Here is a 41,666-nt window from a genome sequence, read left to right on the forward strand (position 1 = left end):
GATGGGCAACAAGATGTGGGCATTTGGGCCGGCGGCCAAAATCGTTCAAAACCACCTTTCTACGTTCAAGGACTATCCTCCACGGGGTTCGAACGTCACCAACCAAGGCCATGTCGAAGAACAGATCTCGACCGAAGGTGGGATGTCCCAGTAGAAAATCAATTCTCGGGAGGCATGAATCCTTGCCTCCCGATCCTTACTAGAACGCGCGGGAAACACCTGCTGACGAAGGACCGCATTGCGGGACTAAGTTGTCCGTCGTCAGGGATTTTGGGCCAGTTGGCAGTTTGACCTATGAGAGGATCTGGCTCATCCGGTTCGCGTGATTATGTGGCGGATTTGCAGTGAAGCAAGCGCCGGGTTTCGATGGTCTTTTGATTGATCCTTTCTCGATATATTAGAATGGTCTGACCTCGTCCGAAGTAGACGTCAGCGGGCGTGAGGTTTTGCAGGCTTTCATGGTAGCGACGGTGATTGTAATGCTCGACAAAAGCGTCAATCAGCTGCTGGAGGTCACCGAGCAGCTACGCCAAGGTCCGCTTCACTAGTCAAGGTTGGTCGAAAGCGATGGTCTTCTCGGCTACCAACCTTCTGGTTTTTGCGGTTGAAACCTACACATCGGCGCGCTTCAAGAAGGTCAAGGCAAGACCCAACCCGTCTTAGAATTGGACGGCCCATAAGAGACATTTAGCGCTAGTTACAATTGCTGCGGTCGCAACCCACTTACCGGACATTCGCCTCAGCGCCGGAACCCCAAACTTCAACAGGCTTCGGCAGATAGTACGATTGTGAAACTTTGATCATCTGAGCTCAAAAGCCCTACGGATTGTCTGACACATTGCATCGCAGATCGGTCCGTTAGCCTGATCTGCCCGTTGCAATACAAGGAAAGTCGAACTGCTGGCTGGGAACTGCGGAAGCGGTCGCACTCCGTCGATATCATCCGACGACCTTAGCAAGCCCGCCGCGATGCCTGCCTGAACTGCAGATCGCACACCGACCGCACTCTCGCTAGAAAATATCACCTGATAATTCTGCCCGAGTTCTTCTAATCCGGATAACGCCAGATCACGCCACCAGCAGTCGCGGTCAAATAGGGCGATTGGCAAGGGATCAACTTCTGAAAGATCACTATCTTGAGCACACATCCAGACCAAGTGATCCTCACGCAAAACTTCGTCGCGGTCATTGGGACGCTGCACTTCGTGGATTGCTATGTCGAGATCACCTTTCTTCAACGCGGCCTCGAATTTGGAACCAAATGCGCATTGCACCTCAAGCTCAACATCTGGGTGAAGGGCGGCGAATTCAGAGATGATACCAGTCAACTCGTGGCGACTGTGATCATCGGTCATTCCAATACGAAGTTTGCCCTTCAATCCGCCACCACGCAGCTCATTCAGGGTGGCGTCGAGTGATTGCACAACGTTTCGGGCAATCGGAAGCAATTTTTCTCCGACCACCGTCAGAGTGACACCACGCCCATGTCGGCGAAAAACCGGTTGTCCAATGACCTCTTCCAATTGTCTGATCTGTAGGCTTGTCGCGGATTGTGACCGTCCAATTCGGTCTGCCCCGCCAGTCATGCTCCCGGCCTCATTGATGGCGAGGAAAGTTCGAAGGTGATCGCTGCTCAGGTTTGCCAAGATATATAAATTTCCTATGGTTGAATTACGAATAACGCGTTTCTCAAATACCTGTCCAGTCCCCATACTCTGAGTTGAAGAGTTAGGAGATCGGAATGTCTGTTATGGAAATCGTTCAAAGCGCACGACCTAAGATGGCACATTTTTATGGCTCTATGGGACTGGCGCTTGCCATATTGGTCGCCAGGAACCCTGCATATGCTCTGGAAGTGGTGAAGTTTGTTGCGCTCGGTTTAATCCATGTCGCCCCACTGGTCATTCCAGGCATCCTGTTAGCTGCCTGGATTACGGCAAGTGGAGCCAGTCGACATGTGACAAGAGTTTTCCACGGTCGCCCCGTCTACACCGTGTTGGGAGCTACCGTTGTTGGGGCGTTACTACCAGTCTGTGGCGTTACGGTCTTGCCATTAATGGCCGGGTTACTTGCCGCCGGCGTCCCATTAGCACCTGTCATGGCGTTTTGGCTTGCCTCGCCAATCACCGGCCCTGCGTTATTAACCGTAACCGCAGCAACCTTGGGATGGGAGTTTGCTGTTGGTAAGGCCCTTGCCGCGATAGGGTTGGGCCTTTTTGGGGGTGGTATGACGGTCCTATTTGCTCGCAACACATGGGCCAAGTCGCCGCTGCGCACCAACAGGATAGTCGGCTCGCTGGGTGGGCAGTGCTGCGGTACCGAAACCAACGATCCTACCTTTGACCTACGTTTTTGGCGTGATCCGTCCCGACGACAGCAGTTCTCGCAAGAATGCTGGTCGATCACCCGTTTGATCCTCGTGGTACTAGCCCCAGCATTTGCTGCTGAACATCTTCTGAATGATTGGCTGGAGCCCGATACTGTGGCTGCCTACGTGGGTCATGACAGCGCCTTTGCCGTACCACTTGCGGTCATTGTCGGCGGCCCGGCCTACATCGATGGCTATGCCGCATTGCCGCTTACACGAGCCTTATTGGAACATGGGATGTCGTCCGGTGCCGCTATGGCTTTTCTCGTCTCTGGCGGCGTTGTCAGCATATGGGGGGCGATGGCGATCTTCCCGGTACTGAAACTGAAACCATTCCTACTTTACCTTGGGCTGGCGTCTGTAGGTTCAATGATCTCAGGTTGGGTGTTCGGTGCATTTTTCTGAGACTTGTGCCCAAAGTGGGCCAGCAAACACTGGGCTGAACCTTTCAAACAATCATCGGCGAAGGACACAACGTGCAGACAGCCAGTGGCAAGATCAATGGGGCCAAATGGATTTTGATCGCCGCATTGTGTTTTGCCCTGATGAATGCGCTTGCCAAAGAAATTCCGCAGACAGGTGGATGCGTCATACCGGTGCTTCAATTGACTTTCGCGCGGTATGCCGTGGCCGCTTTGGTTTTGTTGCCGCTTGTTCTAAGCAGCAAATCACGTTGGAAACCAACCTATCCGGAACGGTATTTGGTCAGAACCATCGCCGGGTTCGGCGGGATCGTCCTGATGTTCTTAGCGGTGAATTTTGTTCCTTTGGCGGCGGCGACAGCTATCGGGTTTACCAGCCCCATCTTCGCAATGTTGTTCGCAACATGGTTTTTGTCAGAACACATGAACAGACGCCGCTGGGCAATAACTTACTTAGGGCTCGCAGGAGCCATAGTCATCGCGGGGCCAGATGGTTCAGGAGTATCTTGGGCGGGACTAATCCCCTTTGCCGCGGCCATATTCATGGGTGCCGAAGTTACTTCAATCAAATGGCTCAGCCAGTCGCCAGATCATGCCATCACCATTGTATTTTACAGCAATCTGGCTGGGGCGTTGTTGGCCTTGATTGGGGCATTCCCTGTTTGGGTGGGACCGAATTTGCATCAACTGGGATTGTTGGCACTACTCGGGACGGTCGCTGTGATAGGTCAATTTTGCGTCTTGCGAGGAACTCGATTGGCCGATGCAAGCTTTTTGGCACCATTCTTCTACGCCTCTTTGGTCTATTCCGCAGTGCTCGGTTTTGTCTTTTTTTCGGAGGTTCCCACGCTAACGACTGTCATCGGATCCCTAGTTATCGTGTCCAGTGCGTTCCTGCTCGCAAGAGAAGCCAAGATATCGAAATCCTGACGTTTATCGGTATGAATGGTTCGCTATTTCGCGAAAGCTTCGCCGAATGTTTCGCGATACGCCATTGGCGAAGTGCCAACGTGACGATGAAAGGCACGCCTGAGACGTTGTTCTTCGACGAACCCGGTGTCCCGCGCAATTTCCGCCAAAGATCGGTGCCCTTTTACCAGCATTTGTTTCGCTGCATTGACCCGCATCATCTCGACTGTTTTTGCGGGAGTGAAACCAATGCTGTTCTTGTACCTTCGCGAAAAATTGCGCGGACTCATGCCCACTCGTTCCGCAAGTGTCGTCACGCTGAGCTCACTTTGAAGGTGCCCGGCGATCCAGGCATGAAGATCAGCGAAGTGACCACCTTCCTCAGCGGACTGAATCGTCAGGATGTCACTAAATTGCGATTGCCCGCCGGGGCGCTTGAAGAACACCACCAGCGTCTGTGCCACCTGCATAGCGGCCTCGTGTCCCATATCTTCTTCGATCATGGCAAGGGCCAGATCGATACCTGCCGTCACCCCGGCCGAGGACCAGACATTTCCGTGCCGGATAAAGAGCGGGTCACGCTTTACCTGAATATTTGGAAATCGGTTTTGCAATTCTTCAACGTGCCGCCAATGGGTTGTGGCGCTCAACCCATCCAACAGACCGGCAGCGGCGATCAGAAAAGTTCCCATGCAGGTCGAGGCAACACGTCTGCTGTCAGATTTGCGCTGTCTGATCCAGGCCACAAAATCCTCGTGTTCTACAGCATCAAATACTCCGTCCCCACCCGCCACGATGACTGTATCGATTGGAAGCATCGCTGCTTGCTTCAAAGAAACGCTGCCAAGGTCCACCATGCAGTCCGTGGGCACTATCCCACCATCAGGGGAAGCTACAACCACATCAAAAACGCGCTGACCCCGCGCAGCCTCAGTGTTGTTAGCGCTGGAAAAGGCTTGGATCGGCCCGGTGACATCCAGAAGTGTGACGCCGGGATAGATCACAAATACGACGCGCTTGATGCCTGGGTTGGCACCTCCACTCATGTTGTCCGTTTTTGATCGCATATTGTCATTTAAGCCAAACAGTTGAGCTTGTAAATCCATCTAGCTGCACTCGAATTGAAAGACCATCACATGACTAACTCACTTCAGCATCATCGATCTTCTCTGATTATTGGGCTGTCGTTTGTAGCGCTAGCGCTGACTTTTTCAGCGCGTGCCGCCCTTGGATTGGTCATGCCGTTGCTGGAGCAGGATATGGGTTGGAGCCGTAGTTTTACGTCCGCAGCCGCCGCCTCCGCATTGCTGGTTATGGCACTGATCGCCCCTTTTGGAGGACGGCTTGTTGATAAGAATGGAGCGCGCGCCATCCTTCAAATCGGATTGGCAGCTCTTGCCATCGGGTGCTTTCTTGTTGCCGCAACAACGAACCCGCTGGCATTCTTCATAGCGTTCAGCGGGATCGCAGCAGTTGGCTTTGGCTTAGTGGCGACACATGTCGTTTCAACGGCCGTCGAACAAGAGGTTGCACGCAACAAGGGACTGGCCACAGGTATTGCAACCTCTGGCTCGACAGGCGGCCAATTTTTATTTGTACCTTTGCTGGCTGTATTGATTGGAACCTACGACTGGCGCATGGCCTTTGTCGCCCTTGGGTTTGGAACATTGGTCATTATGGCTTGTATTCACAGGTGGTTTCCACGCCAAACATCGCCAATTTCAGCCAAAGGCCCCCCAGTAGAATCTGAAACCACGCTTCGGTACGATCTGGTTAGAATCTTAAAGCAACCCGCGTTTCAAATACTCTTCTGGAGCTACTTTATTTGCGGTTACACGACCTCTGGAGTGATCGAAACACACTTCTTGCCCTACGCCGCCTTTTGCGGATTTGGTCCCATCCCTTCAGCTACGGCATACGGTCTTCTGTCAGCCATCAACCTGGCCGGCATGATCCTTGCCGGTTGGTTAACCGACCGTGTGAACAGACCACTCTTACTGGGTGGTATATACCTTTTACGGGGCCTTACATTCGTCATTCTGATCAATGTCGGAGCGAGTTTTGAGGCGCTGATCTTCTTTTCAATTCTGTTTGGATTGGTTGATTATTCCACCGTACCGGTGACAGCCAGCCTTGTGGCGTCACACATTGGCATTCGTGTCATGGGGCTGGCTTTTGGTCTGATTTCAGCCGGGCATCAGGTTGGCGCAGCCCTTGGAGCTTATTTTGGCGGCGTGCTCTTCGATCTTTATGCCCAATACTACTGGGTCTGGTATTCTTCTCTGTGGCTTGCCGTTTTTGCCGGTGTTCTGGTGTCCTTTTTGAAAGACGGGCCAGAGCCACATCCTTCACACTCGGCACGTTGAAAGATCTGGAAATGACGGTAGTTTCGGGAAAAGCCCGCCCGCAACATGTTGTGCGGGGCATCGTACTCATACTGGCCACCATGTTTATAACATCTGTACAGGATGTCGTATTCAAATTGTACGCTGCAAATCTGACGCTTTGGCAAATCTTTGCCCTGCGCGGGTTACTTGCGCTTCCTATTCTTTTTGCTCTGGCAAAAATGCAGGGCTTTCGCGGGACAATTCTCAAGATCGCTCTACAGAAATGGCTGCTACTTCGGGCGTTCTTTGTGACGGTGACGTTCTTGGCGTTTTATGGCGCATTACCGTTCATCAGCCTGTCCACCGTCGGGGCAGCCAACTATATCGCTCCCATCATTGTGACATTGCTATCCGCCTATTTCATTGGGGAACGGGTGGGTCCGATTGGCTGGGTCGCTGTGCTGGTTGGGTTTGCGGGTGTTGTTATTCTCCTTCAACCAGGCGCAGATACATTCTCACCCTGGGCGATATTGCCGGTTGTCGGCGCAGGTTTCTACGCAATGTCACACATCATTACCCGGACCAAGTGTCAGGGTGTTCCACTGGCGGCGATGGTGTTGTCCCTAATGCTAGTGATGACGGTGGTCACGTTCATGATCAGCATAGTGCTTTACCTTTGGCCACCTGAGAACGGTCTAGCCGAGGCTAATCCTTATGTTTTTGGTACCTGGTCGCCGCTGGGTACCACAGAATGTTTGATATTGGTTCTTTTGGCGGTTTTCACTGTCGTCATAAGCCTCGGCCTCGCCGGGGCATACCAGACCGCTCCTCCAGCAATAGTGGCAACATTTGAGTATTGTTATCTGGTTTATGCGGCGTTCTGGGACATGGTCATCTTTGATAGCGTTCCGGGATTTACCACAATCACGGGGATGGTGCTGATTGTCGGTGCCGGATTGATGCTCTTACGGAGCAAATAAGGGAGGGGCCTGCAGTGAGGCCCCTGATTTAGGGCATCAATATCAATGACCCCGTTGTTTTTCTGGCCTCCATTAGAGTGTGTGCTTGCCCAGCGTCCTTGATTGGAATTCGGGTGATCTGAGGGTTTCTGATTGCCCCATCCGCAATCGCTTGGAACAATGTATCCGCTGCCGTTTGAAATTCTTCCGGGTCTGACGTGTAATGCGCGATAGAGGGGCGGGTCAGGAACAACGACCCCCGGCTTACCAGGTCGGATATATTCAAGTCGCGTGGTACACCTGAGGCAGCTCCGAAGCTGACCATGGTTCCACGGGGCCGCAGGCTATCGAGTGAATCTATGAAAGTCGCCTGGCCGATGGAATCGAAGACAACGTCGACACCACCAGTAAGGTCACGCAGTTTGGTCACAAATTCTGGGTCGCCGGATAGCAAAACATGCTCGCAGCCATTCTGGCGGGCTTGCTCGACCTTCTCTTCTGTGCCGACGGTACCAATTACAGTAACCCCTTTGGCATGAAGCCATTGACACGCAAGCGAACCAACACCTCCTGCGGCGGCGTGAAAAAGAACGGTTTGGTTTTGGTTCGCTGCCACACATCGGTTGATCAAATACTCGGCCGTAATTCCCTTGAACATCAAGGCCGCCGCAACATCATCCTCAATCCAATCGGGTAGTTTGATCACCCGGCCGGCCGAGATGTTTCGGCGCAGAGAATAACTGCCTGGCGCTCCACCGACATAAGCGACGCGATCTCCCACGGCGAAACGGGTCTGTCCTTCGCCAATCGCTTCAATTCGTCCAACTGCTTCAACACCGATTTGTGCGGGTAGCGCCTGTGAACGGTCGACACCAGTTCGTTGATAGATGTCCAGAAAATTGACACCAATCGCGGTGTGCTGCACCTGAACTTCTTCAGCGCTTGGCGAAGCCAAAGGTACTTTGTCCCATGACAGAACATTGGGTGGGCCATAATCTTTGTAGCGGTATGCGTGGGTGGTCTGCGTCATTGAATTTCCTTGGAGTTTCGCGGAGGCACGGAAATGGCTCGAACTTGATTTCACAAGGTGCCTCAATTTGAGCTGTTTTGGGCTTTTACTTGAGCCCGTCTATGATAATCGCCGTTCCAGACGAGATACTTCTCCGAAGTGACTTTGCATCGGCGTAGTCGACTGAGTGGTACCAATCTTTCGCCGCGGCTCTGTCCGGAAAGGCAATGATGACGACCCGCTCTGAGGCAAAATCGCCTTCGAGAACATCGATAGGACCTCCTCGAACCACAAACCGACCACCAAACTTCTTGATCGAGCTCGGTGACATGGTTTTGTATCGCTCGAAAGCCTCTTGATCGTACACATCTTCTTGAAAGATCACGTATGCGGTCATTTTCTCCGGTCCTTCATTCTATTTTGCCTCCAGTTCTGATGGCCGGAGGCAAAATTTTAAGGAGTGCGTTTTACCAAAATCTGACGGGGCCAACCTCGTGCTTAAGTCGCCGCCGAAGCTCTTCTCCTTTACGGCGTTCATGCTCCAACAACATTGAATCGTGGGTTGGTTCGGCTTCGTGATGGGGGCGCGGACCAACGATGAATGTACTCAATAGTTTTAACATGTCAGTTCTCCTTGCATGTTTGAGAAATTCTGAAAAATATATATGCTGATAGACAGCATGTCGGCCAATCAATATGCTTTCTCAATTGTTAGCTCAGGTATTATATTATATGGACTGGTCACGCATACCCTCTCTAGCAGCGTTACGGGCGTTCGAAGCCGCTGCCCGCCAGCAGAGCTTTAGCAAAGCCGCAGCGGAGCTGAACGTCACGCATGCAGCAATTGCTCATCATGTCCGCAGTCTAGAGGCAGAATTTTCCGAAAGTCTGATGGTTCGCGATGGACGCGGAGTTACGGTCACTTCGACCGGTGCACGGCTGGCTGAAGACCTACAATCGGGCTTCACTGCCATCGCCGAGGGAGTGGAGAATATTCGGTCATTGAGAGAACGCAGACCGCTCAATATTGCAGTGACGCCTGTGTTTGCCGCAAACTGGCTAATGCCACGCATTGGAGAGTTTTGGACACAACACCCGGAAATTTCTCTGAACATCAATCCCGGTGTTGATCTGGTTGACTTCAAGAAGAGTGGCACGGATTTGGCCATCAGGTATGGCGACGGCAAGTGGCCCAATCTCAATTCACAATTGCTCACCGATGGCGATTTTCTTGTTGTTGCGCATCCCGATCTGGTCAAAGGCAGAAAGGTGAACTGCCTGCCGGATGTGATCGATCTGCCATGGGTAATGGAACGTCACATGATGGAGCGCAAAGCACTGGTTGAACGTGAAGGTGTCGATTTTGAGAAAGTAAAGCTGACACTCTTGAATACCAATGTCCTGGTACTGTCTGCGGTTGCAGCAAAGCTGGGTGTGTCAGTTCAGCCCAAATCCATTGTTGAGCGTGAAATTGCTTCGGGTGAGTTGGTTAGAATTTGTGCACTAACCCAAAAAAACCTTGGTTATTACATGGTTACTTTGCCTGATCGACAACCCAAAGGCCTGCGTGAGTTTATGAAATGGCTTCGTTCAAACAAGTGAAGTCACACTCTAGGAAGATCGACGATAATGAGCAACAAGTGAGCGCTTCATCTATCAGGAACCGCTCACTTGCACTAGGTCGTAAGCTGGTCATGAACAAGCAGACGCCAAGTTTTTACAGTTATATGTAGTGTCTGAACGGAAGAGGCGGAATTGTCCGGTCCTCAGTAGCCATCAAGACATCACCTATCGCTTCAGCAAATCTCATTGAAACTGGAAAGCCATCTGCGAAAATTGAAGAGTTAAAGTTCATCTTCGTAAGTGTCATGATGTCCGCCATGACGGTTTCAATCGTTGATGAAGAATGACCGCATATTTCAATACGCAGCGGATTTGGAGTTTCCCTTCCTTGGTACGTGTCCAGATAATCAACAAAGCCTGAGGTCCAAAGGTAGCCAAATCGACCATCCACTCTCAATGCTGTACCGCGCTTTACTGGTCGGTCACCCGTCGTGAATATCTTAACATCGTTGGTGCGTGTTATCCGAACACCCGTGATCTCTGTCTGATCAGAGACCGCTTCTCGAAAACCGTCTAGCTCATCACGATTGAAGCGGGTTCGCCCGTGAACAAACATCTCTGCAGGGTCAATCCCGTGTTCCTCTTTGTAGGCTTCAACAGCAAGCCCAATAAGCCTCTTTGCTTCCGCCTTTGAAAGATGAAATTGATGAGTGTCCTCGGAATACCAGTTCCCTGGCGTCCCTTTGAAAACAACGCCCTCACCGCTCTCCAAAAAATAGCTGTGCTCCACAGCAGTGGTTCTTGCCCCCGTGTTTGCGGTCCTTTTTGAAGATCAGACCGACATAGCAGACACCGGGCCTAGCTGTTGAAACCTTCCATGGCCTTCCTCCAGCCTTGAAGAAGGAAGTTGTTGCAAGGTTCCAGTGTACGTCGAGAGCGCCTTGCATCCGTCGGTTAGACCCGTCTGACAATTCGTCTTCAAATAGATCAGGATCGTCCGAACTATGCTCGCCTTTCGCTTCCTCTGGATCCGCAAGCGAGTGGACAATCGAACTTTCTCGAAAAACTTGAGTGACTTCTTTGTCCTCAAGAAGCCTATTCTTGAGCTGGTGACGGAAGTCTGCTTGGAAATCAAAAACTCGAGCGATTTCGTTATCTTCTGCAAACAGCGATGGCGCATTCTCAGAGAAACGTGATGCCATCCTTTTTGTTAACACGCTTTCCGGCGCGACGGCGATCTCAGTTGGAACTCGTGAGTTTGGCCGACCAAGTACGAACACTTCTTCGGGCACCACTACAAACCAAATATCGACCGAGACGTCATCGTTAGACCTAAGAGACTTGATGGCATCGACATATAGGCCGACCGTTTTCGCAACTGCTTGGTGCCTTTCTTGAATGCGAATTGAATTGAGAAGATCTGACCTTGGGATGGGGCGCGTGACGATCGGAGCATTGGGCCATTCAGCCCCGAATGCGGCGTCAAAGCCTGGATATGGCACTAGACGGTTGTTGGGTTGGTCAGAACCACTATCGACGCGGCCACGAAAACGTTTGCACCATCGAGTGAAGAGTTCAATGCCTTCAGGCGCGCCAACGACGCCTATTCTCAGGAACTTGGGATTTCGCTCGAATTCTTGAGGACCAAAGAGCAAGAGTCCTTCTCTTGGGTCCTCTGTTTGTTGCCGAAAACCAACTTCCAGCATCGGCTCTTCAAACTGCAAGACTGTGCGCGTGGATGCTGCGGTGCCTGCCGAAATCAACCGAGGGTCAACGCTTAAGCTCTGTAATGGAGAAACAGGTATTTCAAGGATTTCACTACCACGAGAAAGCCTGAACATCATAGCTTGCAGCAGAGTGCGCCACCGATCGTTCCACCAGCTTCTACAAAAGCCGCGTCTTAACGAATGTTGTTTTGCGGAAGAAGGCAACGGGTCGATGCCATTCTCTGTAAAGACAACGTGCGACTTAAGCCGCAGACATTGTGAGCTTTGATCGAACTGCCCTTCTATTGCGAAGTGCCAATACACTCCACGCTTGTCACTTCTACCTACAAGTTGTCTGCGCTTCTTCTTTCCGTCAGAATCAAGGAATTGGATTTCGTTCCCAGCTTCCATTGCCACCGCATCGAACCAACAGAAGTTCCCGGAGGCGAGTCTATACGGCTTCATACCTGAGGATGAGCACAGCTCGTCGAAAGACTTTCTAATAAGCTGGGACAACGCACGGCGCGCATCGCGCCATTGTAGGCTCAACAACTCGAGTGTTTCGTCGTCAAAAGCTCCCTCAAAAACAGAAGAAGAACCAAAGCTCTGTGTGCTAAGGTTTTCAAGCGAGTTTGCTAGTTCATCGCGCGCACCGAAGCAGAGTTGCCCACCAGTCACCGGCGCCGTCGCGAGAAAAGGTCTTACAACATCTGGCCGGAATCGCGGATTTGGGTCGACGCCGAGCAGTTTCCGAATTTGACCAGGCCATTCTGTGATTGCAACAGCGTTCTCGACCAGACTTTGTTCTTCACCCGTTGTTGTTGGATCTTCCACCTTGGATGCTGCGCGCCACTGTCGAAGGCGTTCGATTGTGTCACTGGTGTCCTTAGGCACACCCATTTCTTCTAGTGTGCTTACTAATACCTTGAATGCTTCAAACAAGTTGCTGGACGCGTCTACAATGTTCTTGCGCGCGATATTGGCTCTGATCTCGCCGAAGGAAAGATCATCGATCCTGACCGGAATTACGAAGTTATCGATGCCAAGCTTGCGTTCTGTGGCAACAGCAATGTTGACCTCATCCAAGACACCCGGCTTTTCGTGCCCATCCTTCGAAAGAAGTACAATCACGCAAGCAGACTTTTCTCGAATAGTGTTTTCAATGGTGTCCCAGAAAGTCTCGCCTCCAATTAGCTTGGTTATATCGGACCAGACTTCGTAGCCCTCTGCTGCCAATCGGGCTCCTAACCATCTTGCGACATCGTTGTCCTGGGGATTCGCGTGACTGATAAAGGGTTCTGTCGCAAACTTTAGATGGCAGAGCATCAGTTGAATTGGAGATCGGTTTACCCTGCCAGTTGGGCGAACTGCTGAAACGGACGGAGTCCGGGCGTGAACTGGCCTTTGCGGATCATGTTGACCAGTTCGATGCCAGCCAGGGCAGATGCAGCTGAATCGAAAGACTTGAAACCCAGCATGGGCCTGATCCGACGTTTGATGAAGCGATGGTCTTGTTCAATGATGTTGTTGAGGTATTTCCGTCTGACCATCTCAATCGGTACCGGGCAACCAAAGCCTTTCAGCATCTTGTTTATTGCTTTGATGCCAGCAGTGTTCGCACCGCTTTTGTCGATGACAATTTTCCGTGGCAAACCGTTCGCCTCAAGCGCACGAGCGAAGAACTTGGTCGCAGCCGCTTTATTCCGGCGCTTGGATAGCATGAAATCAAGGGTCTTTCCGTGTTTGTCGATGGCGCGATAGAGATAAACCCACTCACCCTTCACCTTCACATAGGTCTCATCCATGCGCCATGAACGGTCAGCAGGGCGCTTTTTGTAACGTGAAGCATCAGCTACAAGACCGGCATATCGACTCACCCAACGGTTCAGCGTCGCGTGATCCAGTTTAACGCCTCTTTCCGCCATGATTTCTTCCAGATCCCGATATGACACACCGTATCGGAGATAGAAGAAAACAGCGTACAAAATCACTTCTTTCGGAAAGTGTGCGCCCTTGAATGAGATTGTCACGGTCTGCTCCTGTCTAATCCGAGCATGCGGTACCAAAACTACGTTTGACCTGACAGGTGGGAACTAATTTTGCGACAGAACCCCTCTCGTCTCGCAAGACGGCGTGAGGACAATCGGCTTTGAGGCGAGCGGTGATCGATGAACCTGAACCACACCATCACTCACTGATTTATTAACTGATCTTCGCTCGAAGAAGCCGAAAGACAATTGGCGCAGCCGCAATAACCAGTAGAATTCTCATGATATGCGCTGTCGCAACAAACGCGACGTCGGCTCCCATGGCCAAAGTCAAAAGGCTCATTTCCGGTAGCCCACCGGGTGCAAATGTCAGCAACGTCTGTTTCAGGTCGACGCCTGTCTGCCAGGTAACATAGTACGCGCAAAAACCAGCGGCGATCATCATGCCTGTTGTTGAGATGGCGGCCAAGCCAATATCCCGTCCGATCTCACGAACAGGCACACCAACGAAACGACAGCCGACAACAGTACCCATTACAAGCTGAGCTAAATTGACGGCAGCCGTAGGTGGAGCGCTCTGCGTCAGCCCGGTAAGATGCACGATCGAAGACAAGATCATGGGGCCAATAACTTGGGCTGCAGGGAGCCTCAGAAACGGACCAACAAAGGCACCGACCGCTGCACACGCAATCAAAATGCCATAGTCACTAAGGTTCAGATCTTCAAACGCGACTCTTTGTGTTGCTTGACCAGTTGAGCGCACATCGAAGAAGAACCAGAATATGAACGAGGTGACTGAAACAACGATCAACACCCGGCTCGCATGTGCCAGCGCAATTCGCCGTTCGACGCCTCCGGCCTCCGCGCCGATTAGCATCATGTCGTTCAAACCGCCGGGTGCCGATGAGAAATACGCTGTGACCGGGTCGAAGCGGCCAATACCTCGATACACGGTGAAGGCAATCAAAAACGCCAACGCGATAAAAACCGGAATGACGGCGATTGTGACGGCCCATTGAGAAATCTGTTGGAAAATCTCGGGATGAAAACCAGAACCCAGCATCACGCCGATGATCGGCATGATGATCTTTCGAATCTTCACCGGTGCCTGAACGGGGGCCCCGGCAATTGCACCAATCGTCACCACAATCATTGGCCCCAACATCCAAGGCAGCGGAAATGCGACACTCGTAGCCAGGCTTGCACCAACTAATCCGATGAAAAGCGCTATGATTTGTCCTTTGTAGTAATTCATCTTCTGCCAATTGCTCACGTATGGATAGGCGATCAGTCGCGGCCAGAGCCCCAATTGTTTAGCTCGGAATGAGGTGCGCTTAGTTTCCTAGTCACCTATCTGTTTCAATTCCAGTTCTCTTTCTCCGAATTCAATGGGCGACAACACACCGTTTTTCGTGTGCCCGCGTTTCGGGTCGCAGAACTATAGAGTTTTTTGACCTCAGCCCACCATAGACCAGGATCGGTTCCTACCGGGCCACGCACATTCCGAACGAAGCCGGTGCCTTGCGCAAGGCCTCGGTATAGCCAACAGCCTTGATGAGCCGAGCTTTTGCTAAGGCGCGTTCGGCATTTCCTCATCATGTATAAGGCCGACAAATTGCTGCCCAAGGCGTGGGCGGAACACCGTTCTCTTGAGAATCTCTATTGGGCCCACGGAGCCCAGGCCACGTTGTTTTGCCTGTGCGAATGGGTGTCTATCCTGGCTTTTGACGTCGAAGTCGTAGCAATTTGGCCGGGGCTCCTTTTCAAGAGATTGCCGCCTCGCTGATACTTTTCGGAGTGCTAGGTAGGAGAGTACTACATCGAGTTGGTGCAAAGGCGTAATCTGAGTCACTTAACTTCAAGTGGCTGTATATTCGCTGTACGTTCACATGCGCGGTCTTGTTCGAAAACAAGCTTCCCGCACCGATAGGTCCGTGTGACCAATATCTCTTTCAGGCGTTCAGGGGCCAATAGCGGATACTGCGACAACACCGTCAAATCGGCCACTTTACCAGGCTCAATTGATCCGCGTTCGTCTTCGAGAAAGACTTGCCAGGCCGCATCGATCGTCTGTGCCTTAAGCGCTGACATCACGGAAATCCTCTGATCCTGCCCCAGCAACCGCCCAGAGGCCGTCAGCCGGTTCACCGCGCAATGGGCCAGATGTAGGGGTCGCGTTGGCGTAACCGAAGCGTCGTTGTGCAGGGTGAAGCGCACCCCGAACCGTTCGGCTGATCCAGCAGGGGTCAGGCGGTTGGCGCGTTCGGGACCCATGATCGTGTCATAATGCCGATCGCCCCAGAAATGCACATGGGCCGAAAAGAAACTGACCGTCATTCCTAGCTGGGCCATTCTTTGCAGTTGGTCGTCGCGTAAGACTTGCCCATGAATGACCGTGTGGCGATGGTCCTCGCGCGGGGTTTCCCGCAGGGCCGCGTCAACCGCATCAATGAACATCTGGGCCCCCGCGTCGCCGTTGCAGTGGCAATGGACCTGAAATCCTAGATTGTGCAGTCGAACAACCTCAGACCGGAACAGATCCGGGTCCATATAGGGCATTCCATTGGGGCAATCGGGCTTGCGGACCTCGTGATAGGGTTCACTCAGGAATGCAGTTTGCAGTTGGAAAGACCCGTCCGAGAACAGTTTGCGTGGCCCGGTTCGGATATGAGCGGTGTCGCGCCACTGTACCTCAGAGTGACCCTCCGACAGGGCCGGTTCCAGCTCCGCGATCGGCAGCAACATCAGACCAACGCCAGGATCACCCTGCGCCGCCAGCGCGCTGAACTGTTCCAGCAACTCGGCGTTGACCCACGCGTTTTGCGCAAAGGTGACGCCATGTTGCAGATACTCGTCGCGTGCTGCGGCACAGCCTTGAAGGAACCGCTGTCTGTCGATCAGAAAGTTGGTCTCGCCGAGTGGCCCCATAGCTGACAAACCCTCGATCAGGCCCGTCAGCTCACCGGTGTTCGGATCACGATCAAATCGGCCCCCGACCGGGTCGGGTGTATTGCAGTCCGCACCTAGAAACGCCAATGCTGCCGAGTTGGCCACGCCGTTGTGACCCGAGGCATGGATGACCCAGATCGGATGATCGCGCGATACCGCGTCCAGCTCGGCACGGGTGGGCATACGCCGCTCGGCAATGGCTGTGTTGTCAAACAAGACACCCATAACCCATTCCCCGGCAGGTGTTTCCTTGGCGCGGTCCGCGAGGCGGCGCAGCGCGGTGGGAATGTCCGGGCAATCGCCGCGTGGCGGCGCCGAAAGCTCAACGCGGAACAGTTCGACAAACCCGGAATCAGGAAAATGCCCGTGCGGATCAATGAAGGCGGGCATCAGAGTCTGCCCTTCCAGATCAACCTCTTGCGTGCCGATAGGCATTTGCTTGCGCAAGTCCGCCTCGGACCCGACCGCAGCGATCTGCCCGCCCCGTGTCAGCACAGCCTCGCATTCCGGGTTCTGTGCGTCCATTGTCAGGATCGGCCCGTTGAAAAACAGTTTGGCGTCCGGGTTGGTCATTGGGGTCTCGTCATTTCAAAATGGTTTCAGGCAGCGCAAACCGTGACCATCGCTCTGTTCCCAGACGGGGGTCTGCACGCAGATATCGGCGGCCACCGGGCAACGCTCGCGAAACTCGCAGCCCGAGGGGCGCTTGAGCAGGCTGGGCGGTTCGCCTTTCAGCGCAATTCGCTCCAGCCGCGCGTCGGGGTCGGGTTCGGGGTTGGCCGATAACAGGCATCGGGTATAGGGGTGGCGGGGGGTGTCAAAAATCGCCTCGGTCGTGCCTTCCTCGACCAGTCGGCCCAGATACATGATGCCCATGCGGTCCGCCACATGGCGCACCACGTTCAGGTTGTGGGTGATGATCACCATTCCCAGCCCCAACCGCTCGCGCAGGTCGTTCAGCAGGTTCAGCAATTCGCCCTGAACCGACACATCCAGTCCTGCGGTGGGTTCATCTGCCAGGATCAGGCGCGGTTCCAACACCAGCGCGCGGGCCACACCAACACGCCGCGCCTGCCCGCCCGACAGCTGGTAAGGGTAGCGATCCGCAAAATCCGCAGGCAGGTTGACCATTTCCAGCAGCCGCCGCGCCTCGGCCCGCAGATCGCGGTCTTTCAGGCCCTGAATGCGGTAAGGCTCGGTGATCAGGCTGCCAATGGTCAGGCGCGGCGATAAGCTGCCGACCGGGTCTTGAAACATCATCGCGATGTCTTTGCGCAGCGGGCGCAGCGCCCGTTCCGGCAGGCCGCGTATTTCCTGCCCGTCAAACCGGACATGGCCAGCCTGCGCCGGGGCCAGCCCTGCAATCGCGCGGATCACGGTGGTCTTGCCCGAGCCGCTTTCGCCCACCAGCGCATAGGTTTCTCCCTGATCCACCTTGAAACTGACCCCGGCCAGCACGTTGACGCGGCCATAGCTGGTTTGCAGGTTTTCGACCTCAAGCAGGCTCATGTCGTGGCCTCCGCATGGTTCAGCCAGCAGGCGGCCATATGGCCTTGCTGCACCTGTTCAAGCGGCGGGACGTCGCTGGCGCAGCGCGGCATGGCCTGATCGCAGCGGTCACGGAAAATGCAGCCGCCGGGCAGATTGGCCAGATCGGGCACCTCGCCCGGAATAGTCGGCAACACGCGCGCTCGGGTCTTGATATGGCCCGGATCGCAGTCGATCAGACGGCGGGTATAAGGGTGTTTCGGGTGGTGGAAAATTTCACGTACCTCGCCGCTCTCCACAACGGCGCCTGCGTACATCACCACCACCCGATCACACAGCTCTGCGATCACCCCGAGATGGTGCGAGATAAACAGGATCGCGCAGCCGAAATCCTGTTGCAGGTCTTTCAGCCGTTCGATGATCTGCACCTCAAGCGTGGCGTCCAGTGCTGTTGTAGGTTCATCGGCAATCAGAAGGTCAGGTTCTGACATCAGGGCCATGGCAATGGCGATACGCTGCCGCATCCCGCCAGAGAACTCATGCGGGAACTGGGCCAGCCGGGCCTCGGGGTCCGGAATACCAACTGCCCCCAGCATCTTCGCGGCCCGCGCGCGTTTTTCGGATTTCGACGCGCCTGAGCGGTGTTGGATGTCCAGCATCTGCTGCCCAATCGACAGAACCGGGTTGTGGGTCTGCATCGGGTCCTGAAACACGATCGAGATATCGTCGCCCCGCAAAGCCCGCATCTGGCGTTCGGATAGCGACAGCAGGTTTTGCCCTTTGAACCGGATTTCGCCCCGCCGGAACCGCGTGTTCGGCGCGGTCAGACGCAGGATCGAGGAAATCAGCGTGGACTTGCCGCAGCCGGATTCGCCGACGATGCCCACGATCTCACCCGGCTTGATATCAAACGTGATGTCGCGCAGGGCTTTCAGATCACCCCGAACCGTCTCGTAATCGACGCTGAGGCCATCAATTTCCAGCAAAGGGGTGCTCATCGCTGTTTCCTCAGTTTGGGATCGACCACATCGCGCAGGGACTCGCCCAGAAAGGTAAAGCCCAGTGTGGCCAGAATGATCGGCAGCCCCCCGGCGACCACCAGCCATGGCGTCTGCCGGATCAATGCGTACCCATCCTTCAGCAGCGATCCCCAGCTTGGCGTCGGTGGTTTGACCCCGAGCCCCAGAAAGGACAACCCGGCCTCAAGCGCGATCACCGTGGGGATGTCCATTGCCGCCAGAACGGCCAGCACGCCGATGATATTGGGCAACATGTGCACCCCGAGGATGCGGAAGATGCTGGCACCCATGGATCGTTCGGCCAAAATGAACTCCGAGTTGCGTAAGGTCAGCGTCTGCGTGCGCGCCACCCGGCCATAGGTGGGGATCGAGGTCGCCATGACCACAAAAACCACCGTTTGCAGGCTGGGCCCGACCAGCGCGACCACCGCAAGCGCGAACATGACCGTCGGGAACGAGCGGATGGTATCAAAGAACAGCATCAGCAGGTTGTCCAACCACTTCGGCCCGTAGCCTGCGATCATTCCCAGCGTCAGCCCGATCACCATCGCGCCGAACACTGCAGGCAACGCCACCTTCAGCGCCACCTGCCCGCCCATGATCACCCGGCTGAACGTGTCGCGGCCCAGCTGATCGGTGCCCAGCAAATGCTCGGCCGAGGGGCCTTGCAACCGATGGGTCACGTTCAGTGCAACCGGGTCATAAGGTACGATCCAAGCTGCAAACAGGGCGCAGAACACGATGGTGCCGACGATGATCAGCCCGGCAAGACCCAGCGGATCGCGGGCGACCCCGCGCAGAATGGTGGACAGTTCCGATCTCGGTTTAGTCATCCCTGCCCCCTCAGCCTGCCGTCCGCGCCCGCGGATCCAGCCAGGCGTTGATCAAATCCGCCAATGCGGTCGACAGAACAAACAGCGCGGTCGACACCAGGACCGAGCCCATGACAATCGGATAGTTCCGCGTGGTAATGGAATCGATCACCAGCTTGCCCAACCCGGGGCGGGCAAACACGATCTCAGCAAACACGGCCGAACTCAGCAGGAAGCCCATTCCCACGCCGATCACGGTGACAACCGGCAGGATCGCGATACGCAGGGCATAGACCATGACGATCCGCCGCTCGCGCAGGCCAAAGGCGCGCGCCGTGCGGATATGGCTTTCGCCCAGCACCTCAAGCATCGAGGCGCGCACCAGCCGTGCGATATAGCCGACCCAGCTAAGCCCGATGGCAAAGGCCGGGAGGGCAACGTGGTAAAGCCTGTCGACAAAGCCGTCACCCACTCCGATGGCCGGAAACCACTGTAGATGGACAGCGAAGACCAGCAACGACAACAAAGCGATCACAAAGGACGGGGCCGCCACGAAGCTGACCGAGACCGCCGCTGCGAACCGGTCGATCAGCGTATTAGGATGCGCAGCCGCGTAGGCCCCCATTGCAATCCCCAGCACAGCAGACCAGAGGATCGAGGCAAAGATCAGTTCCAGCGTGAATGGCAATTGCTGAAACACGATCTGGGTGACAGGGCGGCCGGAGAATACATCGACGCCCAGATCTCCTTGCAGCAGATTGCCATAGAAAATCAGCAATTGGTTCCAGATCGGCTGATCCAGCCCCAATTCGGCTGTCAGCCGCGCCTGAAGTTCGGGCGTGGCGCGCGGGCCCAGCATGATCTGGACCGGATCGCCGGGCACCGCGCGGATCATCAAAAACATCGCGGTGACGGCAACCACAAGGATCAGGGCCGCAAGGGCGAACCGTCTGAGGACATAAAACGCCATTGCGGCCCCACCTGATCAGGATTTGCCAAAATACCGCAGCAACGTCGTCCCATCAGGCCGCAATGCAGGCACAATCCGTGAGGTATGGATGATCGGCGTCGCCTCATGGGTGATGAACCGATACGCACCGCTTTCCTCCATCAGATCCTGCGCGCGCTGGTACATCTCGGCGCGCTTGGCCAGATCGGTCTCGCGGAAAGCTGCATCGTGGACGGCATCGAACTCTTCGCTGCGGAAGCGTTCCCAGTTCCAGACACCTGCCTGTTCGGTGGTGAACCATGCGGTCGCGTAATAGGGATCGGGGGTCATCGAGAACCGGTTCAGGATCAGTTGCAGATTCTCGTTATCACCACTGGCCCAGAACGCACCGGATTCCAGCACATTCACCTCAACCGTGATGCCGATCTGGCCCAAGGTGGCCTGAATGATCTGCGCAATGGTGCTGTAGGTGGTCTTGTTCAGGATATCCAGCGTCAGGGTCACGTTGGTTTCACCGGATTCCGCCAGCAATTCAGCCGCTTTGGCAAAATCGGCCTGCGGCGGCACCAGACTGTTAGTGCGGTTGCCCGTCAGCCCCGGAGCGATGATCCCGGTTGATGGCTCAGCCGCCCCGAAATACGCCGCCTCAAGAATGGTCGGTACGTCGATGGCATGCTGAATCGCCTGCCGCAGCTTCTTGTTTTGCAGCTTGGGGTGATCCATGTTCATGCCCAGCCAGACATAGTACAGCGACGGGTTCTCGATCAGCGTCCCACCATCGGGCACCCCTGCCCGATAACGCTCGACCGAACCCAGCGACACACGCGTCAAATCCAGTTCACCGGCTTCAAAGGCGATCTCAGCGGTGTTTTCATCGTCGATCGGCAGAATCTCGATCGTATCCCAGGCCGGAGCATCCCCTTTCCAATCCGGATTGCGGGTCAGAACCGTCTTTTCCTTCGGATTCCAGGCCGACCGCAGATAAGGGCCAGACTCTGCCACCGGATCGGTGCCGATACGCCCACCCGCGGCCTCAACCGCCGCTTTCGACACGATATTGCCGGTGATATAGGGCAGCGCAATGGACCAGAGTGGTGCAAACGGATCGTTCAGAACAATGGTTCCTTCCCGTTCGCCCGTCACCTCGACATGGCTGAGCGGGCCCATATCCGGCTTGTTCGGGCTGCCGGTGGCCTCGTCAATGATCCGCTCGAACGAGAACTTCACGTCCTCTGCCGTCATCGCGCCGAACCCGTTGGTAAATCCGATATCATCGCGCAGCGCGAATTTGATATGGGTCGGGTCAGCCTGTTCGATCATAGCTGCCGCATCCAGTTGCCAATCCCATTCTGTGCCGGGTTTGTACTGGATCAGCTTGTTGTAAATCGGGGCCTGAATCTGTTCGTCGCTTTGGCCTTCGGAATGCGCCGGGTCCAGCGTCTGCATGTCACGATACGAACGGATGCGCAGAACCCCGTCTTCTGCCGCGATCGTCCGCCCCGGCCAAACGCCAGTAAGCGCCGAGCTTGCACCCAATGCGGCGGCCGTTTTCAGAAATCCGCGCCGATCCAGCGGCGCCTGCATCCATTTCATTTTCATGTCGTTCTCCCTTTGGCTTTCCGGGCCGTGCTGTGTGCAGCGTGGGACCAAACCCCGCATCCGCCATTCTGCCGCTTTCTGATTGCATACGCATGACACCCGGTCTCATGCGTAGCTTTAGGGCAAATAACCACGATCGAGGGGCATGTTGAAAGTAAGCGAGTTTATGCTAGTGTATGTATGTTTACGCACAACTGCAGCAACCAGTGTAAGAAGCAGGACCAATGGCCGAGGATTTTTCAAAAAACCTGCGGGCGCTTTGCGCGCGCTTTGCCAGCATATCAGCCGTCTGCCGCGAGATTGGAATCAATCGCCAGCAGTTTAACCGATATTTGAACGGTGGCGGGCTGCCTTCGGCCTTTAACTTGCGCCGTATCGCTGGGTTTTTCAGCATTGCCGAGGCAGAGCTCTTGCTGCCTCATGAAACGTTTCATGCAAGACATATCCGTCAAAACAAGGTTACGCGCCGTGTTCCGGAACAACTGATAGGTGACGTGTTTCGGGATCAGGCCCGGGGCCTGCGCCGCTATCTGGGGTTTTATCACGGGCATTTTCGTACTCCCACGTGGGAGGGCGGCATTCTGCGAACCCTGATCTGGCTGCGGGAACAGGACGGATATGTCGTCACTCACAGTTTTGAACGCGCCACGGATGCCAATGGCAACATCCGACAGCGGACACGTTACTCGGGTCTGGCCGCATATCGCGGCAACCGGATCTACATTTTCGAACGCGCTTTCAGCGATGACGGCTTTTTGTCCGAAACGATCCTCTACCCCGCCCATCGTCAGCAGATTGTTCATATCAAAGGGCTAACCACAGGCGTCGCGACACGACCGCGGCTTGCGCCTTTTTCGTCGCCCACCATCTGGAAACGCATCGGCAACGCGACCTCTGCGCGAGAGGCGGTAAGCAAGACAGGTGTATATCCAAACTCCAGTGCAAGGATTGAACCTCAGATCAGACGGTTCCTGACAGAAAACGAAGGAACCCTGCTGACGTAGCAGGCGCGCTCGGGCCAAGAACAAATCAATAGCAAGCTCCTGTGTCACGCTTCGGAGATCTGGGGCTTGGGCTACCTTGGAGGTCGGATTGTGCCCGAAGCTATCCCAGCCCAGCTTTTATTCTGGCCTGAGAGCGTTTTATCCCGGCAACCACATGGTTCTGACCACGCACCAATTCGGTTCGGGAAAAGCCACGAAGCGTTTCGGGTCTGGCGGCAATCTTTGTCGCCTCTTTCAGAGCAGGAAGTGGCGGAATAGTCAGGGCCGGGTCATGCCTGAAACGATCAGAGCGATTGAAATTCAGCGGCACCAGAATGCGGGCAAGATCCTGGATGATCGCATTGGCCGCAGTCTCCGGAATCTCTCCGGCATGGGCCCGCTCGTAAAACGCTTCAAGGTCCGTCAGCAGGCCATCAACGGCTACGGCTGGCCCCGAAAGGTCAAAGCAATCGCCAGCTTGCGTTTGATAGTCGGCAATCGTCGCCCGAAATTCCCGCGCGGTCGCGCGCCAGTCCATTGGCAGAATGCCAGCATTTGCATTGCGAAAAACAGCCAGCAGATAGACCTTGATGTCGCGCAAAAGGATATCTTTATCCGCAATCTCCAACGTATCGTTCTCGGTGTGCCAGGCGATGTTCATACCGCACCCGCCCACGGCGTAATATCCAAGCTCTTCCCGGTGGGCGTCTGTCATGGCGGAAGACAGCATCAGATAGCTGGATATACCGATATTGTTGAAGGAATAATCCCCCGCCCGATGCGGGCGCTCGGAATGCAGCGTTTTGCCCGCGACATCCTGGATGACCTTGGCAAGGAAATCATGCGCCTCGGACATGACCGAGACGTTGATGAACTCGGTCGCCCACCGGCAGCCGGGGCTGTCGCAGTTCACCTGCGCGACGCAGTTCTCGTCAAGATCGAGCGCGAAGGTATCCGAATACCATGTCGATCCCGCATAGCGACCCGTAGAATGCCCCGGCCACCAGCAGATCTTGACCGTGCGCCGCAGCTTGTCGCGATTGGCCCAAAGGACGCGCGCCACCTCCAGCATTGTGGCATCGCCGGTGGCGTTGTCACCCACACCCACATCCCAACTGTCCAGGTGACCGTGCAGCAACACGTATTTGTCCGGCTCTTCGGTGCCCGGAATGGTGATTTCGGGCAGTTTTGAGCGGAACCAGCCCTCTTCCATCTCGGTGAAGATCGTGGCCTCGCCCCCCGCTTTGGCCACTTCCATCAAGGCTTTGCCGCTTTCCATGTTCACCGCCGCTGCCGGAATCAACGGTTTGCGGTGCAATTCGCTTGCGCTGGGAATACCCCAGATCGTGGTACAGATGCCCCAATGAATATCGACGCCAGGGTTGATCGCGATCACCCCTACTGCGCCGCAGCCTTCCATCAGCGAGATGATGGCGGGGCTGGCAAACCCTTCGGTCAGAACGATCTTGCCGCGCACGCGGGCATCCATTTCCGGCCCGGCCTCAAGCTGGCTTTCAAAGGCGTCCTCTTCATCCATATTGGTCGTGCCGCGGATATAGACCAGCGGCCCGCTGAATCCGCTTGGAGCGTTGGCACTGAAGGCAGGCGGCTTGGCGCGATAGGTGACGCCCGCGGCCTCAACCCGGGCTTCGCCGGGCAGGCTCAGGAACAGGTCCGGTTCATGCACCTTTACCTCGACCCCGTGTTTGGTTAGCCGGCTCACAACCTCATCCATGCCGCGATTGACGTCGTCGGGGTGTTCCCGCTTGAAGGTCGAGAAGCTTTCGACAAGGGCCCAGGGTTCGTCGATTGTGACCTGATCAAGCAGGGCGGTTTCTTCAGGGGTCATGGATCTCTCCAATGTTTTATTCAGTGAAACGTTGTAGCAATGAATAAAACATAGACAGACAAACTGATTCCACGCAAGACCCCTGCTCTGGCGCGTCGGACGGGATGAATTGGGAACAATCTGAAACTTCTAATGTGATGCAGATCAGCCCAATGTCAGCTTTTCAGAGATCTCATTGGCCGCTGCCACAGCCTTTTCAATGTAGCTTGCACGGCGCACTTCATCGAGCCGAACAGATGCACCCGCCACGGAAATGCCCGCGATAATTTCGCCCGCGCTGTTCTGTATCGGCGCCGCGACCGAGAAGGCCCCGTCGTCCAGATCGTTGATCGCAACGTTGTATCCGTTGGCCCGGATCAGCAGCAAAACCTCGCGCAGACGCTCAGGGTCGGTAATCGTATGCGGGCTGAACCGTTCCAGGTCGCTGGCCAAAACACTGTCGCGGATGCTGGGTTCGGCATAGGCCAGCAGCAGCATCGAGGCACCACCGGCGTGCAGCGGCCCGCGCCGCCCCAACTGTGCAAAAAGCCTTATACTATAGAGCCCTTCGCGTGTTGCAATGGCGACCGACGCGGTCGCCTCTCGGATCACGAGATTGACGTTTTCACCTGTGTCGTCACGCAAGGCGTCCATCACCGGGCGGGCGACCTGCAACAGCGCGCCCTCCCGCCCGACGCGCTCTCCTAACAGGGCGACGCGATAGCCCAGCGAGTAAATTGCCCGTTCCTCGTCGCGCTGGACGTAACCATCTTCTTCCAGCGTTTGCAAAAGGCGAAAGACAATTGACTTGGTCAGACCAAGCTGCTCTGCCAAAGCCGTTGCACCAATCCCCGGCGTTTCGGCCAGAGCTTCCATCACACGCAAGGCTCGGGCCACCGCATCGATCCGGTAAGATTTTCGCTCGGGGGCCGCTTCGGTGGTTTCTTGCGACATTGGTGACTTTGACTCTCTTGCTTTTAAACGAATCTGTGTTTTACTGACTGAACGATAGCAAACCTGTTTCATTGAGTAAAACAATAATCGTCCACAGCCTCGGCTTAATCGGGCGTCCATAAGAAAAGGTGTTGCGCATTTGGCGGCAGGCAACGACCGCCGCGATCTAAACTGCCCGCGTGCCCCGTGGGCTAACCAACGGGAGAACGACCTTGAAGACTCTTGTTACAGCTGCTGCCGGAATTGCTGTCTCAGCATCGCTCTGGGCGGCAAGTGCCAGCGCACAGGATCAAATCCGAACCATCGAACTGTTGACCCGCCCGCAGGCGGCACAGCCTGCCGAGTTTCAGGCCATCCAGCTGATCGCGCAGGAATGGCGCAAGCTGGGGCTGGACGTGAATGTCAACGTAATGCCGTGGTCGCAAATGGCCGATGCCGTCTGGTACAATCGCGACGATTGGGACGTGACCGCGTGGCAGATGACGGGACGGCCGGAACGGTCCGACCCGGATGAGATCATCTATAACCTGTTCCATTCCTCCACAGCCGAGAACGGGTACAATTTCATCGGCTACAAGAATCCCGAATATGACGCGCTGGTGGAAGAACAGCGGGTGACCGTCGACCCCGAGGCGCGGCAGAAACTGGTGCTGAAGGCGCAGGAAATTCTGGACGCGGATCAGCCCAACATGATGCTGGTGCACCCGCAGCAGGCCTTTGCCTTTGACAAGACCGTCTTCGACCCGGCCTCGGTGGTGGATCAGTCAGGCATCGGCATTCGCAGCTACTGGACCTGGTTGGGCCTGACACCGACGGGCGATCAGAAGGACATCATCGTCAACAGCTCGGACAATGTGATTGCGGTGAACCCGCTTTATATCTCGGGCGTCACCGACAACTGGCTGACGGAACTGATCTATGACCGTCTGTTCCGCGTGGGCCCTGATGGTCTGCCGCAACCCTGGGCGGCGGAAAGCTTTGAATGGCGCGACGACACCACCATCGCCGTCACGCTGCGTGACGGGCTGACTTTCCATGATGGCAAGCCGGTCACAGTCGATGATGTAGTATTTTCTTATGAGGCGACCACAGGCGGCGAGGCCCCGATGTACGCACCGTTCGGCAGCAATGTCGCCGGTGTAGCGGTCGAAGGTGACAACACGATTGTCTTCTCGCTGAATACGCCGTCAGCCTCGTTCCTGACCTCCAGCTTGGCCAAGATCAACATCATCCCGAAACATGTGTGGGAGCCCATTCTGGCGGATCTGGCCACCAAGGACGAAAACGCGGAAAGCTATCAGGAAGATGTTCCGATCGGGTCCGGGGCCTATAAGTTCGTGCGCTGGCTGCCCAACGAAGAAATCGTGCTTGAAGCCAATGCCGACCACTTCAACGCCCCCAAGGCCGAGCGCTTTATCCTGCGTCTGGTACCAAATGCCGAGGCCGCGCTGGGTATGCTGCGCTCGGGTGAGCTGAACTTCCTGACCGATTTCCAGGGCGATCCGCAGGTCCTGCTGGATGCGGCTGAACAGGATGGCGATCTTGAGGTTGTCTCGACCGTCGATATCGGTTTCCGCTATGTCGCCTTCAACCTGCGCCGCCCACCGTTCAACGATCCGGCCTTCCGCCGCGCGCTGTCTGCGGCTGTTGACCGCCGCCTGATCGTGAACGCGGCCTTCAAGAAGTTCGCCGTGCCGTCGAACTCGGTCGTCTCGCCGGCGCTGGAATACTGGCACGCCGAAGACGTGGTGAACGGGTTCAAAGCAGGCAGCGATGTGGCCAAATCGATCCTGGAAGAGGCCGGTTATGGCGGCGTCGGGGATCGGCTGACCTATCCCGATGGTGTCAAGGAAACACTCGCGGACTAACGCCCGTCGGGCTGGCGCGGCGGGCAATCGCCGCGCCCCACTTCTCACCAACACAACCAACCCTCCGGGGTCCTTTCAGGACAGAGATGAACACTCTCAAGCCTTTCCTCATACGCACGCTGCAACTGATGCTGGTCCTTTGGGCGGTGGTGACGATCCTGTTCCTGATGTTCCGCCTGATGCCCGGCAATCCGCTGGCGGCCTATATCGATCCGACCTTTACTGCAGAACAGCAAGAGGCGCTGATCCGGCAATTCGGATTGGATAAACCCTTGTGGCAGCAGTATTTCACGTATCTGGGCAATCTGTTGCAGGGGGAGCTTGGCTATTCCTTCCGCTATCGCAGCCCCGTCTCAGAGCGGATCATGCTGCTTTTGCCGAATACCCTGATCCTGACGTTTTCCTCGCTGATCGTGGCCTATACTTTTGGCATCCTTGCCGGGGCTTGGCTGGCGTGGAAACGCAATTCGCGGTTCGAAGCGGCGGCTTTGCCTGCGGTTCTGGCCACCCGTGCGATGCCCGAATTCTGGCTGGGCATGGTGCTGCTGGCGATCTTTTCCTTCTCGCTGGGCTGGTTCCCCGCAGGCGGCACGCGGTCTGCGGGCACCAACTATGACAGCCTGTGGCAGCTATACACCTCGGCCAATTTCCTGTCGCACCTGTTCCTTCCGATGATGACGCTGGCGATCTATTCGCAAGGCCTGCCGCTGTTGCTGATGCGGTCGAACATGCTGGATGTGATGAAAGAGGATTTCGTCACCATGGCCAAAATTAAGGGGCTGTCGCCTTCCGCCGTGGTGATCCGGCACGGCGCGCGAAACGCACTGCTGCCGGTGATGACCTCATTCGCCATTGCGGTTGGCTATCAGCTGCAGGGCAACGTGGTGGTCGAAAGCGTGTTTTCTTGGCCCGGTCTGGGGCGAGAGCTGGTGAACGCCGTCGCGGCCTCGGACTATCCGCTGGCGCAGGGGGCGTTCCTGATGATCGCGATTGTGGTCATCATCATGAACCTGATTGCCGATCTGCTTTATACCTTCCTGGACCCGAGGATTTCTCATGCCTGATGCGACGATCAAGGCGGCCCCCTCGGGCATCGCGCGGATATTCGAGGCGATCAAGCTGCCGGTGGGCGATCCTTTTGCCCTGGCCGGTCTGTTGATCTACTCGCTTTTTATCATCACCGCCTTGGCCGCGCCAATCATCGCGCCGTATGACCCTACCGAGATCCTCTACACCGAAGATTTCGACCTCGCCTCGGACCTTTTGCCGGGTGAAAAGGGACATATTCTGGGCACCACGTCATTGGGCCGCGATATCTTTTCCCAGATCGTCTGGGGGGCCAGATCGGCATTGCTGGTCGGGTTCACGGCGGCGTTTATGGTGGCGTTCATCGGCTCGGTCGTGGGCTTGCTGGCCGGGTATTTCGGAGGCCGCGTCGATGCCTTTCTGATGCGTCTGGCCGACGTGGCCTTCGGCATTCCATTCCTGCCCTTCGTCATCGTGATCTCGGCCTTTTCCGAGCCGTCAATCTGGAACACCGTCATCGCCATGGCGCTGGTGCTGTGGCGCGACACGGGCCGGGTGATCCGCTCGCAAGTCCTGTCGCTGCGCTCGCGCGGATATGTCGAGGCCGCGCGTGTCGTTGGGTCTTCCGACCTGAAAATCATCCTACGACATATCACCCCCAATATCCTGCCGCTCAGCTTCCTTTATGGCTCCATCGCCATCGGGTGGGCCATCCTGACCGAGGCGTCGATCAGCTTTCTGGGCTTCGGCGACCCGGATGCGATCAGCTGGGGTTTCATGCTGCAGGACGCCTTCGCAAGTCAGGCTTTGGCGCGGCAGGCCTATCACTGGTTCATCCCGCCGGGTCTGGCGATCATCCTCGTGGTCAGTGCCGGCTTTTTCATCTCGCGCGGGTATGAAAACCTGCTATTTCCGAAGCTGGGGCGCTGACTATGGCAGACACGCTTCTTTCCATCCAAGATCTGTCGATTGCCTATCAGGTGGGCGCGCTGGATGTCGTCGCGGTCAGCGAGGCGTCTTTCGACGTCCCACAAGGGTCCATCGTTGGACTGGTCGGGGAATCTGGCTGCGGCAAGACCACCATGGCCCGCGCGCTGACCCGTGTGATTGCCGACAATGCGCGTATTTCTGGCGGTGCGATGCAGTTCGAGGGGCAAGACCTCGCCGCGATGTCCGAGCGTGAGATGAACAACCTGCGCTGGCGCGATATTTCGTTCATTCCGCAATCGGCGATGAACTCACTCGATCCCGTCTATCGCGTGGAGTATCAGATCATGGAGGTGCTGCGCGACCGGGGCGGCATAAGCAAATCACAGGCCCGCGCGCGGGCCGTTGAGCTGTTCGAGATGGTGGGCATCGACCCGGGCCGCCTGCGTGACTTTCCGCATCAATTCTCAGGCGGGATGCGACAACGCGCAGCGATTGCGCTGGCTTTGGCGCTGAACCCGAAACTGGTGGTTGCGGATGAGCCGGTCACAGCGCTGGACGTTATCATCCAACGCCAGATTCTGGACCAGCTGCGCAGCCTGCAGCGCAACCTTGGCCTGTCCGTCATCATGGTGACGCATGATATCTCAGTTGTTGCTTACATCTGCGACCGCACGGTGGTGATGTATGCGGGCAAGGTCGTTGAAAACTGCGACACCGCGACCCTGCTGAATGAACCGCTGCACCCCTACACGATGGGGCTGAAAAACGCGTTTCCCGATCTGCAATCCACCGGAACCGGTGTTCTGACCCCCATCGCGGGCAGCCCGCCGGACCTGATTGATCCGCCCAAAGGTTGCCGCTTTGCCCCGCGCTGTCCCTTTGCCACCGAACTGTGTCGCAGCACCGAGCCACCGCTGACCGAAGCCGCGCCCGACCATCATGTCGCCTGCCACCGTGCCGATGAGGCCGCCGCCCTGCGTGAAACGGCACGCAACCCCTCGACCTGGGGGACAGCTGCATGACCGAGACGATGATCGAAATGGAGAATGCGCAGCTTCACTACAAGATCGGCAACGCGATCTCGGCGATGATGGGGCTGCCGTCGACCGTCAAGGCCGTGGATTGCGTGACACTGACCCTGAAGAAAGGCGAAAGCGTCGGGCTGCTTGGGGAATCCGGCTGTGGCAAGACCTCGATGGGTCGCATCCTCGTGCGGTTGGAGGAGGTCACGGGCGGTTCGGCCCGGTTTGATGGGCAAGAGATCAAGGATCTGTCGGGTGATGAGCTGCGCGCCTTTCGCAGTCGGTCGCAGATGATCTTCCAAAACCCGTTCGACGCGGTGAACCCCCGCTATTCGATCCGAAAGACGCTGGAAGAACCTTTGGCCAACGCCCGCATTCCGCGTGATGAATGGCACAGCCGCGTCATCGACGCGCTAGAGCTTGTCGGGCTGGGCGATCCGGAACAGTTTCTCGAACGGTATCCGCATCAACTTTCGGGCGGGCAGCTACAGCGCGTCGTCATGGCACGCGCGCTGATCCTGGAACCGGAATTCGTTGTCGCGGACGAACCCGTCTCGATGCTGGATGTGTCGGTGCGCGCGGGCGTGCTGAACGTGTTCCGCGATGTGCGCGACCGGCTGGGGTTGACGGCGATCTATATCAGTCACGATCTGGCACTGGTGCGCTATGTCTGCGACCGCACCATCGTCATGTATCTGGGCCGGATCATGGAGGATGGCCCGACCGAAGACATCGTGCATGCCCCGCTGCACCCCTACAGTCAGGCGCTGGTCGCCGCGGTGCCCACACCGCATGTCGATCAAAGTCACGACCCCCTGCCAATTGGCGGCGGTGCGCCGGACCCGCGCAATCCGCCCTCGGGCTGCGTGTTCCGCGACCGGTGCCCGCGCGCGCAGACCCGATGCGCCGAAGAAGTGCCGATGCCCCGCCTCATAGGAACACGCCGCGTCGCGTGCCATTTCGCCGAAGAATGACGCGGTTCGCCCCATATTCAGGCACGTCCGGTCGGACGGTGCTCACCCTCAGCTTATCAGAAGGGAGACGACCATGAACAAGCCATCACGGCTCAGCCAATCCGCCCTGTGCGATCCGGTCTCGCTCGAAATCATCCGCGGGGCCATTGCAGCTGCGCAATCCGAGATGGAGGCGCTGATCGAGCGCACGGCCATCTCGGCCTTCATCCGCGAAAAGAAAGATTTCTATACGGCGCTGTTCGACGGCAACGGCACGATGGCCGTGGGGTCGATGGTGCCGATCTTTGGCGACATGACCCGTCCCGTGCTGGAAAAGTTTCCTATCGAGACGATGCAGGACGGTGATGTCTATTGGTACAATGACTGCTACGGCTCATACGGCGCGATTTCCCATTCCAACGATCAGGTCCTGCTGGCCCCTGTGTTTCGCGAGGGCCGCGTCTGCGCCTTCGTGATGAGCTGGGCCCATTTCGCCGATATCGGCGGCTTGCGCCCCGGGTCGATCAGCCCGGATGCAACGGACATCTTTCAGGAAGGCGTGATGATCCCGGTCACCAAGATGATCGAGGCTGGTCAGGTCAATCAGGCCGTGCTGGACATCTTCCACCGCAATTCCCGCTATCCCGAGCAAAGCGAAGGCGACATGCGCGCGCTCATGGCGAGTGTCGAGCTTGGCGTGCGCCGGGTGGGCGAAATCCTCGATAGGTTCGGGCCGGATGTGACCGAAGACGCGTTGGCGCAGTTGCTGGAACGCACCCGTAATCTGGTGCGGGACAAGATGGCCGAGACCTTCGACTACGGCACCTATTCCTTCACCGATGCGATTGACACCGATGGGCACGGCAACGGCCCGTTTCATATGCGTTTCTCACTGACCCGCGCGAAAGGCCCAGACGGTGACGACCACTTTACCTTCGACGCCCGCGATACCGACGATCAGGCCCCCGGCCCGATCAATTATCTGATGAACAAGGGCGTGCCCGGCATGGCACTGGGCCTGTTCTATCTGGGGGGCGATCCCAGTCAGGTCTGCAATGCGGGCGGGCCCAATGCACTGGACGAGGTGCTGTTTCGCAAGGGCAGTTTTCTGCAACCGGAATACCCTGCCCCGCTGGGCCTGCGCGGCCTGACCGCGATGCGGATGATTTCGGCCATGTGCGGCCTGCTGAACGCAGGGGGCGGCGAGGCTCCCGCGGCGAATTCGGCCTATGTTGTCAATATCATGCGCGGCAAATTCCGGACCGAGGCCGGAACGTTGGAGCCCTACCTGCTGGCAGACGGGATCGGCGTTGGCTACGGCGCGCGCTCTACGGCGGACGGTATTGATGCGGTCTATTTCGTGGCGCAGGAAAACTATCCGGTCGAGTTTCTGGAAGCGGGCTATCCCGTGACCATGCGCAGCTATGGGATTGTCGCGGATTCCGGCGGCGCCGGTCGGTATCGCGGCGGGTGCGGCATCGTGCGTGAATACGAAATTCTGGCCGAAGAAACCATGGTCGCGATCCGTATCGACAGCGTCCAGAACCCGCCATGGGGCATTCACGGCGGCAAGTCCGGTCGCCATGGCATCGCCATCGTGAACCCAGGCACGCCGCAAGAGGTGCGGCTTGATCCGCTGTCGGACGGCAACATGCTCAAACGCGGCGACATCCTGCGGATCGAAACCGGCGGCGGCGGGGGCTATGGTCACCCGTTCGACCGACCCGCAGAAACCGTGCTGCAGGATGTGCTGAGCGGGTTTGTTACCGCGCAAGCCGCCCGCGCGGAATACGGCGTGGCGGTCGCAGGCGACGCGCTGGACGTGCAGGCCACTCAGGCCCTGCGCGCCACCCGCCCGGAAACCCGCCGCTTTTACCGACAGGAGTATGTCGATGCCCTCGTCTGATATGTCCTTTGACCCGTCCTATGCCGTGGCCGTCGATATCGGCGGGACCTTCACGGATATCTCTCTGCTCGACCGCAGTTCGGGCGCGGTGTGGCGGGCCAAGACCGCCTCGGTACCCAGCGATCCGTCGCAGGCGTTTATGACCGGCGTGAACATGGTGTTGAAAGATGCGGGTATTGACGCAGCCGACCTGTCGCGCGTTCTGCACGGCACGACGGTTGCCACCAACATGATCCTCGAAGGCAAGGGCGCACGCACTGCCCTTGTAACAACCCGCGGGTTCCGCCATGTGCTTGAGATCGGACGCCAGGACATACCGCGCCACGCCAACCTGTTCACCTGGGTCAAACCGGCACGGCCCGTTCCGGCAGACCGCATTCATGAGGTCGATGAGCGGATCGGCACAGGCGGGCATGTGATCGAACAGCTGGACGAAGCCAGCGTGACCGCACTGGCGGACCGTCTGCGCAGGCAGCAGGTCGAGGCCGTCGCCGTCTGCCTGTTGCACGCCTATGCCAATCCCGCCCACGAAAAACGCGTGGCCGAGCTGTTGCGCGCGGCGCTTCCGGATGTCGCCATCACCTGTTCCACGGATGTCCTACCCGTGGTGCGCGAATTCGAACGCTCGCTGGCGACGGTGCTGAATGCAAATGTGATGCCGGGGGTGTCGACCTATATCTCACGACTGGAAAATCGACTGACTGAGGCCGAAGCCATCTCTCCCCTGTTGCTGATGCAATCCAATGGCGGTGTGGCAGGGACCGGCGCGATCCGCACCGCGCCAGCTTTGACCGCGCTGTCCGGCCCTGCCGCTGGCGTGGTGGGCGCGGTTGATGCGGCGGCGGCGTGTGGGATCAAGGACATCATCACCGTGGATATCGGCGGCACATCCGCTGACATCTGCCTGATCCGGGATGGAGAGATCAACCTGACGCAGCAAGGTAAGGTGGGCGAATGGCCCCTGTCGCTGCCGATGGTGGACATGGTGACAATCGGCGCGGGCGGCGGGTCGATTGCGGCTGTGGCGAACAACACGCTGTCGGTCGGGCCCAATTCGGCGGGCGCGCGACCCGGACCCGCCGCATATGGGCATGGCGGGACCGAGGCGACCGTGACCGATGCCCATGTCGCCCTGGGCAACCTGCCGCAGGCCCTGCTGGGCGGGTCCATGTCGCTGGACCTCAATGCAGCCCAAGCCGCCGTGACCAACAATGTCGCGCGCCCGCTCGACCTGACGCCCGAGGCGGCAGCGCAGGGCATTCTGGCCATCATGAACAACAACATGGTCGGGGCGGTGCGCACCGTCTCGGTCGAGCGGGGGCACGATCCGCGCGATTTCACTCTGGTCCCATTTGGCGGCGCAGGCCCCCTGCATGGCTGCGCGCTGGCGGAACTGCTCGGCATCAGTCAGGTGATGATCCCCGCAGCGCCCGGCCTACTCTGTGCCGCCGGGCTGCTGGCAGCCGATATGAAGGCCGAATTCACCCGCACCCTGCCCACACCCGGCGCGATCAACCAATCCCAGGGCGACAGTATCGTGACAGACCTGACCCAGGACGCCACCGCCTGGATGGATCACGAAGGCATCGCCCCCGATCAGCGCGCCCTGAACGCCCGCGCGCTGTTGCGGTTTCACGGGCAAGGCGGCGAAATCGCGGTCGACTGGGCTGACAGCCCCGAAGAGACCGAAGCCCGCTTCCGCGCCGCGCACACATCGTTGTACGGGTTTGTTCTGGACGCACCGATTGAACTGGTCACATTGCGGATCGAAGCTGTTGGCCGAACCGACCCGGTCAACAGCCCTTCACTGGCAAAAGCCGATCTGCCAGATGCGCTGCAAATGCAAAAGGTACACTGGCCCGGCGGCATCGCTGAAACGCCGGTCTATGACCGCGCCGCGCTTGGGGCGGAAACCACGATCCACGGCCCGGCCATCCTGACACAACTGGATACGACCACCCTCATCGCACCCGGCTGGACAGCTTCAGTCCATGCCTCGGGCGCGGTGCTGCTGACCAAGGACCCCGCCTGATGCAAGCTCTGTTCGATCACATCGACGCCCATGCCGATAGTTTCGTCGCGCGGGTCATGGAATATGTGCGCCACCCGTCCATCTCGGCCCATGACATTGGCATACGCGAGGTGGCGAATATGCTGGTCGGGCATCTGACCGAGCTGGGCTTTGACGCCGGACTGGTTGAAACACCGGGCCACCCTTTTGTGCTGGGTCATGCCACGGTTGACCCTGATAAGCCCACTGTCCTGCTGTATGGCCATTATGACGTGCAGCCACCCGATCCGCTGGACCAATGGATCAGCCCACCCTTTGAACCCACGCTCAGGGACGGCCGCATCTGGGCCCGCGGGATCGGAGATAATAAAGGCCAGCATTTCGCGCAACTACTGGCGATTGAAACCCACCTTGCCGTCAATGGCACGCTGCCCTGCAACATCATCTTTCTGCTGGAAGGCGAGGAAGAGATCGGCTCCCCTCATATCGCCGATTTCGTGCGTGAAAATGCGGATCGCCTGCAGGCCGATCTTGTGGTCACGTCGGATGGTCCACTGCATGAAAGCGGCGCGCCGGTGATCACGTTCGGCGTGCGTGGTGTCGCCTCTTTTGATCTGGTTGCCAAAGGGGCCGCCCGCGATGTGCATTCAGGCAATTACGGAGGCGTGGTGCCCAACGCGATCTGGACGCTGGTGCAACTGCTGGCCACAATGAAAGACTCCGAGGGCAATATCACCGTCGAAGGCCTGACCGAACCGGTGATCCCGCCCACCAACCTCGAACGCGATGCGGTGGCGCGTTTGCCGGATGATGAACTGGCCGTGATGGAGGACCTGAAGCTCGACCAGATGGACGGCCCCAGCGACCGGCCCTATTGGGATCGGCTGATGTTCCACCCGACGCTGACGATCAACGGGTTGCATGGCGGCTATGGTGGGCCGGGCAGTAAAACTGTGCTGCCGAACGAAGCCATCGCAAAATGCGACGTGCGGCTGGTTGAGCCGCTGACCCCTGATTACGTCTTCGAACGGATCGAAGCCCACGTCGCGCAACACGCGCCGACTGTTGAAGTTGTTCGGCACAATGGCATGTTGCCTTCAAAAACACCTCTGGACAGCCCTTACGCAAAACCCCTACGGGATGCGATCATCGCCGCGCGCGGCATGGAGCCGCTAATTTATCCGACCGTTGGCGGGTCCCTTCCCGATTATGTCTTTACCAAGATCCTGGGAAAAGACGCTTTTGTCATTCCGTATGCAAACGCAGATGAAGCCAACCACGCCCCAAACGAGAATCTGGAAGTGGTGAGGTTTCTGGACGGTATTAAAACCGGTGCCGCCGTCTTGAACGAACTTGGGACATTGCACCGCGCTGACCTGAAGGAAGCCTGAAAGTTCCTATACAGCAATGTGTTAATCCGGTGGCTTACGCAGCGGGCAATCCACGTCTTGCAGGATTTGGTCCACGCATCGGCTGGTACGGCCCCTCGAACATATGCTCTCTGCTGGGCTTCCAATCTTATGTCTTCGCGCTAACCTTCAGCCATGTCAGAACCAAAACACCCCGGCAAGCATGACCGTTTTCCACCCTTCGGAGGGTTGAAATCGTTCTATGAGGTCGCGCTAACGGGCAGCGCCGTCAAAGCTGCTGAACGCTTGAACGTTTCGGCCTCGTCCATCAGCCACCAAGTTAAATCCCTTGAGGCTGAATTGGGCGTAAGACTGATCGAGAACCGCAAAGGGCGGTTGTATCTGACCGCTGATGGAAGCCAGTTTTTCGATCGCATCAAAGGCCCGATGTCCGAGATCTTGCGCGCCACCGAAGCCATCCGTTCCATGCCCGGACGAAAGCGAATATCCCTGACGCTGACCCCGTCCTTTGCTGCCGGGTGGCTTTTGCCAAGACTGGCGGATCTGGAGCGAAGTCATCCTGACCTCGAGGTCAATTTGGTGACCACAACCCGGGTGGTCGATCTGGAACGCGAGAACATCGATCTGGCCATCAGACGAGGTGCCGGCGGGTGGGACCACGCCATTACCACACCGTTATTGCGAGAACAGATTGTACCTGTGATGTCGCACAAGCTGGCGGATGAACTCAAAGAAACGCCCCTGCCCGAAGTTCTAAAGACACAACGGCTTCTTGCCAATTCAACCGTCGACGCGGAATGGGACGCCTGGTGTAAGGCACGGGGTTATGAACCACCGGAAACCAGCCAGCGCTATAGCCTCGAAACATATGAATTGACGATTCAGGCTGCACAAGACGGGCTGGGCATTGCCCTTGGCCGCAGACCGTTGGTCGATCCGCTGCTGTCTGCGGGTATACTGGTAGCCCCCTTTGATGTGCCGGACGCCGACAATATTGGCTATTTTGTTGCCCGGGCCAGCGCCTCTATGCGGTCCGATGTCAAACGGTTCCATGACTGGCTCTTGACTCAGAAGGGTTGAATTTTTTTCATCTCCTGCTGAGGTTTTTGCATTTTTCACCCCGACCTCTGGATTTTAGGCTCAACTCAAGAACTGCAGGAGTTTGGCTATGGTCCAGCACAGCGACATTCAACGAAACGGTCCGCTTTCGGGCATTCGCGTTATTGACCTGACCGCCGTCGTCTCGGGGCCTATGTGCACCATGATACTGGCCGATCAGGGCGCGGATGTCATAAAGATCGAGCGCGCAGATGGCGATTTCACCCGTCATGTAGCGACGCGCCGGGGCGGGCATTCTGCGTCATACCTCAACAACAACAGAAACAAGCGGTCTGTTGTGGCGGATCTTAAGAACCCCGACGACATCGAGATGATCAAAGCGCTCGTGGCAGAGGCCGATGTCTTCATCCAGAATTTTCGCCCGGGTGTCGTCGATCGCCTGGGTCTGAGCTACGATGTTCTGAGCGCGCTCAACCCCCGGCTGGTCTATATGTCGATTTCCGGGTTCGGGTTCGACGGGCCGCTTGCCAATAAACCGGTCTATGACCCGCTGATTCAGGCATTGTCGGCACTGACCACGGTTCAGGCCGGCTCGGACGAGGAGCGCCCGCGTCTGGTGCGCACGATCCTACCCGACAAGCTGACGGCCGTTCAGGCCAGCCAGGCCGTGACCGCCGCCCTGCTCGCGCGTGAACGCACGGGCAAGGGGCAAAAGGTGACCCTGTCGATGCTGGACACCGTTGCGGCCTTCCTGTGGGCCTCGGATATGAACGGCCACACCTTCGTCGGCGACGAGATGGAAAAAGAGGAAAGCCAGTCCTTCCACGATCTGATCTACGAGGTCAAAGGCGGGTATCTCAGCATCTCGATCATGCAGAACAAACATTGGGAGGCGCTGGCCCACGCGACGGGCCGTCCCGACATACTGGATGATGAGCGATTCAAGACAACTGAACTGCGCGATATCAACCGCGATGCGCGCCTTGAATTGACCCAGGAAATTGTCCGCGAGGTCGACCGCGATACGCTGCTTGCAGCATTGGAAGACGCAGGCGTGCCCTGCGCCCCGGTTCTGACCCGCCGCGAGATGCGCCAGCATCCCCAGCTTCAGGCCAACGGCACCTGCGTCGAATACGATCACCCGACGGCGGGCCGCTTGCGGCAGGCGCGGTCGGCGGCAGTCTTTCATGGAACTCCGGCAACCGATCTGCGCCCTGCCCCGGAACTGGGCGAGCATAGCGACGACATACGTGCCAGCCTGCGGGCGGGCAATTTGGCGGATGCATCATGATTGATTTCTATTACGCCCCTACGCCGAACGGCTGGAAAGTGGCGATTATGCTGGCGGAAACGGGACTGGATCATCGCACTATCCCGATGAACCTGCGCGCCGGCGATCAGTTCACGCCCGAGTTCCGCGCCATCAGCCCAAACGCCAGAATGCCCGCTATCAAGGATCATGACGCCGAGGGCGGCCCTTTGACCGTGTTCGAAAGCGGCGCAATCCTGTCATACTTGGCCGACCGCAGCGGGCAGTTCGGACCACAGACCGCCAGAGAACGCGTCGCGTTCAACGAATGGTTATTCTGGCAGGCTGCAAATCAGGGTCCCATGGGCGGACAGCTAAGCCATTTCGTGAACTACGCGCCGGAAGATCAGCCCTATTCGCTGAACCGCTACAAAGGCGAATTTGAACGTACCCTTGCGGTGATGGAGAACTGGCTGGACGGGCGCGACTATATGTTCGGGCGCTACACGATCGTAGATATGATGTGCTTTCCCTGGGCGTTCATCGCAAAACCCCTGAGCGTTTCGCTGGAGGCTTTCCCGAACGTAACGGCCTGGCGGCAACGCATCAAAACACGTCCCGCTGTCCGCGATGCAATCAATCTTCACAAGGATGCCCAATTCTCTGGCAAGACCTCTGCCGAACAGAACGTAACCCTGTTCAACCAGTCGGCTGACCATCTGATGTCCGCCCCAGAGCCATCCCGATAACAAAACCAACCACCAGCAAGGAGAACCCAATGCCAAAGATCGAAGGAAGCTGCCTGTGCGGACAGGTCACCTATAGTTCAAGCGCCGATGAACCTGCCATGATGGTTGTCTGCCATTGCCCCGACTGCCAGCGTCAAAGTGGATCGGCCTATTCCACCAATGTTCTGGTGCCGACGGCCTCGATCGCGTTTGAGGGCGGTAGCCGCAAGCAATTTGTCGTCAACGGTGCGTCTGGGCAACCGGTAACGCGCAATTTCTGCGGCAATTGCGGATCGCCGTTATCGACGGAAATGCCCGCCTTCGGCAATCTCGCGGCCGTCAAGGCTGGTACGTTGAATGACAGCTCATGGGTGAAGCCGACAATCCAGATCTGGTGCGATTCTGCACAGCCGTGGGGGCCGGTCACCGACGATATGGATACGGCACCCGCAAACCCGGGCTAAGCAGCCGGTTTGACACTCTTACCCGGGCCTGATCTGATCAGGCCCGGGTTACACGCGCTCAATTGCAGGACACGTTCCAATGAAAGTAGCCGCTGTTCAGGCCGCTCCGGTTTTTCTCGATCCCCAGGCCAGTACGGACAAGCTGATCGCTTTGCTGCGGGACGCCGCAGCACATGGGGCAGAGTTGGTTGTCTTCCCCGAGGTCTTCATTTCGGGCTACCCCGTCTGGCTGCGGGCAAAAGCCGTGGCGCATAACGACGAGTTGTTGAAGATCGGCCATGTCGCCTATTTGAAATCAGCCATCGCGACGGACGGGCCGGAAATTGCTGCGATCTGCGCCGAAGCCTCCGCACTGGGTGTGGCAGTCATGACCGGTATCATCGAGCGTTCAGGGTCCGGCGGTTCGGTCTATGCGACGTTGGTAACGATCCACCCCGACAAAGGGGTTGTAAATGTTCATCGCAAGCTCAAGCCCACCTTCCACGAACGCCTCTTGTGGGCGGATGGCGATGGTCATGGTTTGGCAGTTCAGGACTGGAAAGGTGTCAGGGTCGGCGGTTTGAATTGCTACGAAAACTGGCAACCCCTGGCCCGCCAAGCGCTGTACCAGCAGGGTGAGCAACTGCATATTGCGACATGGCCCGGAGATCTGGACGTAACAGACCACATCACTCAGTTCATTGCGATGGAGGGCCGCATCTATGTCGTCTCTGTCTCAGGTCTTCTGCGAAGCAGCGATATTCCAAACAGCTTTGCCCTTCGGAAATACGTTACGGATGGTCGTGACATTATCAACGACGGTGGCAGCATGATTGCCGCGCCCGGCGGACAATTGATCGCAGGTCCGGTCGTCGGCGAAGAAAAGACGCTTTATGCAGATATTGAGGTCGACAAAGTCGTTGCTGCGCACATGAAACTGGACCCGGCCGGACATTACAGCAGGCGCGACATCCTCAGTCTAAACCACACCAAGCAGCGATTAGACTGAAGGGTGATGTTTGGCCCCTCACTCCGACCTCATATTCGCAATGAGCAATTGCGGTGGCCCCGATAGTGTGTGGACACCTCGGTCTACGATTGCTGCGGTCAGGCGTCTTGCACTAGCTGCTAAACCAGAAAAGGCCCTGAGCCCGCGCAGGCAGCGAGAAATCTTCGGAAGGTTCCGTTGCAAACTTTCAGCCATTGACGCTTTCGAAATTAACGAGCGAATGACTCGTTTGTCGTATCAAGTCGAAAGCCAGCTTATGA

Annotated in this window: 35 protein-coding genes and 1 pseudogene; 19 read left to right on the plus strand and 17 right to left on the minus strand. The window is 57.1% G+C overall.

Annotation, left to right across the window (positions count from 1 at the left end; all coding sequences use genetic code 11):
* Positions 1–326: 326 nt before the first annotated feature.
* Both ACR0FG_RS19870 and ACR0FG_RS19875 read right to left on the minus strand, forming a co-directional pair.
* Positions 327–524: pseudogene (locus tag ACR0FG_RS19870) on the minus strand (integrase core domain-containing protein); the annotation flags it as partial.
* Between the two features lie 276 nt (positions 525–800).
* Positions 801–1,646 carry a LysR family transcriptional regulator gene (locus tag ACR0FG_RS19875; protein WP_480894999.1) on the minus strand — a complete coding sequence of 282 codons (846 nt, stop codon included), beginning with the start codon at positions 1,644–1,646 and terminating at the stop codon, positions 801–803.
* Between the two features lie 95 nt (positions 1,647–1,741).
* Here ACR0FG_RS19875 and ACR0FG_RS19880 point away from each other — a divergent pair, with 95 nt between their 5' ends.
* Entirely contained in the window at positions 1,742–2,773 is a 1,032-nt protein-coding gene (locus ACR0FG_RS19880) for a permease (protein WP_480895001.1), read from the plus strand.
* Positions 2,774–2,844: 71 nt separating this feature from the next.
* A complete protein-coding gene (locus ACR0FG_RS19885) occupies positions 2,845–3,720 on the plus strand; it encodes a DMT family transporter (RefSeq protein ID WP_480895003.1) in 876 nt (291 codons plus the stop codon).
* Positions 3,721–3,743: 23 nt separating this feature from the next.
* Here ACR0FG_RS19885 and ACR0FG_RS19890 read toward each other — a convergent pair whose 3' ends face one another.
* On the minus strand, positions 3,744–4,805 hold the full coding sequence (locus ACR0FG_RS19890) for a GlxA family transcriptional regulator (RefSeq protein WP_480895005.1): 1,062 nt from the start codon (positions 4,803–4,805) through the stop codon (positions 3,744–3,746).
* 30 nt (positions 4,806–4,835) lie between these two features.
* Here ACR0FG_RS19890 and ACR0FG_RS19895 point away from each other — a divergent pair, with 30 nt between their 5' ends.
* Together ACR0FG_RS19895 and ACR0FG_RS19900 are read left to right on the plus strand one after the other, a co-directional pair.
* Positions 4,836–6,065, plus strand: coding sequence for an MFS transporter (locus ACR0FG_RS19895; protein WP_480895007.1), 1,230 nt, complete (start codon positions 4,836–4,838; stop codon positions 6,063–6,065).
* Between the two features lie 11 nt (positions 6,066–6,076).
* Positions 6,077–7,006 carry a DMT family transporter gene (locus ACR0FG_RS19900; protein WP_480895009.1) on the plus strand — a complete coding sequence of 310 codons (930 nt, stop codon included), beginning with the start codon at positions 6,077–6,079 and terminating at the stop codon, positions 7,004–7,006.
* Positions 7,007–7,034: 28 nt separating this feature from the next.
* Here ACR0FG_RS19900 and ACR0FG_RS19905 read toward each other — a convergent pair whose 3' ends face one another.
* On the minus strand, positions 7,035–8,015 hold the full coding sequence (locus ACR0FG_RS19905; RefSeq protein ID WP_480895011.1) for a quinone oxidoreductase family protein: 981 nt from the start codon (positions 8,013–8,015) through the stop codon (positions 7,035–7,037).
* A gap of 85 nt (positions 8,016–8,100) precedes the next feature.
* Entirely contained in the window at positions 8,101–8,391 is a 291-nt protein-coding gene (locus ACR0FG_RS19910; protein WP_480895013.1) for a DUF1330 domain-containing protein, read from the minus strand.
* Between the two features lie 335 nt (positions 8,392–8,726).
* Here ACR0FG_RS19910 and ACR0FG_RS19915 point away from each other — a divergent pair, with 335 nt between their 5' ends.
* A complete protein-coding gene (locus ACR0FG_RS19915; protein ID WP_480895015.1) occupies positions 8,727–9,596 on the plus strand; it encodes a LysR family transcriptional regulator in 870 nt (289 codons plus the stop codon).
* 121 nt (positions 9,597–9,717) lie between these two features.
* Here the strand turns inward: ACR0FG_RS19915 and ACR0FG_RS19920 are convergent, their stop codons facing one another.
* The 10 genes from ACR0FG_RS19920 to ACR0FG_RS19965 form a co-directional block, all read right to left on the minus strand.
* Entirely contained in the window at positions 9,718–10,347 is a 630-nt protein-coding gene (locus ACR0FG_RS19920) for an argonaute/piwi family protein (protein ID WP_480895017.1), read from the minus strand.
* Positions 10,316–12,589, minus strand: coding sequence for a TIR domain-containing protein (locus ACR0FG_RS19925; protein ID WP_480895019.1), 2,274 nt, complete (start codon positions 12,587–12,589; stop codon positions 10,316–10,318). The genes ACR0FG_RS19920 and ACR0FG_RS19925 overlap by 32 nt, the downstream gene beginning before the upstream one ends.
* A 20-nt stretch (positions 12,590–12,609) precedes the next feature.
* Positions 12,610–13,293, minus strand: coding sequence for an IS6 family transposase (locus tag ACR0FG_RS19930; RefSeq protein ID WP_480895020.1), 684 nt, complete (start codon positions 13,291–13,293; stop codon positions 12,610–12,612).
* Positions 13,294–13,465: 172 nt separating this feature from the next.
* Positions 13,466–14,506, minus strand: a complete 1,041-nt coding sequence (locus ACR0FG_RS19935; RefSeq protein WP_480895022.1) for an AbrB family transcriptional regulator — start codon at positions 14,504–14,506, stop codon at positions 13,466–13,468.
* A 593-nt stretch (positions 14,507–15,099) separates the two neighbouring features.
* Positions 15,100–16,773: an amidohydrolase gene (locus ACR0FG_RS19940; RefSeq protein ID WP_480895024.1), complete on the minus strand. Its 1,674-nt coding sequence runs from the start codon at positions 16,771–16,773 to the stop codon at positions 15,100–15,102.
* Positions 16,774–16,788: 15 nt separating this feature from the next.
* Positions 16,789–17,709: an oligopeptide/dipeptide ABC transporter ATP-binding protein gene (locus ACR0FG_RS19945; RefSeq protein WP_480895026.1), complete on the minus strand. Its 921-nt coding sequence runs from the start codon at positions 17,707–17,709 to the stop codon at positions 16,789–16,791.
* Positions 17,706–18,686, minus strand: coding sequence for an ABC transporter ATP-binding protein (locus ACR0FG_RS19950; protein WP_480895028.1), 981 nt, complete (start codon positions 18,684–18,686; stop codon positions 17,706–17,708). The genes ACR0FG_RS19945 and ACR0FG_RS19950 overlap by 4 nt, the downstream gene beginning before the upstream one ends.
* Entirely contained in the window at positions 18,683–19,540 is an 858-nt protein-coding gene (locus ACR0FG_RS19955; RefSeq protein ID WP_480522141.1) for an ABC transporter permease, read from the minus strand. Before ACR0FG_RS19955 ends, ACR0FG_RS19950 begins: the two co-directional genes overlap by 4 nt.
* Positions 19,541–19,550: 10 nt before the next feature.
* Complete coding sequence (locus tag ACR0FG_RS19960; RefSeq protein ID WP_480855626.1) at positions 19,551–20,489, minus strand: ABC transporter permease; 939 nt, start codon at positions 20,487–20,489, stop codon at positions 19,551–19,553.
* Positions 20,490–20,504: 15 nt separating this feature from the next.
* Positions 20,505–22,067, minus strand: a complete 1,563-nt coding sequence (locus ACR0FG_RS19965; protein WP_480895031.1) for an ABC transporter substrate-binding protein — start codon at positions 22,065–22,067, stop codon at positions 20,505–20,507.
* Positions 22,068–22,291: 224 nt separating this feature from the next.
* On the opposite strand from ACR0FG_RS19965, the gene ACR0FG_RS19970 reads away from it, so the two are divergent.
* Positions 22,292–23,071: an XRE family transcriptional regulator gene (locus ACR0FG_RS19970; RefSeq protein WP_480895033.1), complete on the plus strand. Its 780-nt coding sequence runs from the start codon at positions 22,292–22,294 to the stop codon at positions 23,069–23,071.
* 100 nt (positions 23,072–23,171) lie between these two features.
* Here ACR0FG_RS19970 and ACR0FG_RS19975 read toward each other — a convergent pair whose 3' ends face one another.
* Positions 23,172–24,899: a M28 family peptidase gene (locus ACR0FG_RS19975; RefSeq protein WP_480895035.1), complete on the minus strand. Its 1,728-nt coding sequence runs from the start codon at positions 24,897–24,899 to the stop codon at positions 23,172–23,174.
* A 144-nt stretch (positions 24,900–25,043) separates the two neighbouring features.
* Complete coding sequence (locus tag ACR0FG_RS19980) at positions 25,044–25,832, minus strand: IclR family transcriptional regulator (RefSeq protein ID WP_480895037.1); 789 nt, start codon at positions 25,830–25,832, stop codon at positions 25,044–25,046.
* A 212-nt stretch (positions 25,833–26,044) separates the two neighbouring features.
* Between ACR0FG_RS19980 and ACR0FG_RS19985 the strand changes: the two genes are divergently transcribed.
* From ACR0FG_RS19985 to ACR0FG_RS20045, 13 genes are all read left to right on the plus strand, one after another.
* Positions 26,045–27,700: an ABC transporter substrate-binding protein gene (locus tag ACR0FG_RS19985; RefSeq protein WP_480895039.1), complete on the plus strand. Its 1,656-nt coding sequence runs from the start codon at positions 26,045–26,047 to the stop codon at positions 27,698–27,700.
* 86 nt (positions 27,701–27,786) lie between these two features.
* Positions 27,787–28,764 carry an ABC transporter permease gene (locus ACR0FG_RS19990; protein WP_480895041.1) on the plus strand — a complete coding sequence of 326 codons (978 nt, stop codon included), beginning with the start codon at positions 27,787–27,789 and terminating at the stop codon, positions 28,762–28,764.
* Positions 28,757–29,656 carry an ABC transporter permease gene (locus ACR0FG_RS19995; RefSeq protein ID WP_480895043.1) on the plus strand — a complete coding sequence of 300 codons (900 nt, stop codon included), beginning with the start codon at positions 28,757–28,759 and terminating at the stop codon, positions 29,654–29,656. The genes ACR0FG_RS19990 and ACR0FG_RS19995 overlap by 8 nt, the downstream gene beginning before the upstream one ends.
* A 2-nt stretch (positions 29,657–29,658) precedes the next feature.
* Entirely contained in the window at positions 29,659–30,678 is a 1,020-nt protein-coding gene (locus tag ACR0FG_RS20000; RefSeq protein WP_480895045.1) for an ABC transporter ATP-binding protein, read from the plus strand.
* Positions 30,675–31,652: an ABC transporter ATP-binding protein gene (locus ACR0FG_RS20005; RefSeq protein ID WP_480895047.1), complete on the plus strand. Its 978-nt coding sequence runs from the start codon at positions 30,675–30,677 to the stop codon at positions 31,650–31,652. Before ACR0FG_RS20000 ends, ACR0FG_RS20005 begins: the two co-directional genes overlap by 4 nt.
* A gap of 73 nt (positions 31,653–31,725) precedes the next feature.
* Complete coding sequence (locus ACR0FG_RS20010) at positions 31,726–33,537, plus strand: hydantoinase B/oxoprolinase family protein (protein ID WP_480895049.1); 1,812 nt, start codon at positions 31,726–31,728, stop codon at positions 33,535–33,537.
* Entirely contained in the window at positions 33,524–35,569 is a 2,046-nt protein-coding gene (locus ACR0FG_RS20015) for a hydantoinase/oxoprolinase family protein (RefSeq protein ID WP_480895051.1), read from the plus strand. Before ACR0FG_RS20010 ends, ACR0FG_RS20015 begins: the two co-directional genes overlap by 14 nt.
* Positions 35,569–36,939 (plus strand): M20/M25/M40 family metallo-hydrolase, encoded by a 1,371-nt coding sequence (locus ACR0FG_RS20020; protein ID WP_480895053.1) that lies wholly within the window; start codon positions 35,569–35,571, stop codon positions 36,937–36,939. Before ACR0FG_RS20015 ends, ACR0FG_RS20020 begins: the two co-directional genes overlap by 1 nt.
* Before the next feature lie 153 nt (positions 36,940–37,092).
* Positions 37,093–37,998: a LysR substrate-binding domain-containing protein gene (locus ACR0FG_RS20025; RefSeq protein ID WP_480895055.1), complete on the plus strand. Its 906-nt coding sequence runs from the start codon at positions 37,093–37,095 to the stop codon at positions 37,996–37,998.
* Between the two features lie 88 nt (positions 37,999–38,086).
* The gene (locus tag ACR0FG_RS20030; RefSeq protein ID WP_480895057.1) at positions 38,087–39,268 is read left to right on the plus strand and encodes a CaiB/BaiF CoA transferase family protein; all 1,182 of its coding nucleotides are present in this window, start codon (positions 38,087–38,089) and stop codon (positions 39,266–39,268) included.
* Positions 39,265–39,975, plus strand: coding sequence for a glutathione S-transferase family protein (locus ACR0FG_RS20035; protein WP_480895059.1), 711 nt, complete (start codon positions 39,265–39,267; stop codon positions 39,973–39,975). Before ACR0FG_RS20030 ends, ACR0FG_RS20035 begins: the two co-directional genes overlap by 4 nt.
* A gap of 29 nt (positions 39,976–40,004) precedes the next feature.
* Entirely contained in the window at positions 40,005–40,418 is a 414-nt protein-coding gene (locus tag ACR0FG_RS20040) for a GFA family protein (RefSeq protein WP_480733665.1), read from the plus strand.
* A gap of 79 nt (positions 40,419–40,497) precedes the next feature.
* Positions 40,498–41,406 carry a carbon-nitrogen hydrolase family protein gene (locus ACR0FG_RS20045; protein ID WP_480895061.1) on the plus strand — a complete coding sequence of 303 codons (909 nt, stop codon included), beginning with the start codon at positions 40,498–40,500 and terminating at the stop codon, positions 41,404–41,406.
* Positions 41,407–41,666: the final 260 nt, after the last annotated feature.

The sequence above is a fragment of the Ruegeria sp. E1 genome (assembly GCF_056534225.1).

Bases quoted from the DNA above. Each gene is read 5' to 3' on its own strand.
- ACR0FG_RS19880 (WP_480895001.1), top strand. From the start codon at position 1,742: ATGTCTGTTATGGAAATCGTTCAAAGCGCACGACCTAAGATGGCACAT.
- ACR0FG_RS19890 (WP_480895005.1), bottom strand. From the start codon at position 4,805: ATGGATTTACAAGCTCAACTGTTTGGCTTAAATGACAATATGCGATCA.
- ACR0FG_RS19895 (WP_480895007.1), top strand. From the start codon at position 4,836: ATGACTAACTCACTTCAGCATCATCGATCTTCTCTGATTATTGGGCTG.
- ACR0FG_RS19900 (WP_480895009.1), top strand. From the start codon at position 6,077: ATGACGGTAGTTTCGGGAAAAGCCCGCCCGCAACATGTTGTGCGGGGC.
- ACR0FG_RS19905 (WP_480895011.1), bottom strand. From the start codon at position 8,015: ATGACGCAGACCACCCACGCATACCGCTACAAAGATTATGGCCCACCC.
- ACR0FG_RS19910 (WP_480895013.1), bottom strand. From the start codon at position 8,391: ATGACCGCATACGTGATCTTTCAAGAAGATGTGTACGATCAAGAGGCT.
- ACR0FG_RS19915 (WP_480895015.1), top strand. From the start codon at position 8,727: ATGGACTGGTCACGCATACCCTCTCTAGCAGCGTTACGGGCGTTCGAA.
- ACR0FG_RS19925 (WP_480895019.1), bottom strand. From the start codon at position 12,589: ATGCTCTGCCATCTAAAGTTTGCGACAGAACCCTTTATCAGTCACGCG.
- ACR0FG_RS19935 (WP_480895022.1), bottom strand. From the start codon at position 14,506: ATGAATTACTACAAAGGACAAATCATAGCGCTTTTCATCGGATTAGTT.
- ACR0FG_RS19940 (WP_480895024.1), bottom strand. From the start codon at position 16,773: ATGACCAACCCGGACGCCAAACTGTTTTTCAACGGGCCGATCCTGACA.
- ACR0FG_RS19945 (WP_480895026.1), bottom strand. From the start codon at position 17,709: ATGAGCCTGCTTGAGGTCGAAAACCTGCAAACCAGCTATGGCCGCGTC.
- ACR0FG_RS19950 (WP_480895028.1), bottom strand. From the start codon at position 18,686: ATGAGCACCCCTTTGCTGGAAATTGATGGCCTCAGCGTCGATTACGAG.
- ACR0FG_RS19955 (WP_480522141.1), bottom strand. From the start codon at position 19,540: ATGACTAAACCGAGATCGGAACTGTCCACCATTCTGCGCGGGGTCGCC.
- ACR0FG_RS19960 (WP_480855626.1), bottom strand. From the start codon at position 20,489: ATGGCGTTTTATGTCCTCAGACGGTTCGCCCTTGCGGCCCTGATCCTT.
- ACR0FG_RS19965 (WP_480895031.1), bottom strand. From the start codon at position 22,067: ATGAAAATGAAATGGATGCAGGCGCCGCTGGATCGGCGCGGATTTCTG.
- ACR0FG_RS19970 (WP_480895033.1), top strand. From the start codon at position 22,292: ATGGCCGAGGATTTTTCAAAAAACCTGCGGGCGCTTTGCGCGCGCTTT.
- ACR0FG_RS19975 (WP_480895035.1), bottom strand. From the start codon at position 24,899: ATGACCCCTGAAGAAACCGCCCTGCTTGATCAGGTCACAATCGACGAA.
- ACR0FG_RS19980 (WP_480895037.1), bottom strand. From the start codon at position 25,832: ATGTCGCAAGAAACCACCGAAGCGGCCCCCGAGCGAAAATCTTACCGG.
- ACR0FG_RS19990 (WP_480895041.1), top strand. From the start codon at position 27,787: ATGAACACTCTCAAGCCTTTCCTCATACGCACGCTGCAACTGATGCTG.
- ACR0FG_RS19995 (WP_480895043.1), top strand. From the start codon at position 28,757: ATGCCTGATGCGACGATCAAGGCGGCCCCCTCGGGCATCGCGCGGATA.
- ACR0FG_RS20000 (WP_480895045.1), top strand. From the start codon at position 29,659: ATGGCAGACACGCTTCTTTCCATCCAAGATCTGTCGATTGCCTATCAG.
- ACR0FG_RS20005 (WP_480895047.1), top strand. From the start codon at position 30,675: ATGACCGAGACGATGATCGAAATGGAGAATGCGCAGCTTCACTACAAG.
- ACR0FG_RS20010 (WP_480895049.1), top strand. From the start codon at position 31,726: ATGAACAAGCCATCACGGCTCAGCCAATCCGCCCTGTGCGATCCGGTC.
- ACR0FG_RS20015 (WP_480895051.1), top strand. From the start codon at position 33,524: ATGCCCTCGTCTGATATGTCCTTTGACCCGTCCTATGCCGTGGCCGTC.
- ACR0FG_RS20020 (WP_480895053.1), top strand. From the start codon at position 35,569: ATGCAAGCTCTGTTCGATCACATCGACGCCCATGCCGATAGTTTCGTC.
- ACR0FG_RS20025 (WP_480895055.1), top strand. From the start codon at position 37,093: ATGTCAGAACCAAAACACCCCGGCAAGCATGACCGTTTTCCACCCTTC.
- ACR0FG_RS20030 (WP_480895057.1), top strand. From the start codon at position 38,087: ATGGTCCAGCACAGCGACATTCAACGAAACGGTCCGCTTTCGGGCATT.
- ACR0FG_RS20035 (WP_480895059.1), top strand. From the start codon at position 39,265: ATGATTGATTTCTATTACGCCCCTACGCCGAACGGCTGGAAAGTGGCG.
- ACR0FG_RS20040 (WP_480733665.1), top strand. From the start codon at position 40,005: ATGCCAAAGATCGAAGGAAGCTGCCTGTGCGGACAGGTCACCTATAGT.
- ACR0FG_RS20045 (WP_480895061.1), top strand. From the start codon at position 40,498: ATGAAAGTAGCCGCTGTTCAGGCCGCTCCGGTTTTTCTCGATCCCCAG.